The 54,271-nt window shown below is 65.5% G+C and carries 55 protein-coding genes (1 of these 55 only partly in view); 28 read left to right on the top strand and 27 right to left on the bottom strand.

Translation table 11 applies throughout. The annotated features are described in order from the left end of the window. Positions 1–36: 36 nt before the first annotated feature. The 6 genes from CCOS865_RS01695 (at position 37) to CCOS865_RS01670 (ending at position 6,107) form a co-directional block, all read left to right on the top strand. Positions 37–1,530 carry a formylglycine-generating enzyme family protein gene (locus CCOS865_RS01695; RefSeq protein ID WP_119137814.1) on the top strand — a complete coding sequence of 498 codons (1,494 nt, stop codon included), beginning with the start codon at positions 37–39 and terminating at the stop codon, positions 1,528–1,530. 26 nt (positions 1,531–1,556) lie between these two features. Then, a complete protein-coding gene (locus CCOS865_RS01690) occupies positions 1,557–2,303 on the top strand; it encodes a hypothetical protein (RefSeq protein ID WP_415842575.1) in 747 nt (248 codons plus the stop codon). 10 nt (positions 2,304–2,313) lie between these two features. Further along, entirely contained in the window at positions 2,314–2,817 is a 504-nt protein-coding gene (locus CCOS865_RS01685) for a coiled-coil domain-containing protein (RefSeq protein ID WP_119137301.1), read from the top strand. Between the two features lie 45 nt (positions 2,818–2,862). Then, on the top strand, positions 2,863–4,095 hold the full coding sequence (locus tag CCOS865_RS01680) for a VWA domain-containing protein (protein WP_119137299.1): 1,233 nt from the start codon (positions 2,863–2,865) through the stop codon (positions 4,093–4,095). Positions 4,096–4,103: 8 nt separating this feature from the next. Further along, positions 4,104–5,402 (top strand): VWA domain-containing protein, encoded by a 1,299-nt coding sequence (locus tag CCOS865_RS01675; protein WP_119137297.1) that lies wholly within the window; start codon positions 4,104–4,106, stop codon positions 5,400–5,402. 267 nt (positions 5,403–5,669) lie between these two features. Beyond that, complete coding sequence (locus tag CCOS865_RS01670; protein ID WP_119137295.1) at positions 5,670–6,107, top strand: CBS domain-containing protein; 438 nt, start codon at positions 5,670–5,672, stop codon at positions 6,105–6,107. Here CCOS865_RS01670 and CCOS865_RS01665 read toward each other — a convergent pair whose 3' ends face one another. From CCOS865_RS01665 to CCOS865_RS01655, 3 genes are all read right to left on the bottom strand, one after another. Next, positions 6,108–6,746, bottom strand: coding sequence for an NADH:ubiquinone oxidoreductase subunit N (locus tag CCOS865_RS01665; protein ID WP_119137293.1), 639 nt, complete (start codon positions 6,744–6,746; stop codon positions 6,108–6,110). 71 nt (positions 6,747–6,817) lie between these two features. Further along, positions 6,818–7,060, bottom strand: coding sequence for a DUF2789 domain-containing protein (locus tag CCOS865_RS01660; RefSeq protein ID WP_119137810.1), 243 nt, complete (start codon positions 7,058–7,060; stop codon positions 6,818–6,820). A gap of 62 nt (positions 7,061–7,122) precedes the next feature. Beyond that, the gene (locus tag CCOS865_RS01655) at positions 7,123–7,581 is read right to left on the bottom strand and encodes an aminoacyl-tRNA deacylase (RefSeq protein ID WP_119137291.1); all 459 of its coding nucleotides are present in this window, start codon (positions 7,579–7,581) and stop codon (positions 7,123–7,125) included. A 95-nt stretch (positions 7,582–7,676) separates the two neighbouring features. On the opposite strand from CCOS865_RS01655, the gene CCOS865_RS01650 reads away from it, so the two are divergent. Together CCOS865_RS01650 and CCOS865_RS01645 are read left to right on the top strand one after the other, a co-directional pair. After that, complete coding sequence (locus tag CCOS865_RS01650; protein ID WP_119137289.1) at positions 7,677–9,026, top strand: NfeD family protein; 1,350 nt, start codon at positions 7,677–7,679, stop codon at positions 9,024–9,026. Between the two features lie 2 nt (positions 9,027–9,028). Continuing rightward, positions 9,029–9,781 carry a slipin family protein gene (locus CCOS865_RS01645; RefSeq protein WP_119137287.1) on the top strand — a complete coding sequence of 251 codons (753 nt, stop codon included), beginning with the start codon at positions 9,029–9,031 and terminating at the stop codon, positions 9,779–9,781. A gap of 131 nt (positions 9,782–9,912) precedes the next feature. On the opposite strand, the gene CCOS865_RS01640 is transcribed toward CCOS865_RS01645, so the two are convergent. Both CCOS865_RS01640 and CCOS865_RS01635 read right to left on the bottom strand, forming a co-directional pair. After that, positions 9,913–10,545 carry a LysE family transporter gene (locus CCOS865_RS01640; protein ID WP_119137285.1) on the bottom strand — a complete coding sequence of 211 codons (633 nt, stop codon included), beginning with the start codon at positions 10,543–10,545 and terminating at the stop codon, positions 9,913–9,915. A 128-nt stretch (positions 10,546–10,673) separates the two neighbouring features. Then, entirely contained in the window at positions 10,674–12,584 is a 1,911-nt protein-coding gene (locus CCOS865_RS01635; protein WP_119137283.1) for an ATP-binding cassette domain-containing protein, read from the bottom strand. Between the two features lie 50 nt (positions 12,585–12,634). Here CCOS865_RS01635 and CCOS865_RS01630 point away from each other — a divergent pair, with 50 nt between their 5' ends. Beyond that, positions 12,635–13,117 (top strand): TIGR02444 family protein, encoded by a 483-nt coding sequence (locus CCOS865_RS01630; RefSeq protein WP_119137281.1) that lies wholly within the window; start codon positions 12,635–12,637, stop codon positions 13,115–13,117. Here the strand turns inward: CCOS865_RS01630 and CCOS865_RS01625 are convergent. Further along, a complete protein-coding gene (locus CCOS865_RS01625; protein ID WP_119137279.1) occupies positions 13,093–14,151 on the bottom strand; it encodes an AlgP family protein in 1,059 nt (352 codons plus the stop codon). The two genes, CCOS865_RS01630 and CCOS865_RS01625, sit on opposite strands and share 25 nt — an antisense overlap. Positions 14,152–14,376: 225 nt before the next feature. On the opposite strand from CCOS865_RS01625, the gene CCOS865_RS01620 reads away from it, so the two are divergent. Further along, positions 14,377–15,042 carry an FKBP-type peptidyl-prolyl cis-trans isomerase gene (locus tag CCOS865_RS01620; protein WP_119137277.1) on the top strand — a complete coding sequence of 222 codons (666 nt, stop codon included), beginning with the start codon at positions 14,377–14,379 and terminating at the stop codon, positions 15,040–15,042. 9 nt (positions 15,043–15,051) lie between these two features. On the opposite strand, the gene rsd is transcribed toward CCOS865_RS01620, so the two are convergent. The 7 genes from rsd to CCOS865_RS01585 all read right to left on the bottom strand — a co-directional run bounded on the left by rsd (position 15,052) and on the right by CCOS865_RS01585 (position 21,434). Next, on the bottom strand, positions 15,052–15,522 hold the full coding sequence (gene rsd, locus CCOS865_RS01615) for a sigma D regulator (RefSeq protein ID WP_119137275.1): 471 nt from the start codon (positions 15,520–15,522) through the stop codon (positions 15,052–15,054). A gap of 231 nt (positions 15,523–15,753) precedes the next feature. After that, positions 15,754–16,260, bottom strand: coding sequence for a disulfide bond formation protein B (locus tag CCOS865_RS01610; RefSeq protein ID WP_119137273.1), 507 nt, complete (start codon positions 16,258–16,260; stop codon positions 15,754–15,756). Positions 16,261–16,479: 219 nt separating this feature from the next. Beyond that, entirely contained in the window at positions 16,480–17,718 is a 1,239-nt protein-coding gene (locus tag CCOS865_RS01605) for a heme biosynthesis protein HemY (RefSeq protein WP_119137271.1), read from the bottom strand. Next, the gene (locus CCOS865_RS01600; RefSeq protein WP_119137269.1) at positions 17,715–18,815 is read right to left on the bottom strand and encodes a uroporphyrinogen-III C-methyltransferase; all 1,101 of its coding nucleotides are present in this window, start codon (positions 18,813–18,815) and stop codon (positions 17,715–17,717) included. The genes CCOS865_RS01605 and CCOS865_RS01600 overlap by 4 nt, the downstream gene beginning before the upstream one ends. Before the next feature lie 45 nt (positions 18,816–18,860). Then, entirely contained in the window at positions 18,861–19,628 is a 768-nt protein-coding gene (locus tag CCOS865_RS01595; protein WP_119137267.1) for a uroporphyrinogen-III synthase, read from the bottom strand. Beyond that, a complete protein-coding gene (gene hemC, locus CCOS865_RS01590) occupies positions 19,625–20,566 on the bottom strand; it encodes a hydroxymethylbilane synthase (protein WP_119137265.1) in 942 nt (313 codons plus the stop codon). Before hemC ends, CCOS865_RS01595 begins: the two co-directional genes overlap by 4 nt. A gap of 118 nt (positions 20,567–20,684) precedes the next feature. Continuing rightward, complete coding sequence (locus tag CCOS865_RS01585; protein WP_119137263.1) at positions 20,685–21,434, bottom strand: LytR/AlgR family response regulator transcription factor; 750 nt, start codon at positions 21,432–21,434, stop codon at positions 20,685–20,687. Positions 21,435–21,745: 311 nt separating this feature from the next. Here CCOS865_RS01585 and argH point away from each other — a divergent pair, with 311 nt between their 5' ends. After that, positions 21,746–23,140, top strand: a complete 1,395-nt coding sequence (argH, locus tag CCOS865_RS01580) for an argininosuccinate lyase (RefSeq protein ID WP_119137261.1) — start codon at positions 21,746–21,748, stop codon at positions 23,138–23,140. Between the two features lie 39 nt (positions 23,141–23,179). Here the strand turns inward: argH and CCOS865_RS01575 are convergent, their stop codons facing one another. Next, positions 23,180–23,839 carry a glutathione S-transferase family protein gene (locus CCOS865_RS01575; protein ID WP_119137259.1) on the bottom strand — a complete coding sequence of 220 codons (660 nt, stop codon included), beginning with the start codon at positions 23,837–23,839 and terminating at the stop codon, positions 23,180–23,182. 141 nt (positions 23,840–23,980) lie between these two features. Here CCOS865_RS01575 and CCOS865_RS01570 point away from each other — a divergent pair, with 141 nt between their 5' ends. The 3 genes from CCOS865_RS01570 to CCOS865_RS01560 all read left to right on the top strand — a co-directional run bounded on the left by CCOS865_RS01570 (position 23,981) and on the right by CCOS865_RS01560 (position 27,607). Beyond that, a complete protein-coding gene (locus tag CCOS865_RS01570) occupies positions 23,981–24,289 on the top strand; it encodes a hypothetical protein (protein ID WP_119137257.1) in 309 nt (102 codons plus the stop codon). A 63-nt stretch (positions 24,290–24,352) separates the two neighbouring features. Beyond that, on the top strand, positions 24,353–24,598 hold the full coding sequence (locus CCOS865_RS01565; protein WP_119137256.1) for a TIGR02647 family protein: 246 nt from the start codon (positions 24,353–24,355) through the stop codon (positions 24,596–24,598). Between the two features lie 144 nt (positions 24,599–24,742). After that, the gene (locus tag CCOS865_RS01560; RefSeq protein WP_119137255.1) at positions 24,743–27,607 is read left to right on the top strand and encodes a class I adenylate cyclase; all 2,865 of its coding nucleotides are present in this window, start codon (positions 24,743–24,745) and stop codon (positions 27,605–27,607) included. A gap of 39 nt (positions 27,608–27,646) precedes the next feature. Here the strand turns inward: CCOS865_RS01560 and rnk are convergent, their stop codons facing one another. From rnk to cyaY, 3 genes are all read right to left on the bottom strand, one after another. Further along, positions 27,647–28,057, bottom strand: coding sequence for a nucleoside diphosphate kinase regulator (rnk, locus tag CCOS865_RS01555; protein WP_119137254.1), 411 nt, complete (start codon positions 28,055–28,057; stop codon positions 27,647–27,649). A gap of 134 nt (positions 28,058–28,191) precedes the next feature. Then, entirely contained in the window at positions 28,192–28,404 is a 213-nt protein-coding gene (locus CCOS865_RS01550; protein WP_119137253.1) for a DUF1289 domain-containing protein, read from the bottom strand. Position 28,405: 1 nt separating this feature from the next. Next, a complete protein-coding gene (cyaY, locus tag CCOS865_RS01545) occupies positions 28,406–28,738 on the bottom strand; it encodes an iron donor protein CyaY (RefSeq protein WP_119137251.1) in 333 nt (110 codons plus the stop codon). A 188-nt stretch (positions 28,739–28,926) separates the two neighbouring features. On the opposite strand from cyaY, the gene lptM reads away from it, so the two are divergent. Genes lptM through CCOS865_RS01515 form a run of 6 tightly spaced genes read left to right on the top strand, consistent with a single transcriptional unit; the run spans position 28,927 to position 33,534 of the window. Beyond that, complete coding sequence (gene lptM, locus CCOS865_RS01540; protein WP_119137249.1) at positions 28,927–29,127, top strand: LPS translocon maturation chaperone LptM; 201 nt, start codon at positions 28,927–28,929, stop codon at positions 29,125–29,127. A 9-nt stretch (positions 29,128–29,136) separates the two neighbouring features. Continuing rightward, entirely contained in the window at positions 29,137–30,384 is a 1,248-nt protein-coding gene (lysA, locus tag CCOS865_RS01535; RefSeq protein ID WP_119137247.1) for a diaminopimelate decarboxylase, read from the top strand. A 4-nt stretch (positions 30,385–30,388) separates the two neighbouring features. Beyond that, a complete protein-coding gene (gene dapF / locus CCOS865_RS01530) occupies positions 30,389–31,219 on the top strand; it encodes a diaminopimelate epimerase (protein WP_119137245.1) in 831 nt (276 codons plus the stop codon). A 13-nt stretch (positions 31,220–31,232) separates the two neighbouring features. Then, on the top strand, positions 31,233–31,943 hold the full coding sequence (locus CCOS865_RS01525; RefSeq protein ID WP_119137243.1) for a DUF484 family protein: 711 nt from the start codon (positions 31,233–31,235) through the stop codon (positions 31,941–31,943). Beyond that, the gene (gene xerC, locus CCOS865_RS01520; protein WP_119137241.1) at positions 31,943–32,842 is read left to right on the top strand and encodes a tyrosine recombinase XerC; all 900 of its coding nucleotides are present in this window, start codon (positions 31,943–31,945) and stop codon (positions 32,840–32,842) included. The genes CCOS865_RS01525 and xerC overlap by 1 nt, the downstream gene beginning before the upstream one ends. Further along, positions 32,839–33,534, top strand: a complete 696-nt coding sequence (locus CCOS865_RS01515; protein WP_119137239.1) for an HAD family hydrolase — start codon at positions 32,839–32,841, stop codon at positions 33,532–33,534. The genes xerC and CCOS865_RS01515 overlap by 4 nt, the downstream gene beginning before the upstream one ends. Before the next feature lie 87 nt (positions 33,535–33,621). On the opposite strand, the gene sutA is transcribed toward CCOS865_RS01515, so the two are convergent. The 3 genes from sutA to glnK form a co-directional block, all read right to left on the bottom strand. Further along, on the bottom strand, positions 33,622–33,945 hold the full coding sequence (gene sutA / locus CCOS865_RS01510; RefSeq protein ID WP_119137237.1) for a transcriptional regulator SutA: 324 nt from the start codon (positions 33,943–33,945) through the stop codon (positions 33,622–33,624). A gap of 432 nt (positions 33,946–34,377) precedes the next feature. Continuing rightward, positions 34,378–35,700, bottom strand: a complete 1,323-nt coding sequence (locus CCOS865_RS01505; RefSeq protein ID WP_119137235.1) for an ammonium transporter — start codon at positions 35,698–35,700, stop codon at positions 34,378–34,380. Positions 35,701–35,747: 47 nt separating this feature from the next. Next, positions 35,748–36,086, bottom strand: coding sequence for a P-II family nitrogen regulator (gene glnK / locus CCOS865_RS01500; RefSeq protein WP_002555808.1), 339 nt, complete (start codon positions 36,084–36,086; stop codon positions 35,748–35,750). 408 nt (positions 36,087–36,494) lie between these two features. Here glnK and CCOS865_RS01495 point away from each other — a divergent pair, with 408 nt between their 5' ends. The 3 genes from CCOS865_RS01495 to CCOS865_RS01485 all read left to right on the top strand — a co-directional run bounded on the left by CCOS865_RS01495 (position 36,495) and on the right by CCOS865_RS01485 (position 39,671). Next, on the top strand, positions 36,495–36,797 hold the full coding sequence (locus CCOS865_RS01495; RefSeq protein ID WP_119137233.1) for an accessory factor UbiK family protein: 303 nt from the start codon (positions 36,495–36,497) through the stop codon (positions 36,795–36,797). Between the two features lie 118 nt (positions 36,798–36,915). Then, a complete protein-coding gene (locus tag CCOS865_RS01490) occupies positions 36,916–38,070 on the top strand; it encodes an ATP-binding protein (RefSeq protein WP_119137231.1) in 1,155 nt (384 codons plus the stop codon). Between the two features lie 113 nt (positions 38,071–38,183). Then, positions 38,184–39,671: a YifB family Mg chelatase-like AAA ATPase gene (locus CCOS865_RS01485; protein WP_119137229.1), complete on the top strand. Its 1,488-nt coding sequence runs from the start codon at positions 38,184–38,186 to the stop codon at positions 39,669–39,671. Positions 39,672–39,683: 12 nt separating this feature from the next. Here the strand turns inward: CCOS865_RS01485 and CCOS865_RS01480 are convergent, their stop codons facing one another. Next, complete coding sequence (locus CCOS865_RS01480; protein ID WP_244216055.1) at positions 39,684–40,028, bottom strand: DoxX family protein; 345 nt, start codon at positions 40,026–40,028, stop codon at positions 39,684–39,686. Positions 40,029–40,382: 354 nt separating this feature from the next. On the opposite strand from CCOS865_RS01480, the gene CCOS865_RS01475 reads away from it, so the two are divergent. Continuing rightward, positions 40,383–41,684 carry an Nramp family divalent metal transporter gene (locus CCOS865_RS01475; protein ID WP_119137225.1) on the top strand — a complete coding sequence of 434 codons (1,302 nt, stop codon included), beginning with the start codon at positions 40,383–40,385 and terminating at the stop codon, positions 41,682–41,684. Between the two features lie 87 nt (positions 41,685–41,771). Here CCOS865_RS01475 and CCOS865_RS01470 read toward each other — a convergent pair whose 3' ends face one another. Together CCOS865_RS01470 and CCOS865_RS01465 are read right to left on the bottom strand one after the other, a co-directional pair. Next, on the bottom strand, positions 41,772–42,158 hold the full coding sequence (locus CCOS865_RS01470) for a response regulator transcription factor (protein WP_244216054.1): 387 nt from the start codon (positions 42,156–42,158) through the stop codon (positions 41,772–41,774). Then, positions 42,155–43,150 carry a response regulator gene (locus CCOS865_RS01465; RefSeq protein ID WP_119137223.1) on the bottom strand — a complete coding sequence of 332 codons (996 nt, stop codon included), beginning with the start codon at positions 43,148–43,150 and terminating at the stop codon, positions 42,155–42,157. Before CCOS865_RS01465 ends, CCOS865_RS01470 begins: the two co-directional genes overlap by 4 nt. A gap of 264 nt (positions 43,151–43,414) precedes the next feature. Here CCOS865_RS01465 and CCOS865_RS01460 point away from each other — a divergent pair, with 264 nt between their 5' ends. Next, positions 43,415–48,526 (top strand): trifunctional serine/threonine-protein kinase/ATP-binding protein/sensor histidine kinase, encoded by a 5,112-nt coding sequence (locus CCOS865_RS01460; protein ID WP_119137221.1) that lies wholly within the window; start codon positions 43,415–43,417, stop codon positions 48,524–48,526. An 18-nt stretch (positions 48,527–48,544) separates the two neighbouring features. Here the strand turns inward: CCOS865_RS01460 and ycaC (CCOS865_RS01455) are convergent, their stop codons facing one another. Continuing rightward, the gene (ycaC, locus tag CCOS865_RS01455; RefSeq protein WP_119137219.1) at positions 48,545–49,171 is read right to left on the bottom strand and encodes an isochorismate family cysteine hydrolase YcaC; all 627 of its coding nucleotides are present in this window, start codon (positions 49,169–49,171) and stop codon (positions 48,545–48,547) included. A 79-nt stretch (positions 49,172–49,250) separates the two neighbouring features. Further along, on the bottom strand, positions 49,251–49,679 hold the full coding sequence (locus tag CCOS865_RS01450) for a helix-turn-helix domain-containing protein (RefSeq protein WP_341868349.1): 429 nt from the start codon (positions 49,677–49,679) through the stop codon (positions 49,251–49,253). A gap of 181 nt (positions 49,680–49,860) precedes the next feature. Between CCOS865_RS01450 and CCOS865_RS01445 the strand changes: the two genes are divergently transcribed. Beyond that, entirely contained in the window at positions 49,861–50,820 is a 960-nt protein-coding gene (locus tag CCOS865_RS01445) for a GlxA family transcriptional regulator (RefSeq protein ID WP_119137216.1), read from the top strand. A 280-nt stretch (positions 50,821–51,100) separates the two neighbouring features. Then, positions 51,101–52,888 (top strand): monovalent cation:proton antiporter-2 (CPA2) family protein, encoded by a 1,788-nt coding sequence (locus tag CCOS865_RS01440; RefSeq protein WP_119137214.1) that lies wholly within the window; start codon positions 51,101–51,103, stop codon positions 52,886–52,888. A 10-nt stretch (positions 52,889–52,898) separates the two neighbouring features. Here the strand turns inward: CCOS865_RS01440 and CCOS865_RS01435 are convergent, their stop codons facing one another. Continuing rightward, positions 52,899–53,177, bottom strand: a complete 279-nt coding sequence (locus CCOS865_RS01435; protein ID WP_119137212.1) for a HigA family addiction module antitoxin — start codon at positions 53,175–53,177, stop codon at positions 52,899–52,901. A gap of 573 nt (positions 53,178–53,750) precedes the next feature. Here CCOS865_RS01435 and CCOS865_RS01425 point away from each other — a divergent pair. Next, the gene (locus tag CCOS865_RS01425) at positions 53,751–54,044 is read left to right on the top strand and encodes a hypothetical protein (protein ID WP_119137208.1); all 294 of its coding nucleotides are present in this window, start codon (positions 53,751–53,753) and stop codon (positions 54,042–54,044) included. A 158-nt stretch (positions 54,045–54,202) separates the two neighbouring features. Here the strand turns inward: CCOS865_RS01425 and ycaC (CCOS865_RS01420) are convergent, their stop codons facing one another. After that, positions 54,203–54,271, bottom strand: partial view of an isochorismate family cysteine hydrolase YcaC gene (gene ycaC, locus CCOS865_RS01420; RefSeq protein WP_119137207.1) — the final stretch only. 561 nt of this gene lie beyond the right edge of the window; only the last 69 of its 630 coding nucleotides appear in the window; the start codon falls outside the window, past its right edge; it ends in the stop codon at positions 54,203–54,205.

Genomic DNA, 54,271 nt, shown 5'->3' with positions numbered 1-54,271 from the left:
CGCCTGCTCCTGGCGCCGCTCGCTCTGGGCTTTCTGATGAACGCCTCGGCGGCCACCTGGGACGAGAAATTCTATAACTCGATGGCCGATGCCGACGACGTCGTGCTGCCGATGCCGTGCGACGGCGCGATGGTCTTTCGCAAGGTACTGATCCCGGTCGCCGGCCCGCTCGACGACTACCCGATCAACATCGGCCAGGACAGCGCCGAGTACGGCTACGTCGAGCAGACCCGGCCGGCGTTCATCGCCGGCAGCTTTACCAGCGCCAAGGGCGACAAGTCGCGCTACTACCTGCTGGCCAAGTACGAAATGACTCAGCTGCAGTACCACGCGCTGATGGACGAGGCCTGCCCGACGCCGTCCAACAAGCAGCGCCTGCCGGTGGTCTCGGTCAGCTGGCTGGACGCCCTCCAGGCCAGCGACAAGTACAACCGCTGGCTGCGCGCCAACGCCGCCGACAAGCTGCCGCGTGAAGATGGCGCGCAAGGTTTCCTGCGCCTGCCGACCGAGGTCGAATGGGAGTTCGCCGCCCGTGGCGGCTTGCAGGTCAGCACCGCCGAGTTCCGCGACGGCCGCTACCCGATGCCCGAAGGGCTGAACGCCTACGAGTGGTACGCAGGTTCGCAGTCGGCCAACGGCCAGTTGCAACTGAGCGGCCTGCTCAAGCCCAACCCGCTGGGCCTGCACGACATGCTCGGCAACGCCAGCGAGATGATGTTCGAGCCGTTCCGCCTGAACAAGCTCGACCGCCAGCACGGCCAGGCCGGCGGCTACGTGGTGCGCGGCGGCAACTACCTGACCAGCGAGGCCGAACTGCGCACCGCCCAGCGTCAGGAAGACCCGTACTACAACGCCGAAGGCGCGGTGACCAAGAAGACCAACGGCCTGCGCCTGGCGCTGGTCTCGACCACCCTCACCTCGCGCGAGCGGGTGAAGACCATCGAGAAGAGCTGGAGCACCCTGGGCAGCGACCAGCCGGCCGCCCAGAGCAAGGAAAAAGGCACGGTCAAGGCGCTCGAAGAGCTCGCCTCGGGCGTTCAGGACGAAGCCCTCAAGGGCCAGCTGAAGACCGTCGAAAACCAGCTGCGCGCAAGCAACCAGCAACAGCAGGAAGCCCGCGACCAGGCGATCCGCGCCAGCCTCAACCTGGGCGCCTTCCTGTGCACCAAGATGCTTGACGACGGCGTCTACCTGGACTTCCTGCAGAAGAACTACACGGCCAACTGCAAGGCTGGCGAAGAAGACCCGACCTGCGGCATGCGCAAGACCAAGCTCGATGAGCAGAGCGACCGCCTGCACAAGCTCAGCCGCTACTACGCGAGCTCCCTGGTCGAGTCCGGCTCGCTGTACGGCAAGAGCCTGCTCGAAGCCCAGGTGCCGGTGCTCGAAGGCGTGCTCAACGCCAACAAGAACCTCAAGGAGCTGTCGCCTTACCTGCGTACCCACTGGGCCAACCAGGTGGCGTTCCTCAAGTCGCAAAAGATTGATACCAACGCCTGGCTGAACACCTGCAAAGCCGTCGCCCACTGACCACAGCACTACAAGGAAACGTAATCGTGAAGCACAGCAAACCCGCCCGGATCAGCTCGTGGATCAGCTTGATGATGGTGGCCTGCCTGGCCCTCACCGGCTGCGCCAACACCGGCAGTTCGATGCTCGGTGGCAAGGACCAGAACCAGGGTACCGCCGACCCACGCCTGACCTCCGGCGCCGACGCCAAGTTCTTCAGCACCTCGGGCTACCAGGCCTGCGCCGTCGCCGCGGGTGGCGGCATCCTCGCCTGCATGCTGTCCAACTCGGGCAACAAGGCCGCCTGTGCGGTGATCGCCGGGGTTGCCGCCTGCGGCGTGGCGATGGGCGCCAACTACTACCTCGACCAACGTCGCAGCCAGTACGCCGACACCACCCAGCGCCTCAACGCGATGACCGGTGAAGTGCAGAAGGAAACCGACAAGGTCGCCGAGCGCAGCAACACCCTGCAGCGCGTGATCGCCGACGACAAGCAGCAGATCGCCGCGATCCAGAAAGACATCAAGGCCAAGACCGTCAACAAGGCCAAGGCCCAGCAGGACATCGCCAACATCGACCAGAACCTGGGCCTGATGCGCAAGGACCTGACCAACATGAAGAGCCGCGTGAGCGAGTACCAGAAGGTCGCCGAGGCCGAGCGTCAAAGCGGTTCGAGCCAGGCTGACGTGAAGAAGGTCGAAACCGAGATCGCCAAGATGAACAGCAAGGTCGTGGCGCTGCAGCAAGAAGTCGACGGCCTCTACAGCCAGCGCTCGGCAATTACCCTGGGCTAAGGAGCAGACCATGTCACTACGTCATTGCCTGTGCCTCGCCCTGCTCGCCAGCCTCGGCGGTTGCGCCACCACTGCCTCGCAGTGCACCGCCTCGGACAACAGCGCCAGCCTGATCAGCAAGCTCAACTGCGACTACGGCGGCGGCTATGCCGAGGGCGTGCGCAACAGTGAGCAGGACCTGCTCGCGGCCAAGGAGCAGAACCGCCAGTTCAACCAGGTGTTCGCCGAGCTCAGCGCCCAGCAGGCCTCGACCCGCCAGGACCTGGCCACCCAGCAACGCCAGCAGGCCAGCCTGGAGCAGTCGCTGAACGGCCTGTTGACCACGCTCAAGCGCCGCCACGGCAACAAAGCCGAGGTCCAGCAGCAGATCGCCGGCCTCGAGCAGCAATTGAAGAACCGCCAGGCGGCGCCGGCGAACAACGCCAGCAGCGCCCAGGTCGAAGCCCGCAAGCAGGAGCTCAAGGCCCTGCAGCAACAGGTCAGCCGCTTGCAGTTGAGCCTGGGTTACGAGTAAGCCCCCACGGCAGCTTCGGCTGCCGTCTTTTTTCAGGATACCGACATGCAGCGGGTGACCCGCGATACACGCCCGGCTCAGGATGATCCGCAGGCGCTGGAACAGGCCATGGCGATCATCGTCAGGCACTTTCCGACCAGCATTGCCCACCTGTTCGCCACCCCGCGCACCGGCCAGGACGGCGTGCGCGAATGGTGGTCGGCGCTGCAAGGCCAACCGCGCCGCTACCACGAGCTTGGCGCCGATCAGCAAACGGCGCTGTTGCGCGTTTACGAGCAGCGTCAGGACGCCCTGCGCCAGCTGGTCGACGAGCTGCACGCGCGCGGCCAGACGCAAGACGCCGCGGTGCTGCGCAAGCTGATCGGCCCGGCCAATCTCGAGCACCTGTACAGCGTCAACGGTGATCCGCTGGTGGTGCGCTGGGCCGAGCCCGCGCCGCCCCCGACGCCGCCAGTGACCCCGCCGCCGCCAGCGCCAGCGGTGCGGCCGCGGCGCTGGATCTGGCTGCCGTGGTTCTTGCTGCCGCTGCTCGGCCTGTTGCTACTGGCCCTGGCCCTGTGGTTCGGCTGGCCGTACCTGCAACGCTGGTACGAGCACCGCCAGCCGGCGTCGTTCGCCTGCGTCAAGGGCAGCGAGGCGCAGCCCCCGGAGTTTTCGGTGGTGCTCGACACCTCCGGCTCGATGCAGCTTGGCGTCGCCGCCACGCCGGCCGATGAACAGTGGTTTTTCGAGAACATCGACAACCCGGCGATCGATCAGCAGCGGGTCGCCGAGATCACCCGCGCGCCGGTGCGCATGGACGTTGCCAAGCAGAGCCTGAAGCAGATGATCAATGACCTGCACCCGGCCATCGACATGCGCATCATCACCTTCGACGGCTGCCGCACCCCGCTCGACCATGGCCTGTTCACCCCGGCCCAGCGCCCGGCGCTGATCAGCGGTATCGAAGGCCTGGTGCCGAATGACGGCACGGCCCTGAGCGCCAGCCTCGAAGCGGCGGCGAAGAGCATGAACGGCCGCGACCGCGACGGCGTCATCGTGCTGTTCGTCGACGGCGCCGACGGCTGTGGGCAGGACGCCTGCGCCGTGGCCCAGCGGATCGCCCAGGAGCAGCCGAGGTTGCGCGTCAACCTGGTCAACATCAGCAACAACAGCCTGGCCAGTTGCATCGCCGAGAGTACCGGCGGTCGGGTCTATTCCGGCGACAACGCCGCCCAGGTGGCGGCCGCGCTCAAACAAGCGAGCCAGGAAGTCTCCAGCTCGCGTAACTGCGATTAGGACCATCGATGCAACGGGTAATCCGCGACAGCCATGCCAGCCAGGACGCCGCCACTGCACTCGAGCAGCGGGTGGCGTTGATCCGTCAGCATTTTCCACCGAGCATCGCCCAGCTGTATGCGATCCCCCGCCAGGGGCGCGATGGTGTGCTCGAATGGTGGTCGGAACTCGAGGGCCAGCCCCAGCTGTACGCCAGCCTCGGCCGCGACCAGCAGGCGGCGCTGCTCAAGCGCTACGAGGAGCGCCAGGCGGCGGTCGGCCAGCTGGCCAACGAGCTGCAGCAACGCGGCCAGGGCGAGGCCGCTGCGGGCCTGCGCAGCCTGGTGGCCCCGGCCGACCTGGCCAACCTGTACAGCGTCAATGGCGAGCCGTTGGTGATTCGCTGGGGGCAACCGCTGCCGGTGGTCGCACCACCGCCACCACCGCCACCGCCGCCACCACCGGTGACTCCGCCGCCACCGCGGCCGGTCAAGGCCCCTGCACCCGCACCGGCGCCAAGACCGGCGCCCGTGCCACGCGCCGTAGCGACGCGGCCGTGGCGGTTGTGGCCATGGCTGCTGTTCGGCCTGCTGCTGGCCCTGCTCTGGTGGCTGTGGCTCAGCTGGCCGCTGCTGTGGGCGCGCTGGCAGGCCGACCAGACCGCCATGTGCGCGCCGGGCGCGGCCTTCCAGCCGTCGGAGTTCGCGGTCGTGCTCGACACCTCGGGCTCGATGAACGAGCGCCTGCGGATCAAGCGTGCGGACGACCCGTGGTACATCACCCTGTTGGCGAAGATCCCCGTGGTCGAGCAGTTCCTGCCGTCTGGCAAGGCCCCGCCCACCACCCGCATGGCCGTGGCCAAGGGCGCACTGAGCAGCGTCATCGAGAACCTCGACAAGGACGTGGCGATGCGCCTGGTGACCTTCAATGGTTGCCGCAGCCCGGAGGATCACGGGGTATTCGCCCGTGACCAGCGCGCCGACCTGATTGCGCGCATTGCCCAGCTCAAGGCGAGTGGCGGTACGGGGCTTGGGATCAGCCTGGAGGCCGCCGCCAGGACCATGAACGGGCGTGACCGCGACGGCGTGATCGTGATGTTCGTCGACGGGCGCGACAGCTGCGGCAGGAGTGTCTGCGAGGTCTCCGAGCAGATCGCCAAGGATCAGCCACGGTTGCGCATCAATATCGTCAATATCAGTGCCAGCACCGGCTCGAACTGCGCGGCAAGCAATACTGGCGGGCGGGTGTATACCGCAGATGATGCGGCGGCCGTGGCCGCGGCGCTGGAAGAAGCCAGCCGGGAAGTGTCACAGGTCAAAGGCTGCTGACCGCTTTCGCTTGAAATCCTGGGGCCGCTTTGCGGCCCTTCGCGGCGGTCCGGCGTCCCGGTAAACCCGCTCCCACAGGGCCGTGCGCTATCCCTGTGGGAGCGGGTTTACCCGCGAAGGGCTGCGCAGCAGCCCCCAGGGCCATCTGTATTCTCTGATGACGTTTTTCAATCAGGTCCATGCCGTTTTCCGCGTTGCCGTGCAGAGCGCCGTAGCCGATGCTTTATTTACTCACAGACACGCACTTTCAAACCCGCAGAGGCCTGTATGAAGAACGTCGCTGAAATCCTCAAAACCAAAGCCGAGCATCAGACCGTGTACACCATCGGCCCCGATCAGTCGGTGCTCGAGGCCCTGAAAATGCTCGCAGAGAAAAACGTCGGTGCGCTGCCCGTGGTGGAGCACGACAAAGTGGTGGGGATCGTCAGCGAGCGCGATTACGCGCGCAAGCTGGTACTCAAGGGGCGCTCATCGGCCGCCACCCCGGTCAGCGAGATCATGACCCGCACGGTCATCACCGTATCCCCCACCGAGAGCCTCGATCACTGCATGAACCTGATGACCGATCGCCACCTGCGCCACCTGCCGGTGGTCAGCGACGGCAAGCTGCTCGGCCTGCTGTCGATCGGCGACCTGGTCAAGGAAACCATCGCCGAGCAGGCCAGCCTGATTCGCCAGCTGGAGCAGTACATCCGCGGCGAATGATCAGTGGTAGGCGCTCTCCAGCTCGTCCAGCTGATGGTCGAAGCTGCGCAGGCGCGCCGACCAGGTGTACACCAGCACTTCGAGGTCGCGGTTGAGCACGGTGGTGCCGCCGCGGCTGTTCTCCGGCATGTCGCCCAGGTCCAGCTGGTAACGCTCGCGGGCCATCGCCGCGGCCACGCTGGAGAGGTCGCGGGCAAATGCCAGCCAGTGGTGGTGCGGGTCGTGGATCTGCTGGTCGAGCTCGCGGCACTGGCACTTCAGCGCGTCCAGGCTCTGCTCCAGCGGCGTGCCCTTGAGCTCGCCCATGACCTCTTCGAAGGTCCGCCCGGAGTGCCAGTAGCTGCCCCAGAAGTAGCGGTCGAACACGGTCTCGACCCGGCGCAAGGCCACCTTGGTGTTCCAGATGGTCACCAACGTTCGACCCTGGATCAGTTCGCGCTTGTTCAGGTGCAGCTGCTGCCAGGCGATCCACGCCAGGCCGCAGAGTGACACCGCCGCGGTGACCGCAGCGGCGGCATAGAGAAACTGCACCGCCTGGTTCATCTGGTGGGTGTGCCGGATACCGTAGAAGTAGCCGGCGGTCAGGGTGCCCAGGATCGTCACGGTGCACCAGAAGCCTGGTGCGTAGGGATCTTTCATCACGCTATCCCCTTATTGTTTTACCTGAGCATAGCAACGCCCCAATCACCCATGAGGTGCCGCTCGGCGCTTTATTTTCGGGGGCGCCGCAAGGCCTCGTTGAGTTGATCGAAAGGCACCGCCCAATCAGCATCCTCAATGATGCTTTCCTTGAGGAAGGCACGCTGGGCGTCGCTCCAGAACGGCGCATCGACCAGCTTGATGTCGTTTTTCAGCGGTGAGTGCGAGGTGATGAACTGGTCGATGCTCTGCGCGTCGTCGGCCAGCCCGAGTTGCTTGAACAGGTCGGAAAAGGGATGGTTCGGTGCGTCCATGGTGTCCTCCAGAATGCCAGGCAGGCCGTCCACGACGCCGGCCTGGCAGGGGTTGGCAATCATCAGCAAAGCTCGCGCACTTCGGCGTTGGGCACTAGCTTCAGGTACTGCTCCATGCTCATGTGGATGAGGTGATCGTGATCACCTGCCTCAAGGTAGACATCACCTTGGCGGGTCAAGGTCGGGTCGAGCAGCATTTTTATCTGATAGGCGTCACCCACTGCCGGCACGGCGCCCCGCTCGCAATCGCCGAACAGGCTCGGCAGGCCGCTTTCGCGGGTCAGTTGCCAGGCGCCGGTCATGCGCACCTTGCTCATGTCCAGGTGGCGGTTGGCCGGCAGCACGGCCATCAGGTAGTTGCCACGCCGGTCGTCGAGCAGGACCGACTTGGCGACCCGCTCGGCGGGCACGCCAGCCGTGCGCGCCGACTCCAGGCTGCTGGCTGAATGTGGATGGGAAATGATGTCGTAGTCACAGCTGGCCTGGTCCAGGCGCTGCTGCAGGGTCTTGGCCATACGCATGATGCACCTCCGCTTTAGCCCCCTCTTGAAGTTTAGGCCGTAGGCCCGCGGGCACAGCTAAACTTCAGGGACAAGCCTGGATGAGGTGACGACAGGTGATCGCGCGCTGCTGGCGTTGCTGGTTGCTGTTGCTGCTGCTCGGCGCCTGCCCGGGCGGCCAGGCTGCGGGCGGTGGCGTCTGGCTGCTGGACATCGACGACGCGATCGGCCCGGCCAGCGCCGACTACCTGGTGCGCGGCCTGGACCAGGCGCACGCGCAAGGCGCACAGCTGGTGGTGATCCGCATGGACACCCCAGGCGGCCTGGACAGCGCCATGCGCCAGATCATCAAGGCGATCCTCGCCAGCCCCGTGCCGGTCGCCAGCTACGTCGCCCCGGGCGGCGCACGGGCGGCCAGTGCCGGCACCTACATCCTGTATGCCAGCCATGTCGCGGCGATGGCGCCGGGGACCAACCTGGGCGCGGCCACGCCGGTGCAGATCGGTGCCTCGCCATCGCCGGGCAAGCCCGCTGCCACGGGTGAGCCCAGCGATGACGATACCCTCGCGCGCAAGCAGGTCAACGACGCGGCGGCCTATATCCGTGGCCTGGCCCAGCTGCGCGGGCGCAACGCCGACTGGGCCGAGCGTGCCGTACGCGAAGCGGTCAGCCTGTCGGCGGACGAGGCACTGCGCATCAAGGTCATCGACCGCATCGCCAGCGACCTGCCCGACCTGCTGCGCCAACTGGACGGCCAGCGCCTGGTCGCGGCCGGTCAGACGCAGCAGTTGCAGACCACCGGCGCGGCGCTGGTCGAGCACCTGCCAGACTGGCGAACCCGGCTCCTGGCGGTGATCACCAACCCCAGCGTGGCGCTGATACTGATCATGATCGGGGTCTATGGCCTGCTGTTCGAGTTCATCAGCCCAGGCTCCGGGGTTGGCGGGGTGATCGGCGGCATCTGCCTGCTGCTCGGGCTGTATGCCCTGCAGCTGTTGCCGGTGAACTATGCCGGGGTGGCGCTGATTGTGCTGGGGGTGGCGTTCATGGTCGCCGAGGCGTTCTTGCCGAGCTTTGGCGTGGTCGGCTTCGGCGGCATCGTCGCCTTTGTCATCGGCGCGGTGATCCTGATGGACACCGAAGCCCCCGGCTATGGCATCCCGCTGCCGTTGATCGTGACCCTCGCGATCGCCTCGGCGCTGCTCCTCGGCGGCGTGCTGGGGATGGCCATCAGGGCACGACGACGTGCGCTGGTCAGCGGCGATGCCGGGCTGGTCGGCAGCTTGGTCACGGTCACCCAGGTGACGGCAGACAACCCGTTCTGCGGCTCGGTACAGGCCCAGGGCGAACACTGGCAAGTGCAATGCGCGACGCCGCTACAGCCCGGCCAGCCGGTGCGGGTGATCGCCCGCCATGGCGTCTGGCTCGAGGTCAGCGCCACCGCGCCTACCGCGCAAGGAGAATGACGATGTTCGTGCAATTGGGTTTCGGCGCCCTGCTGATGCTGCTGTTGGTGCTGCTGATGTCCGCGTTTCGCATCCTGCGTGAGTACGAGCGCGGGGTGGTATTCCAGCTCGGGCGGTTCTGGCAGGTCAAGGGGCCGGGGTTGATCCTGCTGATCCCGGTGGTCCAGCAAATGGTCCGGGTCGACCTGCGCACGGTGGTGCTCGACGTGCCGCCGCAGGATGTCATCACCCGCGACAACGTCTCGGTCAAGGTCAACGCGGTGCTGTACTTTCGCGTGCTCGACCCGCAGAAGGCGATCATTCAGGTCGAGGATTTTCTCAACGCTACCAGCCAGCTGGCCCAGACCACCTTGCGCGCGGTGCTCGGCAAGCACGAGCTGGACGAGCTGCTGGCCGAGCGCGAGCAGCTCAATCTGGATATCCGCCAGGTGCTCGACGCGCAGACCGATGCCTGGGGCATCAAGGTGGCCAACGTCGAGATCAAGCATGTCGACCTCAACGAGTCGATGATCCGCGCCATCGCCCGCCAGGCCGAGGCCGAGCGTGAGCGGCGGGCCAAGGTGATCCATGCCGAAGGTGAGTTGCAGGCGTCGGAGAAGCTGATGCAGGCGGCGCAGATGCTCAGCAAGGAGCCGGGGGCGATGCAGCTGCGGTACATGCAGACGCTGGGGTCGATTGCCGGGGACAAGACCTCGACCATCGTCTTTCCGATGCCGTTGGACCTGCTCAAGGGGTTGGTGGATCGGCAGCCCTGAGGGCCTCTTCGCGGGCAAGCCCGCTCCCACAAGGACCGCGCAAATCTCCAGAACAGCGCCTTCCCTGTGAGAGCGGGCTTGCCCGGACGCCGGACCGCCGCGAAGGGCTGCGTAGCAGCCCCGGCGATCTGTCAGAGCGGCGCGCGGCGCAGGGTCGCGAGGAAGGTTGCGGCACCGATGAACAGCCCGGCAAAGGTCCGGTTCAGACGCTTCTGCTGCTTGGGCGTGCGCAGCATCCGCAGCACCCGCGATGCCAGCCCCGTGTACCCCGCCATCACCAGCAGGTCGACACTGATCATGGTCACGGTGATCGTCAGGTACTGCGGCAACAGGGCCTGGTGCGGGTCGATGAACTGCGGCAGCACCGCGAGCATGAACACCAGCGCCTTGGGGTTGCTGACGTTGACCAGGAAGCCGCGGAACACCAGGCTCAACGGTTTGCCGATGGGCCGGATGCCCGACTCTTCACTCATGTCCATGGGCAGCGCGCGCCACTGTTTGTACGCCAGGTACACCAGGTAGAACACGCCGAACCACTTGATCAGCTGGAAGGCAGTGGCAGAGGCCGCGAGGATGGCGCCGACGCCGGCGGCAATGATGGCGATCTGCACGATCAGGCCCAGCTGCAGGCCCAGGGCGTTCCAGTAACCGCGCCAGAAACCGTACTGCAGCCCGCTGGACATCGAGGCAATGGCCCCGGCGCCCGGCGACAGGCTGATCACCCAGCACGCGGCAAAAAAGGCCAACCACGCTTCCATCGACATCACACACCTCGCTTATGAACATGTTGCAAAACGTTAAGCTACGAGGTCGGTGAAAAAATCACCAGCGAAATTTTTGCGCAGCAGGATTGCGGCTTTGCAGGGTTTCGGGCGCTTTGCAGCGCCCTCCCTCAGGACAGCGACTCGAGCTCGGCCTGCATGCCTTCGAGCAACTCCAGCGCTTCCATCCAGGCTTCTTCAAGCTCGCCTTCGCGCTGCTTGAGCTTGCTCTGGCGGGCCAGCAGGTCACGCAGCTCGTCCTTGCGGGCGGCTTCGTAGACGCCGCCATCACCCAGCGCGGTCTCGACCTCGGCGAGCTGGCTGTGCACCTGGCCAAGCTCGGTTTCGAGCTTGTCGGCGGCCCGCTTGTGCGGCGCCAGTTGCTGACGCAGGGCCGCGGCGGCCTGGCGCTGGGCCTTCTTGTCGGTCTTGTCGGGGTTGACCGACGCGGTGCTGACCGGCGCATTGCGCTGGCGGTAGTCGATCAGCCAGCGGCTGTAGTCATCGAGGTCACCGTCAAAGCTTTCGACCTTGCCGTCGGCCACCAGCAGAAAGTCGTCAGTGGTGCTCTTGAGCAGGTGACGGTCGTGCGAGACCACCACCACTGCGCCACTGAACTCCTGCAACGCCATGGTCAGGGCCAGGCGCATTTCCAGGTCGAGGTGGTTGGTCGGTTCGTCGAGCAGCAGCAGGTTGGGCCGTTCCCAGGCGATCAGGGCCAGGGCCAGGCGCGCCTTTTCACCCCCGGAGAAGTTCACCACCGGCTCCTCGGCACGCGGGCCGTGGAAGTCAAAGCCGCCGAGGAAGTCGCGCAGGGTCTGCTCGCGCTCGGTCGGGGCGATGCGCTGCAGGTGCAGCAGCGGGCTGGCCTTGTCGTCCAGCGAGTCGAGCTGGTGCTGGGCAAAGTAGCCCACCGACAGGTTCTCGCCACGCACCAGACGGCCACCCAGCGGCTGCAGTTCGCCCGCGAGGTTCTTGATCAGGGTCGACTTGCCGGCGCCGTTGGGGCCGAGCAGGCCGATCCGCGCACCGGGGGTCAGCTGCAGCTTGACCTTCTCCAGCACGGCCTTGTCGCCGTAGCCGAGGCGGCCTTCAGAGAGGTCGAGCAGTGGGCTGGAGATTTTTTGCGACTCGCGGAAGACGAAGTCGAACGGCGAATCGACATGCGCCGCCGACAGCTCTTCCATGCGCTCCAGGGCCTTGATCCGGCTCTGCGCCTGGCGCGCCTTGGTGGCCTGAGCCTTGAACCGGGCGATGTACTTTTCCATGTGAGCGCGCTGCGCCTGCTGCTTCTCGTAGGCCTGTTGCTGCTGGGCCAGACGTTCGGCGCGGGTGCGTTCAAAGGCGCTGTAGCCGCCCTTGTAGAGGGTCAGCTTGCGCTGCTCGACGTGCAGGACATGGTCGACCACCGAGTCGAGGAAGTCGCGGTCGTGGGAAATCAGCAGCAGCGTGCCCGGATAGCCCTTGAGCCAGTCTTCGAGCCAGAGGATGGCATCCAGGTCCAAGTGGTTGGTGGGTTCGTCGAGCAGCAGCAGGTCGGACGGGCACATCAAGGCCTGCGCCAGGTTCAGGCGCATCCGCCAGCCACCGGAGAAGTCACCGACACGTCGGTCCATCTGCTCGTTGCTGAAGCCCAGCCCGGCCAGCAGCTTGCGCGCGCGAGCGTCGGCGGTGTAGCCGTCGGCGACCTCCAGCTCGCTGTGCAGGCGCGCCAGGGCGGTGCCGTCGTGGGCCTGCTCGGCCACGGCGAGCTCGGCCTGCACCTGACGCAGACGCAGGTCGCCATCGAGCACATAGTCCACCGCCAGGCGGTCGAGGGTCTCGACCTCCTGTTGCATGTGGGCGATGCGCCAGTCGCCGGGCAGCAGGCAATCGCCGCCGTCGGGCGTGAGCTCACCGCGCAGCAAGGCGAACAGGCTGGATTTGCCGGCGCCGTTGGCACCGATGAGGCCGGCTTTGTGACCGGCGTGCAGGGTCATCTCGGCGCCATCTAGCAAGCGCTGCGGACCACGCTGTAAAGTGAGGTTGGATAGTCTGATCATGATGGTCGCGGAGTCTACCAGCTTCCTCGGCCGCAAGCGCGAGTGGAACCATGCACACCGACCTGTGGAATCACGCCCTGGCCCTGTACGCCAAGCCTGGGGTGGAAGACGCCTGCCTGGCCCTGCAGCAACGGGGCGGCGATGTCTGCCTGCTGCTCTGCGCGACGTGGCTGCAAGCGCGGCGGGTGGCGCCGAGCGCCGAACGTATAACGGCACTGCGCGAGGTTGCCGAACCGTGGCAGCGCCACGTAGTCACGCCCCTGCGCAGCCTGCGCCAACAATGGCGCACGGCAGCCCACGACGATGCGCCGCTGGCGGCGTTGCGCGAGCAGGTCAAAGGGCTGGAGTTACAGGCGGAAAGAACGCTGCTCGAGCGCTTGCAGGAAACGTCGCGGCAATGGCCCGCGGGCTCGCATGAAGCCACGGACGATTGGCTGGTCCGGCTGGCGCCGGGGCTGGGCCGCGACCACGACGCGCTGCAGCAGCTGCGCGTCGCGGCGGTCGGGCTTCAGGACGCCGAAGACGGCGTCTGAGCCGGGGTGCTGGCCGGGGCCGAGGTGGCCGAAGCCGGGGTTGCCGAGTTGGTCGTCGAGGCCGCAGGGCTGGCCGACGCTGCCGGTTTGGCTTCGGCGGGCTTGGCTACTGGCTTGGCTGGGGCTTTGGCGGCAGCCGGTTTGGCAGCGGGTTTTGCTGCGGCGGCCTTGGCCGGGGCCTTGGCGGCAGCAGGCTTGACGGCCGGTTTGACGGCTGCTGGCTTGGCAGCGGGCTTCGCGGCAGCGGCTTTGGCCGGGGCTTTGGCGGCGGCGGGCTTGGCGGCCGGTTTCGCTGCGGCAGGCTTGGCCGCTACGGGTTTGGCAGCAGCTTTGGCAGCAGGCTTGGCGGCAGCGGTCTTGGCTGGAGCCTTGGCAGCGGCTGGCTTGGCGGCAGCGGCTTTGGCCGGTGCTTTGGCCGGTGCTTTGGCAGCGACGGGCTTGGCGGCAGACCTTGCAGCAGGCTTGGCGGCGGCGGCTTTGGCCGGCGCTTTGGCGGCAGCGGGTTTAGCGGCTGGCTTGGCGGCCGGTTTTGCCGCGGCAGTGCGGGTCGCAGCCTTGGCGGCAGCGGGCTTGGCGGCTGGCTTGGCAGCGGCGGCCTTGGCCGGCGCCTTGCTGGCGGCAGGCTTGGCGGCGGCGCGTTGGCCGAGGGCCTTGCCGGCGGCTTCGCGCACTTTGCCAACACCCTGGGCGAGCTTCAGGCTCTCTTGGGCATCGCGCTTGAGTTGCTGGATATACGTACGGGTTTGCGCTTGGCGTTCCTTGAGCGAATCAAGCAAGCCTTCGAGTTCGCCGGCGGCTTTGTGCGCCTTGTTCTGTGCCTTGGCTTTGCCGGCCTTGGCCGCGTCCTGCAATTTCAAACGCGAGTTGTGCAGTTTTTCCTGCGCCTTGCCCCGTTGCTTTTCCAACTTTGCCAACAGTTTTTCTGCATCCGCCAGCGCTTGCGAGCAGGCACTTTCCAGATGTTCGAGCAGGCTACCGGAAAGTTGCTGGAGCAGGTGCAACGGCGTACTTACTGGCTTCTTCTTGGCCGACATGGTTTACCTCCTGGCTGACGAGATTGCGGCTCATACTATGCTTCTGCTGCTACCGCCGCTAGGGCATGTGGACAGTATTGTTAGCGCCGCGTTGCATGCCTGGGCAAAGTTGTTATCTTGCAGCTTCGTGCAAGTGTAGTTCGCCATTAACAGCGTGTTGATATTTACACCGTGGCGCCGAACAACACGGACATACTTGCTACTCTTCCGCCGCCGGAGTCGACCGTGCCCCGCTATCTTTTGATCGGCCTGTACCTGGCGACACCCCTTGCCCTCGCCGCCCCTGACAACACTCCTGCCAGCGACCAGGACCTGGCCTACAGCCTCGGCGCCAGCCTGGGCGAGCGCCTGCGCCAGGAGGTCCCCGGGCTGCAACTGGACGCGCTGGTCGAGGGCCTGCGCCAGGCCTATCAGGACAAACCGCTGAAGCTCGACCCGGCGCGCATGCAGCACATCCTCCAGCAGCATGAAGCGCAGGCCGATGCCGCCTCGCAGGACGCCCAGGTGGCCAAGCTGCAAGCCGTGGAAACACGCTTCATGGCCAACGAACGGGCCCGCGCCGGGGTGCATGAATTACCCGAAGGCGTGCTCTACAGCGAGCTGGTCGCAGGCACGGGCGCGCAACCCAAGGCCAACGGCAAGGTACAGGTACGCTACGTGGGAAGGCTGCCGGATGGCTCGGTGTTCGACCAGAACCAGCAGGCGCAGTGGTTCAACCTGGACTCGGTGATCGAAGGCTGGCAGGTGGCATTGCCGAAGATGAAGGCGGGGGCCAAGTGGCGGCTGGTGATCCCTTCGGCACAGGCCTACGGCGCCGAAGGTGCGGGCGATCTGATCGCGCCCTACACCCCCCTGGTGTTCGAGATCGAACTGCTCTCGGTCGCGGACTGAACCAGGCCATCAGGCCTGGACCGCATCCTCTTCCTTGTGGGCGTTGTGCAACACCTCGATCAGGCAGTCTTCCAGCTCGAAACGCTCGTGCAGCAGGCTGCCCAGCTTGGCCAACTTCTCGGCAAAGCGCTCGGGGTCCGTGCACTCGCCTTTCTCGCAGTGGTCATTGAAGGCCAGGGCGATCTGGGTGCTGTCATCGATACGTGGATTGATCTGGGTGGCCAGCTCGAGTGCGCCGGTGTCACCAAAGGCCTTGGCCTCGCTGACCAGCTGCTCGCTGACTTCGAAGTGCCAGGCCGACACATAGTCGACCAGGATGGCGCAGAAATCCCGGCTCTTGTCCTTGTCGGCAAAGGCCGGTTTGGCATCGCGTAAAACGCCGAATGCCTGGACCAGCTCCTCACGCTCCTGCAGCCAGCGATCTATGAGTTGGTGAACCCCGCCCCAGCGTTCCTGAGCGTTCTGACAACTATCGAGCATGGCGATTCTTCCCTTCTGGGTAGATGCCGCTGCACCTCGTTCCACAACTCTGCGGCACAAAGGTGACATCAGCAGGACGGCATCGAGCAGTTGTGTTTTCAGTGTTCCGTGCAGGGAGATTATTCCCGTGCGTGCTGCCCATCAAGGTACGCATCGGACAAAGTTCATACAAGCGTTTCATCTGCTCGCGCGACACCATTGGTCGAGCAACTGGGCAGGCCTTGCGCCGGGTCAACGCCGGGCGAGAGTGCGCAAACGATCAGCCAGCAGGCGCGACAGGGGCAGTGCCGCCAGCAGCACGAAGGCCAGCAGGCTCCACTCGGGCAAAGTCAGGTCGAGAAAGCTCCAGGTCAGCGCGCCGCAATCCGGGCCGCCGAGCAGCAACGCTTGCAGGCCCTGGGACCAGGAATGCTCGAACGCCGCCGCGAGCGGCTGCACGCACGTCGCAATCACCCGGCCGCCGCCTTGTAGCCAGACATGCCGCGCGGCCAGCAGGCCACCCAGCACCGCGCAGGATAGCGCCAGCCAGGCATACACCCGCCAACCCGTGCGCCCCGGGCCATGGATCAACGCGAGCAGGCAGACCAGCGCATACCCGCCCAGCAGCACCCGCTGGCTCAAGCACAGCGAACACGGCAGCAAACCCAGGCTGTGTTGCAACAGCAAGGCGCCGACGAGGATCGCCAGGGACGTAAACAAGCCAGGCAGGAACAAGGTACGAAAACGGGCCAGCGACATGGCGAAGGGTCCCGGAGGGAATGAACGTGACTGGGAACGTTAGAGGAAACAGTCACTTTGTTTCAAGGCAATACAGTAGGGACAAGTCTCTGATTGCGAAGGAAAGTTTGTAATTGCTTGTAGGAAATATCTGGGGGCGAAGGCGTTAAATAAACAACTTGCAGGGGAAAAGTAAGGCGCCCCACTACCTGCGCGGGTTTGCGCAGGTAGTGGGGTGGGTCAGGCGCGTACGCCGTCGGGCAACGGCAGCGCCAGCAGGCGCTCGTCGAGCAGGCCCAGGCCTTCCTGGAACAATTGGTTGCTGCGCTCGACCTCGCCGAGGCTGGCGAGCAGGCGCGCCAGCTCCGCGCAGGTTTCCGGATTGCGCTCCAGGCGCAGGCTGCTCTCGAGGTAGTCGCGGGCCTTGCCCCAGAGGCGGTTCTGCAAGCTCAGGCGACCCAGCGTCAGCAGCAGGCTGGGGTCTTGCGGGTGGGTCTTCAGCCAGCCCTCGGCCGTCTGCAGCTGGCGCGCCGGATCGTCACCGCGGACCAGGCCGTACAAGCGAGCCAGATGGCTCTCGTACTGGCGTTTGAGCGCCTCGCGCAGGGCCTTCTCAGCCTCGCCCTGAGCGCCCACCTGGCGCAGTTGCTCAGCGTAGGCGAGCACCAGCTGCGGCTCCTGGCGCTGGGCCGAGGTCAACTGCTGCCAGGCGAGTTCCAGCGCTTGGCGCGCGGCCGGGGCGTCGTCGCCGCGGGTCGCCGCCAGGTTGAGGTTGTGGCCCCAGGCACGCTGCTCGAGGTCGGCCAGCTCGCTGGCCGGCAACACCTTGCCTTTACGCAGCTCAGGCAGCAGGCGGATCAACGCCGACCAGTCGCCACGCTCCAGGTACAGGCGCTGCAGCAAGCGCAGCACCTGACCGTTGTGTGGGTGACGCTCGTGCATCGCCAGCAGGGTTTCCAGCGCACCGTCGCCATCGCCGCGGTCCATCTGCAACTGGGCGTGGGTCAGGGCCACTGCCAGTTCGGCCTGCGGCTGGCGCTCCAGGGCACGCTCGAGCAGGGTGTCGCTGTCTTCGGTGCGGCCCAATTCGTTGGCCGCGCGGGCGGCACCGAGGTAATACAGCAGCGGCTGGCGCTCGGCCTCGGCGGCGCGGTGCAGGTGGCGCTGGGCACTGGCCCAACGGCCTTCGGCGAGGTCCAGCTGACCTTGCTCGACGGCGATGCGGGTGCGCCGCCGGCGGTTGCGTCGCGACCACGGGTTGACCGCACCGGTGGAGCTCAGCACCAGGCCGACCAGGTAGCGCAGCAGCCACAACCCCAGTACCAGGCCGATCAAGCCACCAAGGGCGGCCCACAGCCCGGACTGGTAGCGGAAGCTGCCATAGGAAATCAGCACGTAGCCACTGTGCTTGGCCACGGCGATGCCCAACGCTGCAGCCACCACGATGGCAAGGACGGCCAGCAGGTAGACCCGCTTCATGGCTTGCCCCCTTCAGCGTCGGCTGGCAGGTGGCGGCGCTGGATATAGGCCTGCACGGCAGCCAGGCTCTCGCTGAGGTCCGGGGTGACCACCGAGACCGGCTGCTCGGCCAGCGCGTTGAGGCTGTCGAGCATGGCTTTGCTCTGCGGGTTGTCGGCGTTGAAGTTGGCCAGCAGGACGCTGCGGGCATCGTCCAGGGCCTGGTTGTAGACCTTGGCCTCGCCATTCAGGGCCGCCCACTGGGCCTGCTCGATGGTCAGGCTCAAGGCCAGGCGCAGCTGGTTGAGCGACTGCCCGGCCAACAGTGGGCGGACGTTGTCGTCGGCATCGAATTCGATCTGGAAGTACTTGGAGATCTCGGCCCACCACTGCGACCAGCGACTGGCCCCGTCGCCCTCGTTGGTCAGCGCCCCGAGGGCATCGGCATTGCTGTCGAACTCCGGCGATTGCGCGCTGAGCTGCTGAACCTGCTCGCGCTGCGCCGCCAGCTTGAGGAACAGCCCGGTACGGTCCGGCTGCTGGGTGCCGTTGAGGGTGGCCAGGCTCCGCGCCAGTTGCTCGCGGGCGGCGAATGCACCCGGGTCGCTCTGCTCGCGCAGGATCTCGTCGGCGCCTTCGACCAGGGCCTTGGCGCTGGTGATGTCCTGCAGCGCCGACAGGCGCAGCGTGGCCAGGCGCAGCAGGTGCTCGGCCTCGGCCAGGCGCCACTCCTTGCGGCTCTCGCCCATCACCGTTTCCAGGCGCTGGCTGAGCCGTTGCTGGTCGCCCTGCAATTGCGCCACCAGGCGCCGACGGTCTTCCAGCTCACTGGCCGGCGGCAGGCTGGCCAGCTGCGCGCTGATCTGCTGATCACGCTGCTGCAAGGCCGTGGCCTGCTCGCTGAGGGTTTCGATGCGCTGGCCCTGGCCTTGCTCGCTGCCTTGCAGCTGCCGCACCTGCCAGACGCCCCAGCCACCGACTGCGACCCCGGCCGCACCGATCAACAGTGCCAGCAGCGCCAGGCCATTGCCTGAGCGCTTGGCAGGCGTGGCGGCAGGGGTGTACGGCGCCTCGGGCGTCGCGGGCTGTTCATTCTGGGACAAGACAGTTTCGCTCACGTATCCATCCTTTGCATGGGGGCGCGTCGCACTCAGCTTAGCGCCTTAAGAGGCAGGTGCAGCGCTGCGCTGCACAGCTGCCAGCAAGGCCGCGGCACTCGCGCCGCGGCAATCCACAACCTGTTGCGCGCCCGCCGCCCGGGCCTGTTCGGCGACACGGGGGCTGGGCACGAATAACGGCAGACACGCCAGGCGTGGCCAATCGGCGGCTGCCAGCTGGAGCAAATGTTCAAGACCTTGCCCACTGCTGACCACCAGGCCGTTGAGGCGTTCCCGCTCGACCTGGCGCATCAGCGTGCCGGCCGGGTAATCCGGCAGGCGGCGACGGTACAGTTGCAGATAATCGACACTAGCACCTTGCTCTGCAAGACGCTCTGCCAGCAGTTCACGACCTCCGACGCCACGCACGATGAGCACCCGCGGTGCAGCACCGGCAATAGCCTTGCGCAAATCGGCCAGGCCGAGCAAGGCTTCGCTGTCATCACCCGCAGGGGGAAAGGCCACGACCAGGCCGGCGTCCTGCAGCACCCGGGCGGTCGCTTCACCGACGCTGAACCAGCCTCCACGCGGGGGCTGCAGGCCTGCCTGGGCAAGCTGATCGAGCAGCAGGCGCGCAGCCGGCTTGCTCACCACGATGAACGCCTGATAGCGCTGCAGCGCGTTCAGGCGCTGGTGTTCGGCCTGCCCGAGGGTGACCGGCTCGATGGCCAACAACGGCAGGCTGCTGCTGGCGATACCGGCAGCGGCCAGGCTCTGCGCCAGTGCCGCACAGTCCTCTTCAGGGCGGGTCAGCAGCAGGCGCCAGGGGCTCACGGGTGGCCGGCCTCGCCATAGACTTCCTTGAGGATGGCCTCGGCGCCTTGGCCCAGCAGGTCTTCGGCGACCTTGATCCCAAGCGATTCGGCATCCGCGCGCGGCGCCCGCGCCTCGGCCGTCAGCAGCAGACCACCGCTGGGCTGGCCGACCAGGCCGCGCAGCCACAGCTGCTCGCCTTCGAGCACCGCGTAGCAGGCGATCGGCACTTGGCAGCCGCCATTGAGGTGCTTGTTGAGGGCGCGCTCGGCCACTACCCGGTCGGCGGTGTCGGCATGGTGCAGCGGCGCCAGCAGTGCGTGGATCGCGCTGTCGGCGCTGCGGCATTCGATGCCCACCGCGCCCTGGCCACCGGCGGGCAGGCTGTCGTCGACACTGATGCTGGCCCTGATGCGGTCTTCGAAGCCGAGGCGGATCAGGCCGGCGGCGGCGAGAATGATCGCGTCGTACTCGCCGGCATCGAGCTTGGCCAGGCGGGTGTTGACGTTGCCGCGCAGGAAGCGGATCTGCAGGTCCGGCCGACGCGCCAGCAACTGGGCCTGACGGCGCAGGCTGGAAGTGCCGACGATACTGCCGGCGGGCAGTGCTGCGAGGTTGGCGTAGGTGTTGGAGACGAACGCGTCACGCGGGTCTTCGCGCTCGCAGATGCAGAACAGCCCCAGGCCCTCGGGGAAGTCCATAGGCACGTCTTTCATCGAATGCACGGCGATGTCGGCTTCGTTGTCGAGCAGGGCGGTTTCCAGCTCTTTGACGAACAGGCCCTTGCCGCCGATTTTCGCCAGCGGCGCGTCGAGCAGCTTGTCGCCGCGGCTGACCATGGGCACCAGGGTCACGCTCAGGCCTGGGTGGGCCTGCTCGAGGCGGGCTTTGACGTATTCGGCCTGCCACAGGGCCAAGGCACTTTTACGGGTGGCAATGCGGATTTCGCGAGTGGACATGAAACGCCCCGATGCAGAGAAATGCTGCCGATCATAACAGCTCCTCTGGATCTGCCAGCAGACTCAGGTCAGGAATCGGCGGCGCCCCGCGAAGGCGGCGGGGCGGGCACGGTGACGGTCAGTGCAGCCCCTGCATCATCTTGCGCACGCCCGCCACATGGCGCCGGCTGACCGTCAGCGCATCATCACCCAGCCCTTTGAGGTACAGCTGGAAATGCCCCAGCGGCGTGCGCTGCAGGCGTTCGATGCGTTCACGGGCGACCAGCGCGTTGCGGTGGATCCGCACGAAGCGTTCGCCAAATTCGTCTTCAAGGGCTTTAAGCGGTTCGTCCAGCAACACTTCGCCCGCCTCGTGGCGAAGGGTGACGTACTTGTGGTCGGCGATGAAATAGATGACTTGCGGCAGGGGGATCAGCTCGATGCCCTTGCGCGTTCGTGCGCTGATATGACTGCGCGGGTTGCCGCCGCCTTCGTTGGCCGGACGGGTCAGTGCCGCCAACTGGGCACGGTTGGGTTTTTCGGCCTTGCGCAGGGCATCGCGCAACGCCAGCGGCTGGATCGGTTTGGTCACGTGACTGAGGGTGCTGTCCTTGAAGGCCTCGTTGCCATATTCATCATCACCGGTGCAGAACACCACGGCTGGCGGCGCTTCGCGCTCGCAGAGGCGGGCGGCGACCTGCAGGCCGTCCAGGCCCGGCATGCCGATGTCCAGCAAGACCACATCGGGCTTGAGGCTGTCGATCAGGGCCAGAGCCTCCTCGCCATTGGTGGCGCTGGGCTCCAACACGGTGTAGCCCTCCTGCCCGCCTAGCAAGCGGATGAGCTCCTCGCGGGCTTTGGGTTCGTCATCAACGATCAGGACATTCATAATTGCGCTGGATTCCTGAATGAGTCTCACATTGGTAGAGCGTAGACAGGTGTCGCAAGACCGACACCGCAGTCACGCTCTAGACCGATGCAATGGCCAAAGATTCACTGGTCCGGCAGATTCACTGCCAGCCCTTTGTCCAACTGTAGACGGTCCGTGGAACACTGCCGTTCAATCGTTGAATATCCTTACAGGCAACGTTGCCAGTGGTTTTCTGCGTATTTCAATCGACCGGCGCCCTGCGGCAGCCCGCGCAACCCTGCTATTATCGGCGCCACTTTTTATCGTTCACGCCTTCAACGAGTGAATCCATGAGCACCGACAAGACCAATCAGTCCTGGGGCGGCCGCTTCAGTGAGCCCGTCGACGCCTTCGTCGCCCGCTTCACCGCCTCGGTCGACTTCGACAAGCGCCTGTACCGCCACGACATCATGGGTTCGATCGCCCACGCCACGATGCTGGCGCAGGTCGGCGTCCTCAGCGATGCCGAGCGCGACACCATCATCGATGGCCTGAAGACCATCCAGGGCGAGATCGAGGCAGGCCAGTTCGACTGGCGCGTCGACCTCGAAGACGTGCACATGAACATCGAGGCGCGGCTGACCGACCGCATCGGCGTCACCGGCAAGAAGCTGCACACCGGTCGCAGCCGTAACGACCAGGTGGCCACCGACATCCGCCTGTGGCTGCGTGACGAGATCGACCTGATCCTGGCCGAGATCACCCGCCTGCAGCAGGGCCTGCTGGAGCAGGCCGAGCGTGAAGCCGAGACCATCATGCCCGGCTTCACCCACCTGCAGACCGCGCAGCCGGTGACCTTCGGCCACCACCTGCTGGCCTGGTTCGAGATGCTCAGCCGCGACTACGAGCGCCTGGTGGACTGCCGCAAGCGCACCAACCGCATGCCCCTGGGCAGCGCCGCGCTGGCGGGCACCACCTACCCGATCGACCGCGAGCTGACCTGCCAGCTGCTGGGCTTCGAGGCGGTGGCGGGCAACTCGCTGGACGGCGTTTCCGACCGCGACTTCGCCATCGAATTCTGCGCGGCGGCGAGCGTGGCGATGATGCACCTGTCGCGCTTCTCCGAAGAGCTGGTGCTGTGGACCAGCGCCCAGTTCCAGTTCATCGACCTGCCTGACCGCTTCTGCACCGGCAGCTCGATCATGCCGCAAAAGAAGAACCCCGACGTGCCGGAGCTGGTGCGTGGCAAGAGCGGCCGCGTGTTTGGCGCCCTCACCGGCCTGCTGACCCTGATGAAAGGCCAACCGCTGGCCTACAACAAGGACAACCAGGAAGACAAGGAACCGCTGTTCGACGCCGCCGACACCCTGCGCGACTCGCTGCGTGCCTTTGCCGACATGATCCCGGCGATCAAGCCGCGCCACGCGATCATGCGCGAAGCGGCGCTGCGCGGGTTCTCCACCGCCACCGACCTCGCCGACTACCTGGTGCGCCGTGGCCTGCCGTTCCGTGACTGCCACGAGATCGTCGGCCACGCCGTGAAGTACGGCGTCGACAGCGGCAAGGACCTGGCCGAGATGAGCCTGGACGAGCTGCGTCAGTTCAGCGACCAGATCGAGCAGGATGTGTTTGCCGTGCTGACCCTGGAAGGGTCGGTCAACGCACGTAACCACATCGGCGGCACCGCACCGGAGCAGGTGCGTATCGCCGTGGTACGCGGCAACGCACTGCTGGCTTCGCGCTAAGCGCCTGGGGCTGCCTTGCAGCCCCAACCCTCTCGAAGATCAGCGCTTGCTGCTGATCATCTCCAGGAACGCCGGCATCGCCGCGTCCTTGTCTGCACGAATCTTCGCCATGTGCGGGTTCGCACCCATCAATTCCAGCAACGCCTTGGCCTGCGGGAAGTCCTCCAGCAAGTCCAGGTTCAGTACCTTCTTGCCCACCGCATAGGCCAGGTCGACCGAGAAGACGAACATCAGGTCGGCAAGGGTCAGCTGATCGCCTGCCACATAGGGCGCGAACCTGCCATTGCGCTTGAGCGTGGCGAACCCGGCCAGCAGCTCGGCGCGGGCCTTCTCCTTGACCAGTGGCTCGACCGCCTGACCGAAGAACGCCTCGGCGTAGCAGGTGCGCGCTGGCAACTCGATGTACAGCTCGATTTCCTTGAGCAGCTCACGCACCTTGGCCTGGCCGAATGCGTCAGCCGGCAGCAGCGCCTTGCCGGGCTGGGTCTGTTCGATATAGTCGAGGATCACCCCGGTCTCACTGATGAAACCGTGCTCGGTCTGCAGCACCGGTACCTTGCCACGTGGGCTGATGGCCAGGGCCTGTGGGGTCTGGCCGGCGTAGAACGGTACTTCCTCGAACGGCAGGCCTTTTTCCAGCAGGGCCAGCTTGACCATGTTGTAGTAGTTGCTGACCGAGAATCCGTGAAGCTTGAGCATTGATACAGCCTCCAGGCCGTAAGGAAATGGCCTGGCTGTTATAGCCGCAAGCCCGCGCCCTGGCCAGTGTCATGCACGCCATGGATGGCCGCGCATTGCGCGGGCATGGCAAACTAGGCGCTTCACTACAGGAGCACCGCCATGAGCGAACCGCGCGACATCGACAGCAACGAGGAAGAAGACTTCGCCGAGGCTACGCTGATCCAAGCCATCGAAAACCAGATCGAGAGCGGCGAGCCGCCGGCCGCCAAGGCCACGTTCAACAAGCTGAGCCTGGTCGGTTACGAGCGTGAAGACATCCTCAACCTGATGGCCCACGTGCTGGCCATCGAGATCGACGCCCTGCTCGACGAGGACCGTGCCTTCAATACCGAGTGGTACGAAGCCGCCCTGCGCGCGCTTCCCGAGCTGCCACCTGAGCAAGATCAAGGCGACGACGCAAAAGCCTGACTACACTCGAGGATCAGGCACCGCCCGCGGTGCCCCATCCTTGTCTGGAAGTCAGGAGTTGCCATGTCCCTTAGCCCCGAACTGATCGCCGAACTGGAAGTCCTCGCCCTGTTCAACCTGGACAGCAGCCAGGAAGGCATCCAGGTGCACAACACCGCCTCCCCCACCCTTATCGCTGCCGCCAAGCGCCTGCATGAAAAAGAACTGACCGATCAGCCCGATGGTGGTTACCTGACCAGCCTGGGGCGTGATGCAGCGGAGCATGTGCAGGGCCTGCTGATCATTCTCAAAACCGCCGAGACCGCCTGACGCCCAGGCCTGCTCGACGTATGCCGGCGAGCAGGCCACAACCGGCGCTAGAAAACTGACGTCAGAAAAAGCCACGCAAGCCTTATCCCACTCCGCCACTCAGGCTAAACTCGGCGCAGCCCCTGGCCTGCCCCTGAGTGCGCAATGAACCACCCCCACGAAATCCGCCCTGACCTCGATGAAGGCATCGACCGCAAGGTCCTGGCCACGCTGCGCACACGTTTTCTGCGGATCAATCAGGGCCGTCTGGAGCGAGCGCTGGGGGGCCTGTCGACGCGCCAGCAGCAGGTGCTGACGCTGTTGCCGCTGCTGTTCCACGTCAATCACCCGCTGCTCCCCGGCTATGTGTCGGGCGCTACCCCGGCGGGTGTCTGCGGATACGAGCCCGAGGCCGAGCGGGTCGCCGAAGCGCAACGCCTGGCGCGCTCGTTCACTTACAAGCAGCGCCTGGGCAACGCACCACGGGCCATCCACGGCCTGTACCTGATGGGCAGCCTCGGCACCCTGGCCCAGGCCGAGCAGAGCGACCTGGACCTGTGGGTCTGCCACGCCCCCGGGCTGGGTGAGGCGGCAGTGGCCGAACTGCGGCGCAAATGTCAGCTGCTCGAGGCCTGGGCGGCCAGCCTGGGCACCGAGGCGCACTGTTTCCTGATCGAGCCGCAGGGCTTCGTACAGGGTGAGCGCGACAGCCAGTTGAGCTCCGATGACTGCGGCACCACCCAGCATTACCTGTTGCTCGACGAGTTCTATCGCACCGCGATCTGGCTGGCCGGGCGCACGCCGCTGTGGTGGCTGGTGCCGGTCTACGAAGAGTCCAACTACCCGGCCTACACCCAGACCCTGCTGTCCAAACGCTTCATCCGCGCCGAGCGCGACCTCGACCTCGGCCACCTGGCGCACATCCCTGCCGGCGAGTTCGTCGGTGCCGGGCTGTGGCAGCTGTTCAAGGGTATCGACTCGCCCTACAAGTCGCTGCTCAAGCTGCTGCTGACCGAGGTCTACGCCAGTGAGCATCCGGCGGTGCGCTGTTTGAGCCTGGACTACAAGCAGGCGGTGTTCGCCAACCAGCTCGACCTCGATGCGCTCGACCCGTACGTGATGGTCTACCGGCGCATCGAGCAGTATCTGCTGGGCCGCGGCGACAGCGAGCGGCTGGAACTGGTCCGCCGCAGCCTTTACCTCAAGGTCAACAAGAAGCTCAGCGGCCCTGGCCGCGCGCGCAGCACCGGCTGGCAGCGTCGCCTGCTGGCCCGGTTGGTCAAGGAATGGGGCTGGGACGAGCGCCAGCTTGCGCTGCTCGACAGCCGCAGCCAGTGGAAGGTGCGCCAGGTCGCCGTCGAGCGCCGCGAGCTGGTCGCCGAGCTCAACCACAGCTACCGCTTCCTCAGTCAGTTCGCCCGCGCCGAAAACGCCAGCAGCCGCGCTGACCAGCGTGACCTGAACGTGCTCGGCCGACGCCTCTACGCGGCGTTCGAACGGCGCGCCGGCAAGATCGAAGTGATCAACCCGGGGATCGCCCCGGACCTCGCCGAAGACACCCTGACGCTGGTCCAGTCAGCCATCCGCAAGGAGCCCGGCGGCCATTCCTGGGGGCTGTACAACGGCAACCTCGGCGCGCATGAGTGGGAGCACTTCACGCCCATCAAGCGCTGCCGCGAGCTGCTCGAACTGCTGACCTGGGCGCACCGCAACGGGGTTATCGACAGCACCACGCGGCTGGCGCTGCACCCCGGCGTCAGCGACCTGAGCGAGTTCGAGCTGTTCAACCTGATGGGCAGCCTGCAGCAGAGCATCGCCCTGCCGCTGGAGGCGGTCAGCGAGGTGCGCTTGCTGCAGCCGAGCGTGGCCGACGAGATCCTCCTGCTGGTCAACGTCGGCGTCGATCCGCTGCGCCATCACCGCGACCTGAACATCCTCATGACCACCGAGCGCACCGACTCGCTGAGCTACGCCGGGGTGCGCGAAAACCTGGTGCTGACCGTCGACCAGGTCACCCTCAACAGCTGGAACGAGGTGCTGGTCCAGCGCTTCGAGGGCGAACACGCCCTGATGCGCTGCCTGCGCGACTTCCTCAACAGCCTCGGCCAGCGCAGCCATCGCCCGCGGCTGCGGGTGCGCTGCTTCTGCCATAACCGCGCCCAGGCGATCGCGCAACGGGTCGAAGCGCTGTTCGACACCGCCCAGTTGCTGCTCGACCAGGGCCTGAACCACCGCTACCTGGTGCAGATCGCCCAGCACACCCACGCCCTCGAGCTGTTGCCTGGCCATGTGACCCTGGCGACGCTGACCGGGCATGACCAACTGCTCGACTACCTGGGCGAGGAGCGCGGCGCCTACAGCCCGCTGCACCTGGATGGCAACGCCCTGCAGGACCACGACCTGCCGTGGGTCATCGAGCAGGGCCAGGCGCAGTGCATCCAGGTGTTCTACCGCCTGTTCGAGGGGTGGGCCGAGCTGTATGTGCTGGATGAATTCAATGCGCTGTGGCAGCAGCGCCTGCCGCTGGACGAGGAAAGCCACCTGCTGTTGCCGCTGCAACGCTTCCTGCGCTCGGTGGTGATGCGCCACGATGCGCGGCTGCCACTGGACAACCTGCAGCAGGCGTCGCTGGAGATTTTCTACTATCAGCTGCTGCCCTCCGCTGCCGGCAAGGTGCGCAGCCTGGAACCACGCCCGGCGCCGCTCGACAGCAGCGCCCAGCCCTACTACGAGGTGCAGGCGATCATCCAGGCGGGGGTCGGCGAGGCGGTGCACATCACGTTGTATTGCGACCAGCAGGAGTTTTCCGAACTGGACCATGGTGATCAGCTGTATGCCGTGGTGGCGCGGCAGATTCTTGGCCAGCGGCGCAGTGCCGGCAGCTACCGCTGCTACATCACTGACCTCGACCTGTCGGAGCTGCTGGCCGACGAGCAGGGCTCGACCTGCCTGTACCTGCGTTACAAGCGCGAGCTTGAGCAGGCATTGAATGATGGGCTGGAGCAGTTGCAGGCGTCGCTGCAGCCCTGAGACTGCCTAGGGCTGCCTGGCAGCCCCAGAATCTCGGACTCAGAGATCGAAATCGCCCGCGGCTTCTGGCTGGTACTCGACCGCCAGCAACTTCAACTTCAGGGTCTTGCCCGCCGGCGCTGGCCAGTCGATCTGGTCGCCTACCGACAACCCCAGCAACGCACAACCGATCGGCGCCAGAATCGACACGTTGCCCTCAGGCCCGGCATCCTTCGGGTACACCAGGGTCAGGTGATAGTCCTTGCCACTGGCTTCCTCGCGGCAGTGCACGCGCGAGTTCATGGTCACCACGCCGGCCGGGACCTCCTCGTGGCCCACGACCTTTTCGGCGCGGTCCAGCTCGGCCTGCAGGGCGAGCACACCCGGCGCGCTTTCATCGAGGCCTTCGAGCAGGCGCTCGAGACGCTGCACGTCCAATCGGGTGAGGATGAGGGAAGGTTTGCTGCTCATGATCCAGTCAGACTCCGTGTTCAACAGGCAATTTGTTAGGCGCAGATAAAGCAAAACCCCGCCCAAGGGCGGGGTTTTGAATGCTTTCGGCAGCGCCGACGCAGAGCCCGACAGTACCACAGCGGGGTAAATACTCAAGCCCGTGCGCGCAGTGCCTCGGCTTCGCGGCAGATCTGCCGGCGGCGCTCGTCGTCGGCCGAGCGCCACTCGCGGATATGCTCGACGTGGCGCTGGCAGCCGGTGCAGACGCGCTGCTCGTCAAGGCGGCAAACGCTGATGCACGGTGACTTCACCGCAGGGCTGACATTGCTGTAGAGCGGCTTGGGCGGCCGCGGCTGCTCGCTCATCTCAGATCTCGTCGAAGTCCAGCTTCTCGCCGGCACGTTCCCAGACGATGCGCTCGAGCATCTCGCCGAGCAGCTCGTCGGTCTTCTCGCAGGTCCACTTGCGGCTCTCTTCGTCGTAGTCGAAGTGGAACCCACCGGACTTGTCTGCCAGCCACAGCTGGCGCAGCGGCTCCTGGCGACTGAAGATCAGCTGGCTGCCGTTGTCGAACTTGATGGTCAGCACGCCGGCGGAGTTTTCCATGTCCAGGTCCAGGTCGGTTTCATCGAACAGGTCTTCCAGGGCCTGTTGGGTTGCGTCGACCAGGTCGTGGAAACGCGCTTCAGTCAAACTCATTGCAGGAACCTCGAAATTGGCTGCATCAGGCAAGCGGGGGAAGATACGGACGCTTGGCCCTGAATGCAAAGGATAACCCGATCGAGGGACCGGTAGCGCGCCGCCAGGCGGACCGGCCCTTGCATAGGCAATCAGGCAGGCGCTCGGTATACTCGGGCGCAATACTGCATATTTCAAGGATTTCGCCAATGAAGCGCCTGATTTCCTCCCTCGCGGCGCTGGTCGCGGTTGCCTGCCTCGTTTCGGCCTGCGGTCAGAAGGGCCCCCTGTACCTGCCTGAAGACGGCAAGGACGGCAAGGCCAACAAATCGCACCAGCACCAGCACGCTCAGCCCTCGCCGCAGCAAGCGCCGCAGCCAGAGCAAGATCCCGAGCAGCCCGCGCAGTAAGGAAACCAGATGAACGCTTTCAACTACCGCGACGGCCAGCTGTTCGCGGAAGGCGTGGCCCTGTCGGCCATCGCCGAACGGTTCGGCACGCCGACCTACGTCTACTCGCGCGCCCACATCGAGGCGCAATACCGCAGCTACACCGATGCCCTGCAAGGCGTCGAGCACCTGGTGTGCTTCGCGGTCAAGGCCAACTCCAACCTCGGCGTGCTGAACCTGCTGGCGCGCCTCGGCGCCGGCTTCGACATCGTCTCCGGCGGTGAGCTGGAGCGCGTGCTGGCCGCTGGCGGGCGCGCCGACCGCGTGGTGTTCTCCGGCGTCGGCAAGACCCGTGAAGACATGCGCCGCGCCCTCGAAGTGGGCGTGCACTGCTTCAACGTCGAATCGACCGACGAGCTGGAGCGCCTGCAGGTCGTTGCCGCCGAGCTGGGCAAGGTCGCCCCGGTCTCGCTGCGGGTCAACCCGGACGTCGACGCCGGTACCCACCCGTACATCTCCACCGGCCTCAAGGAAAACAAGTTCGGCATCGCCATCGCCGATGCCGAAGAAGTCTACGTGCGCGCGGCGCAGCTGCCGAACCTGGAAGTGGTCGGCGTCGACTGCCACATCGGCTCGCAGCTGACCACCCTGGAACCCTTCCTCGATGCCCTCGACCGCCTGCTGGCGCTGATCGACCGCCTCGGCGAATGCGGCATCCTGCTGCGCCACCTGGACCTGGGCGGCGGCGTCGGCGTGCGCTATCGCGACGAACAGCCACCGCTGGCCGGCGAGTACGTCAAGGCCATCCGCGAGCGCGTCGGCAACCGTGACCTGGCCCTGGTGTTCGAGCCCGGCCGCTACATCGTGGCCAACGCCGGCGTCCTGCTGACCCGCGTGGAATACCTCAAGCACACCGAACACAAGGACTTCGCCATCGTCGATGCGGCGATGAACGACCTGATCCGCCCGGCCCTGTACCAGGCCTGGATGGGCGTCAGCGCCGTGCAGCCGCGCGGCGGCGAAGGCCGTGCCTACGACCTGGTCGGGCCGATCTGCGAAACCGGCGACTTCCTCGCCAAGGACCGCGTACTCGACCTCGCCGAGGGTGACCTGCTGGCCGTCGAGTCGGCGGGCGCCTATGGTTTCGTCATGAGCTCGAACTACAACACCCGTGGCCGCTGTGCCGAGGTGCTGGTCGACGGTGACCAGGCCTTCGAGGTGCGTCGCCGCGAGACCATCGCTGAACTGTTCGCCGGCGAAAGCCTGCTGCCGGAGTGAACCCATGCTGCTGCGTTTTACCAAGATGCACGGCCTGGGCAACGACTTCATGGTCCTCGACCTGGTCAGCCAGCACGCGCACATCCAGCCCAAGCACGCCAAGCAATGGGGTGACCGGCACACCGGCATCGGTTTCGACCAGCTGCTGATCGTCGAGGCGCCGAACAACCCGGACGTCGACTTCCGCTACCGGATCTTCAACGCCGACGGTTCCGAGGTCGAGCAGTGCGGCAACGGTGCGCGCTGCTTCGCGCGCTTCGTGCTGGACAAGCGCCTGACCGCGAAAAAGCTGATCCGCGTCGAGACCAAGAGCGGCATCATCGAACTGGACGTGCGTAACGACGGGCAGATCTGTGTCGACATGGGCCCGCCGCGGCTGAACCCGGTCGATATCCCGTTCCAGGCGCCTGAGCAGGCCCTGAGCTACGCCCTGGACATCGACGGCCAGAGCTACCCGATCGCCGCCGTATCCATGGGCAACCCGCACTCTGTACTGCGCGTCGATGACATCCTCAGCGCGCCGGTGCACGCGTTGGGGCCGAAGATCGAAAACCACCCGCGCTTCCCGCAGCGGGTCAACGCCGGCTTCATCCAGGTCATCGATCGCCACCGCGCCAACCTGCGGGTGTGGGAACGTGGCGCCGGTGAAACCCAGGCTTGCGGCACCGGCGCCTGCGCCGCGGCCGTAGCCGCCATCAGCCAGGGGTGGATGGATTCGCCCGTGTCCCTCGACCTGCCGGGCGGCCGCCTGAGCATCGAGTGGGCTGGCCCCGGCCAACCGGTGTTGATGACCGGCCCGGCCGTGCGTGTCTACGAAGGACAGGTTCGTCTCTAACCGAGTAACCGCCATGACCGATCAGCCACAGGTTGCACCCGAACAGACCACCGACCTCGATGCCGAGGCGGTGGTTGCCTACCTGCGTGCCCACCCGGCGTTCTTTGCCGAGCACGACGAGCTGCTGCTCGAGCAGCGCATCCCCCACCAGCGTGGCGACAGCGTGTCGCTGGTGGAGCGCCAGCTCAAGCTGCTGCGCGACCGCAACATCGAGATGCGCCATCGGCTGTCGCAACTGATGGACGTGGCCCGGGACAACGACCGGCTGTTCGACAAGACCCGTCGGCTGATCCTCGACCTGCTCGATGCGAGCAGCCTGGAAGACGTGGTGATGGCCGTCGAAGACAGCCTGCGCCAGGAATTCCAGGTGCCCTTCGTCAGCCTTATCCTGTTTGGCGAAAACCCCATGCCGGTCGGCCGCTGGGTCAGCAACGCCGAAGCCCAACAGGCCATCGGCGCGCTGCTCGGCACTGGCAAGACGGTCAGTGGCAATTTGCGCGAGCACGAACTGGCCTTCCTGTTTGGCGAGGCGCAAAGCAAGGAAGTCGGCTCCAGCGCCGTGGCCACCCTCGAGTACCAGGGTGTGCATGGCGTGCTGGCGATCGGCAGCCGCGATCCACAGCATTACAAGAGCACGGTCGGCACGCTATTTCTCAGCTACATCGCCGAAGTGCTCGGGCGCACCGTCCCGCGCCTGACCCAGACCCTGCGCCCGGTGCGCTGATGGAGCGCCAACTGGAGGCTTATTGCGCACACCTGCGCAACGAGCGCCAGGTATCGGTGCACACCCAGCAGGCCTATCGCCGCGACCTGGCCAAGGTCCTCGACTACTGCAACAGCCAAGGCATCGCCAGCTGGCGCGACCTGCATATCCAGCAGCTGCGCCAGCTGGTCGCGCGCCAGCACCATCACGGCCAGTCGGCGCCGAGCCTGGCCCGGCTGCTGTCGGCGGTGCGCGGCCTGTACCGCTACCTCAACCGCGAAGGCCTGTGCGAGCACGACCCGGCCAACGGCCTGGCGCCGCCCAAGGGCGAACGCCGCCTGCCCAAGGTGCTGGACACCGACCGTGCCCTGCAGCTGCTCGAAGGCGGCGTCGACGACGACTTCATTGCCCGCCGTGATCAGGCCATCCTCGAGCTGTTCTATTCGTCGGGCCTGCGCCTGTCGGAGCTGGCCAACCTCGACCTCGAGCACCTCGACCTGGCCGCCGGCCTGATCCAGGTCCTTGGCAAAGGCAGCAAGAGCCGCGTATTGCCAGTCGGCCGCAAGGCCCGCGAGGCACTGCAGGAGTGGCTCAAGCTGCGCGGCATCAGTGCCCCACGGGACAACGCGGTGTTTCTCAGCCGCCAGGGCCGGCGCCTCGGTCAACGGGCCATCCAGTTACGCGTGAAGGCCGCCGGCGAGCGCGAGCTCGGCCAGCACCTGCACCCGCACATGCTTCGCCATTCCTTCGCCAGCCACCTGCTGGAATCGTCCCAGGACCTGCGCGCGGTGCAAGAGATGCTCGGCCACGCCGACATCAGCACCACGCAGATCTACACCCACCTGGACTTCCAGCACCTGGCCGCGGTGTACGACAGCGCCCACCCCCGGGCCAAACGCAGCAAAGGCACAGACTCATGAGCATCAAGCTGATCACCTTCGACCTGGACGACACCTTGTGGGACACCGCGCCGGTGATCCTCAGCGCCGAGACCGTCCTGCGCGACTGGCTCGAGGCCAACGCGCCGCGCCTGGGCGGGGTGCCGGTCGAGCACCTGTTCGCCATCCGCGAACGCCTGGTGCAGGCCGAGCCGGGCCTCAAGCACCGCATCAGCGCCCTGCGCCGGCGCGTGCTGTTCCACGCCCTGGCCGAGGTCGGCTACAGCGAGCAGCAGGCCCAGGCGCTGGCCAATGAAGGCTTCGAGGTGTTTCTCCACGCGCGGCACCAGGTCGAGGTATTCCCCGAGGTGCAGCCGGTGCTGGAGATCCTGCGCCACCGCTACACCCTCGGCGTGGTCACCAATGGCAATGCCGACGTCAGCCGCATCGGCCTGGCCGACTACTTCAAGTTCGCCTTGTGTGCCGAGGACCTGGGGATCGGCAAGCCGGACCCGGCACCGTTCCTCGAGGCGCTGAAACGCGGTGAGGCCGACGCCGCTGCCGCCGTGCACATCGGCGATCACCCTGGCGACGACATCGCCGGGGCCCAGCGCGCCGGTTTGCGCGCGGTGTGGTTCAACCCGCAGGGCAAGCCCTGGACCGGCGAGCACGCGCCGGATGCAGAGATCCAGCGGCTGTCACAGCTGCCCGAGGTGCTCGCCCGCTGGCGCTGACGCCAGCGACCGCTGCCCGCGTGCCTTGCCAAGGCATGGCCCACAAAAAAGCCCGCAGCGACGGCGGGCTCTTTTGCAATCAACCACTCAGATAGGGCGGCTGCCGTACTTGTTGTCCGGCTTCTTGGGCGGATCGGCGACCACATTGGCCTCCACTTCCTGCACCTTGCCACCGCGCGACAGGAACTCGTCCATCGCCTTGGCCAGCGCATCACGCTCTTTCTGCTTGGCTTCCATGCTCGGCATCTCGTCTACCGAGACAGCCGCCTTGGACTTGCCCTTGGCAACCGGTGCCGGGCTATCGTCGCCAGCGTCTTCGGCGCTGTCGTCAGCCGCAGCCTCGAGGCCCTCATCAGCCTCGTCATCGTCGCCTACTTCGAGGTCATCATTTTCCAGATCGTCGTCGCTCATGTTCTACCTCATGACTTGCGAAAAGCAGGTTAGTTATAGACCAGTGCAGCCGTAGACCGGCAGCCACCAGTGAAAATTCAACTGGCCGTGGGTTGGCCACTGCCTTGGGCAGCCGTCGCCTGATGAGCGGCGGCGCCGTTCAAGCCCTACTCCTGGCAGGGCCTGACGAAATCCTTGAGCTTCCCTGCTGGCCATACGCTACTGGCAAGCCTAGCAAAGGGTAGCGGGGTGTGCGGGCTACATCGTGCAACACCCTACGGCGCGCATTCTAGCGTGCTCGCAGAAAAAGCAAAGCTCCATAAACGCCCTGCGCCGTGTAAGTTTTTGCCATGCGTCACGAACGTGAGGGATAAACCGTTTGCTCTACGCGATCGTGCGAAATTCAGGCAAAAAAATGCCCGGCGAACCGGGCAAGTTTTTCCAGCGGGGTGGTTACAGGTTGTAGCCACGCTCGTTGTGTTGAGCCAGGTCGAGGCCGACCGACTCTTCTTCTTCGTTGACCCGCAGGCCCATCACCACGTCCAGCACCTTGAGGATCACGTAGGTGACGATGGCGGTGTAGACCACGGTGAAGATCACGCCTTTGGCCTGGATCCAGAACTGTGCAGCGATGTCGGTGACTTCACCGAAGCCGCCCAGCGCAGGGGCTGCGAAGATGCCGGTGAGCAAGGCACCGATGATGCCGCCGATCCCGTGTACGCCGAAGGCGTCCAGCGAGTCGTCATAGCCCAGCTTGCGCTTGAGGCTGGTGGCGCAGAAGTAGCAGATCACGCCCGAGGCCAGGCCGATCACCAGGGCGCCCATCGGGCCCACGGTGCCAGCGGCCGGGGTAATTGCCACCAGGCCGGCAACCACACCCGAGGCGATGCCCAGTGCGCTGGGTTTGCCGTGGAAGATCCACTCGGCGAACATCCAGCCCAGCGCCGCAGCGGCGGTGGCGATCTGGGTGACCAGCATGGCCATGCCGGCAGTGCCGTTGGCGGCAGCGGCGGAGCCGGCGTTGAAGCCGAACCAGCCGATCCACAGCATCGCGGCGCCCATCAGGGTGTAGCCGAGGTTGTGCGGGGCCATCGGGGTGGTCGGGTAGCCTTTGCGCTTGCCCAGCACCAGGCAGCAGACCAGGCCCGCGATACCGGCGTTGATGTGCACCACGGTGCCGCCAGCGAAGTCCAGTACGCCCCAATCCCACATCAGCGCGCCGTCACCGCTCCAGACCATGTGCGCGATCGGCGCATAGACCAGGGTGAACCAGACGGTCATGAAGATCAGCATCGCCGAGAACTTCATCCGCTCGGCGAAGGCACCGACGATCAGCGCCGGGGTAATGATCGCGAAGGTCATCTGGAAGGTGATGAACACTGCTTCCGGGAAGTTTGCGGTCAGGCTGTCAGGCGTGACGCCATTGAGGAAGGCCTTGGAGAAGCCGCCCACGAAGGAACTGAAGTTGAGAACGCCCTTTTCCATACCGGTGGTATCGAACGCCAGGCTGTAGCCGTAGACCATCCACAGGATGCTCATCAGGCCAGTAATGGCAAAGCACTGCATCATCACCGACAACACGTTCTTCGAGCGGACCATGCCGCCGTAGAACAGGGCCAGGCCCGGGATGGTCATGAACAGTACCAACGCCGTCGCAGTGAGCATCCAGGCGGTGTCGCCGGAGTTCAGTGTAGGGACAGCTTCCTCGGCCAGGGCGAGGCCTGGCATTGCGAGGGACAATAGGGCTCCTAGCCCTGCGATCTGACGCAGAGTCATGTTGTTTTCTCCTGGGGCGTTGGGTTTGGTGAGGCTTGGGGCGTTGCTTAGATCGCGTCGGTATCGGTTTCGCCGGTACGGATGCGGATCGCCTGCTCCAGATTGACTACGAAAATCTTGCCGTCACCGATCTTGCCGGTGTTGGCGGCCTTGGTGATGGCCTCGATTACCCGGTCCAGATCCTTGTCGTCGATGGCGACGTCGATCTTCACTTTAGGCAGGAAGTCGACCACGTATTCCGCACCGCGATACAGCTCGGTGTGGCCCTTCTGCCGGCCGAAGCCTTTGACTTCGGTAACGGTGATGCCCTGCACGCCGATTTCCGACAGCGACTCGCGCACGTCGTCCAGCTTGAACGGCTTGATGATGGCAGTGACTAGCTTCATGAAACTCTCTCCCGATTTGGTGGACTTGCCCCAGGAAAACAAACCCGTCTCAAGTCTAAGCGCAGTGCCCGGCTTTGTAACGCATCGTTGGCACCCTCATCGAAGCCGATGACTGCCTCGACGGCAACCAACAGCCTGGCGGCGACGCCTGCGCACTGCCTGGTCACAAGGAACTGCATCAGTGCATGGCTCGCAATGGTCTTTGCAGAAACCTTGCCAGGTCGCGCAAACCGCCAGAAAACAACTGGTTGCGCGAATTACAGGGGATTGGCCAGTCGCCACTAGGGAAAACATGCACAACTTTGGTGCGCGCGCTTCAGGGGCACTGCGCAAAAAGTGTGCAAGCCTGGGGCGAAAAGGTGGCGTGCTACACTGGCGCTCTTTTATCGATCAAGCGGACAGCCCACCATGCTCGCGCCCAAAGCCCTCCTCGACGCCCTCAGCGACCAGGCCTCGCGCCTGTTCAGCGGCGACACCGCGCAGCCGCGCGCCGAACTCGAAAGCCAGTTCAAGATGCTCATGCAGAGCGCCTTCAGCAAACTCGACCTGGTCAGCCGGGAAGAATTCGACAGCCAGATGGTCGTCCTGGCGCGCACCCGCGCCCGCCTCGAAGCGCTGGAGAAGCAAGTCGCCGAGCTGGATGCTCGGATGGCACCCGTGGCTGCAAAGCCAGCAGCGACAGATCCGCAGGAAGACACCACGACGGCCTGACCTAGGCGGGAAGTGCGGGAGAGAGTTGCTGCCACCGGCACACTGGGAAACACTTTTTATCCCTCAATTATCTTGTTAGGTATAAATTATACCTAGAGAGATAATTGAGGATAATTCGATGAGCCCTTCCCGCCCAATCTTCAAACGAGGCCAATTGGCCAAGGCACTTGCCGATGACCTGGCTGGCGAATCGCTCATCGACTACAGCTCGGGGATGTTTCTCGCAGCCCCACGCCGCACCGGTAAGAGCACCTTCCTCAACAATGACCTGATCCCCGAATGTAGCAGTCGGGGTTGGCTGCCAGTCTATGTCGATCTCTGGGCAGATCGCGGGGCCAACCCCGCCGCCCTGATCAGCACCGCCATCGGCACCGCGCTTGGCCAGTATCAAAGCGGGTTCGAGAAGGCTGCGAAGAAAGCCGGTATCGACAAGATCAACCTGCTGCGGACGCTGAGTTGGGATTTCAGCAAACCACACCTTCCCGAAGGCACCACGCTGGCTCAGGCGCTGGACGTGCTACACGCGGTGGCTGGCAAGATGATCGTGCTGGTGGTTGATGAGGCCCAGCATGCCCTCAATAGCGACAGCGGCACCAACGCCATGTTCTCGCTCAAGGCAGCCCGCGATCAGCTCAACCGAGGCGATCGCCCGGATGGACTGCGCCTTGTCTTCACCGGCTCGAGCCGAGATAAACTGGCCAACCTGGTACTCAAGAGCAAACAGCCTTTCTACGGTGCGACCATTACCCCTTTCCCCCTGCTGGGCGATGACTTCGTTGCGTTCATGACAGGTGTGTGGAACCAGCGCCTGGCGGCTACCAACCAATTCAAGGCCGAGGATCTGGCATACGCATTCGACCTCGTCGGCAGACGCCCGGAGATGCTCGCAACGCTGCTCGCGGAGGTCAGCTTGGGCTTGGGCGAAGCCGGCAATCTCGGCGAGTTGCTGCGCACCGGCGCGCTAAATCACCAGGCTGGCGTGTGGTGCGATTACGAGAGCGCCTTCAACGACCTCTCCCCCTTGCAGCAGGCGGTGCTGGAGGTGATGGCGCGACGTGTTATCGACCAGCAGGCTTTTGCGCCTTTCAGTGAGCAGACCTTCGCCCAGGTTAACCGGCAGTTAGAGCTCGCACAGCAAGAGCCGAACGCAACCGCGCCCAATGTGCAGAAAGCGCTGGACGTGCTCCGCGAGCAGGAGCTGGTATGGAAGGCCAACCGGGGTGAGTACGCGCTGGAGGACTCCGCCATGGCCAAGTGGCTGACCAGAACATAGGCCCTGCAATCCTCGGCAAAACCTCGACTCACTCTTTCCAGTCGCCCAAACCGCACCCCGCTACGCTTTGAAAGCCGCAGGACGCGGCCCCTCTCAGCGACCACGGAGTGTCCATGTCCCTTGCCCTTGTCCACAGCCGCGCCCAGGTCGGGGTGCAGGCGCCGGCGGTCAGCGTCGAAACCCATCTGGCCAACGGCCTGCCCAGCCTGACCCTGGTGGGGTTGCCAGAAGCCACGGTGAAAGAAAGCAAGGACCGGGTGCGCAGCGCCATCGTCAACTCCAACCTCAAGTACCCAGCCCGACGGATCACCCAGAACCTCGCCCCGGCCGACCTGCCCAAGGATGGCGGGCGCTACGACCTGGCCATTGCGCTGGGCATTCTCGCCGCCGATGGCCAAGTGCCGGCGCCGCCCTTGAACGACATCGAATGCCTCGGCGAACTGGCGCTGTCGGGCGCCGTGCGTGCGGTGCAGGGCGTGTTGCCGGCGGCCCTGGCGGCGCGCGATGCCGGCCGGGCACTGGTGGTGCCGCGCGACAACGCCGAGGAGGCGAGCCTGGCCAGCGGGCTGGTGGTGTATGCGATCGGGCATCTGCTGGAGCTGGTCGCGCATCTCACGGGGCAGGTGCCCTTGTCGCCCTACGCGGCCAATGGGCTGGTGCTGCAGAGCAGGCCCTACCCCGACTTGAGCGAGGTGCAGGGGCAGGTGGCGGCGAAACGGGCGCTGCTGGTGGCGGCGGCCGGGGCGCACAATCTGCTTTTCACCGGCCCTCCGGGCACCGGCAAGACCTTGCTCGCCAGCCGCCTGCCGGGGCTGCTGCCGCCGCTGGATGAGCACGAAGCGCTGGAAGTGGCGGCGATCCAGTCGGTCAGCGGGCGTACGCCCTTGAGCAGCTGGCCACAGCGGCCATTCAGGCACCCTCACCACTCCGCTTCAGGGCCGGCGCTGGTGGGGGGTGGCAGCCGCCCGCAGCCGGGTGAGATCACCCTCGCCCACCATGGCGTGCTGTTTCTCGATGAGCTGCCCGAGTTTGAACGACGGGTGCTCGAGGTGCTGCGCGAACCGCTGGAAAGCGGCGAGATCGTGGTGGCGCGGGCCAAGGACAAGGTGCGCTTCCCGGCGCGCTTTCAACTGGTCGCGGCCATGAACCCCTGCCCTTGCGGCTACCTGGGCGATCCCAGCGGGCGCTGTCGCTGCAGCACCGAGCTGATCCAGCGCTACCGCAACAAGCTGTCCGGGCCGCTGCTCGACCGCATCGATCTGCACCTGACCGTGGCGCGCGAAAGCACCGTGCTGACCTGTGAGCCCAGTGGCGAGTCCAGCGCCAGCGTGGCCAAGGTCGTAGCCGAGGCGCGCGAGCGCCAGCAACGCCGGCAGGGCTGTGCCAATGCCTTTCTCGACCTGAAGGGGCTGCGCCGCCATTGCCTGCTGAGCGCAGAGGACCAGCGTTGGCTGGAGAGCGCCTGCGAACGCCTGAGCTTGTCGCTGCGCGCAGCGCACCGGCTGCTCAAGGTGGCGCGGACCCTGGCCGACCTCGAGCAGGCCGAGGTGATCGGCCGCCAGCACCTTGCCGAGGCGCTGCAGTACCGGCCTGGCAGTTGAGCGAGGCTGCGTTCAGCGAGGCAGCTTCACCACCCACGGTCCAGGGCCGGTGAGCGCCAGGCCACCGTACAGGACCAGGAACAGCCAGGCGAACTGGCCCTGTTCCAGGCTCCACGCCGGGTGCACCACCACCAGCGCCACCAGCAGCACGCCGAGCACCGGCAGGCACGCCAGGCGGGCGCCGATGCCGAGGATCAGCAGCAGCGGGCAGAACACTTCGGCGAACACCGCAAGCCCCAGGGTCAGGCTTGCGCCCAGGCCAAACGGGTCTTCGATGCGTTGCAGCTCGCCGCTCCAGTCGAGAAGTTTCGGCAGGCCGTGGATCACCAGCAGGAGGACTGCGGCGGCGACTCGCATAAACAGCAAACCGGCCGCGGGGAGCCAGGGCGAATGGAGCAACGGGAGATTTGGCAGGCGGGCCATGGGGAGCGTCTCGGCAAGTCGATCAACTGCCGACTTTGCCGTGGCTGGCCAAGGATTGCTTGAGCGGATGTGCTCACCTGGGCCGGGACCGGGGCTGTGCAGAACCCCGATAAAACTCGCCGGGGACGGCTGTGGAAGGTGGCGAAACGCCATTCAGGTAGAGACGTAGTCGTGCGATATATCTGAAATAATTGGCAACATTTGCAGGATAATTTTAGTTGTACGATATCCTACCAACTGTGTTCGACTGCGCCGGCTCTCACTACAAAAATAACGGAGACACCATCGATGACGAGCATTCCTTCGGTTGAGGGCAAAGCTGCCACGCCCTCGCAAAGTCGCCTTTCCCGGGTAGTCAAACTGCTCGGGCCGGGCATCATTGCCGTGCTGTCCTGGCTCGGTGCAGGTGATCTGATCACTTCATCGGTGGCCGGCGCCAACTACGGCTACGCCATGATGTGGGTGCTGGCCGTTTCGCTGCTGCTGCGCTATCTGATCGTCAACATCATCGCCCGTTTCCAGCTGTGCAATAACCAGGGGATGACCATCCTCCAGGGTTACGCGCAACTGCACCCGGTGTTTGCCTGGTTCATGCTGGGCTACGCGCTGATCATGGGCCACCTGATGAACGCCTACATGATCAAGGGCGCTGGCGAATCCCTGGCCATGCTGCTGCGCATCGACTACCCGCTGCTGTGTTCGATGGCCGTGGTCCTGGCCGTGTGGATGCTGGTCGGGCGCAATATCTACTCGATGATCGAAGGGGTGATGAAAGCCCTGCTGGCGATCATGACCCTGGCCTTCCTGGCCCTTGCGGTGATGTCTGGCCCGGACGTGGTCGGCATCGTCAAAGGCACCATCGGCTTCAGCATCCCAGCGGACGAAGGCGTGCACGGGGCCATGCTGGTGGCGGTGTCGGTGATCGGCGCAGTGGCCGGTTCGGTGGCCAACTTCGTGCACCCGTATGTCATGCGCCAGAAAGGCTGGGTCGGCCCGCAGCACAAGCGCGTGCAGCGCAATGACCTGCTGTTTGCAGTGTTCGTCGGCATCGTCATCAACCTGGCGATCTGGATTGTCGGCGCCGAAATCCTGCGGCCGAACGGCATCGAAGTGAACACCCTGGCCGACCTCGGCAAGGCGCTGGAAATGTTCTTCGGCCCGATTGGCTGGTACGTGTTCTTCATCGGCGTATTCGCGACCCTGTTCGCGAGCATCTCGGGCAAGACCACGGCCTTCCCGATGCTGATCACCGATGCACTGCAGCATGTGCAACCCAAGCGTCGCGAGCGCTACGGCAAGGAGTTCCACAAGGACCCGGCACACCGTTGGTTCATGCTGTTCATCCTGGTGACGCCGCTGGTCTGGTCGATCCCGGGCATGCCTGATTTCGTCACCCTGACCATTGGTGTCAGCGCGCTGAACATCATTGGTCTGCCGGTGATCTCGCTGGGCCTGTTGATCATGTCCAACCAGAAGTCGCTGCTGAGCAAAGAGTACCGCAACAACCTGTTCGAGAACGTCGCGCTGGCCTTCGCCACCGGCCTGGCGCTGTGGGTAGCGTTCCAGCTGGGCGTCGACCTGTTTAGCTGAGTCATCGTACAACGCTGTATTGGGGCCGCGCTGCGGCCCCTTTTCCGTGGCAACGTTGCCCCTCAGGGCACTCGATGGGGCTGTCGGCTAGCGCCGACGCAACGCCAACCCGATCGCCTCGAGCAACGCCTCCTCACTGAACGGCTTGCGCAGACACGCCACCGCCCCTTCGCGCATCGACTGCACCAGCCCATCGTCATTCCAGTGCGCCGACATGCAGATCACCGGCAAGCCCCACCCCAGCAGCGCCAGCTCGCGCTGGATCTCCAGGCCACCGAGCCCCGGCATCTTCAGGTCAAGCAGGGCACACCCCGCCTCACGCGCCTCATCCGACGCCAGAAACTCCCCACCGGAGGCAAACAGGAACGTGCCGAAGCCCGCCGAGCGCAGCAGGTTGGCCAGGCTTTTGCGCACCGACGCATCATCATCGACGATGCACACCGATGCCCTGTCGCCTGCGCCCACGCCATTCATGCGGCGCCCTGGCCCTCGGCGCGGCTGTCGATGACGTTGTGCATCGACACCAGGTCGACCAGCGAGCGCGACTGCATCTTGTTCATGATGTTCTTCTTGTGCACCTTGGTGGTCACTTCGCTGGTACCGATTTCTTTGGCGATCTGCTTGTGCGACAGGCCGCTGACCACCAGCGAAAACACCTGCCGCTCACGGGTGGTCAGGCGCCCGTACTTGTCCTTGACCTGGCGCGCATGCTGCCAGGCACGGCCCGCACTCACCGCACGGGCACGCACGGTGTCGAGCAGGTCGAGCAGCTGCTGCTCGTCGAACGGCTTGGTCAGCACCTCGATGGCGCCGGCGCGCATGGCCTGCACGGTCATCGGAATGGTCCCATAGCCGGTCATGAACACCACCGGCCAGGGCAGGTCGAGCTTGCCGAGCAGGTCCTGCAACTCAAGGCCGGTAGCCGCCGGCAGGTTGATGTCGAGCAACAGGCAGGCGTAGGGCGTGTCCCACTGGGTCTGCAGCAGCTCTTCGGCCGAGGCGTACAGGCGATGGGCGATGCCTTGCGCGCGGAACAACCGGCCCAGGGCGTTGCGCACCGACGGGTCGTCGTCGACCACCAGCACCGGCACCGACGCGCCATCCTCGCCCGGCGCCAGCGCCTCGGCATCGAGTTTGAACGCCTCGGTGTGGGTGTTTGCGAACGAGGCCTGCTCGCCCGCAGGATCGGTCGCCAGCCGATAGCCGCGGCGCGCGACGGTCTGGATCAGGCGCTTGTCGCCGAGCATCTTGCGCAGCAGCGAGACCTGCACCTGCAGGTTGTTGTCCTCGACCACGGTGCCGGCCCAGACCTGGCTGAACAGCTCGTCCTTGCCGACCACCCGGCCATTGGCGCGGATCAGCATGGCCAGCACTTCGAAGGCGCGGCCACCGAGCGGCAATGGCTTGCCGTCGAGGAAGGCCTCTCGTCGCTCCAGCGACACCAGCGCATTGCCTAATCGGATCATGATCGTCTCGAATCTCACAGGCCATGGCGGTCGCGCAGCCCCGTGCAATCTAGGCCAACGCCCGCGTCCAGACAATTATCCCGAGGGATAGGTTGGCGTTGAGGATACACCCCGGCAGCGCCTGGCAATCGGCCAGGGCCGCCGGCGAAGGGACCATAACGGTCAAAAGCGTTCCCGTTCCTGCCAAGCCGTCCGGGGCGGGGTTTGGCACCAGGGCCGCTGCGTATACTCGCGCTCACACTGCAGGTTGCTGAGGGTTGCGCGATGCTGGACGAACGCCTCGTTCACAGGCCCATCGATAACGATCCGTCGCTGGATGAAGCGTGGCTGAATCGGTGCGATACCGCCTTGCTCGCACAGGAGGGCGACCTCAGCTACTTCCGCTTGTGGGACGCACGTTCAAGCAAGGCCTGGATCGCCGTGCGCGCGCCGGTCGAATCGCCGGCCGCCTGCCAGCGCCTGGAGCGCGACTACCGGATCCGCCTGGAGCCGGAATGGGCGGTGCTGCCGGCGGCCTTCGTGCGCTCGGCGGAAGGCCCGCTGCTGGTGTACCCGGCGGGCGAGTCGATCGCCGAGGTGATCGCCCACGGTCGGCCGACCCTGCGCGTGTTCCTGCAGATTGCCGTGCATGCGGCCACGGCGCTGAGCCTGGCGCATGCGGCGAATGTGCTGCATGGCGCGTTGCAACCGCAGCACCTGGTGCTGCTCGACGACAACCGGGTCCGCCTCTGCGGCTTTCGCGCCGACACCGCCGAGCTGATCGCCAGCCAGGGCTCGCAAGGGGTCGACTGGCGCTACCTGGCACCCGAGCAGGTCTGCCCGCACGGCGCGAGCAGCGATCGGCGCAGCGACATCTATGCGCTGGCCGCCATCCTCTACCAGATGCTGGTCGGCGAATTGCCGCTTGCGGGGCGCGACAAACTGCACTGGCGCCAGCTGCATGCGGGCGTCCAGCCGAAGCCGGCGAACGAAGTCGACCCCGCGCTGCCCGAGAGCATCAGCCTGATCCTCGCCAAGGCCCTGGCCAAGGAGCCCGACGCCCGCTACCAGAGCGCCCAGGCACTGGCGGTGGACCTTGCCCACTGCCAGCGGCAATGGGCCGCCACGCAGACCCTCGAGGTGTTCCAACTCGGCCGCAGCGACCCGGTGCCACCCGCCCGCGAAGGGTTGTACGGGCGCACCAGCGAGCTGCACAGCATCGCCCGCCTGCTCAAGGCACTGCGCCGCGACAGCGCCCCGCAGTCGCTGTTCATCAGCGGCGCCACCGGCATGGGCAAGTCCAGCCTGGTGCAGGCCGCCTTGCGCGACAACGCCAGCGGCTATTGGGCCTCGGGCAAGTGCAACAGCCTTGAACAGGCGATCCCCTATGCGCCCTGGATCGACATCCTCGGCTCCCTGACCACCCAGTTGCTGGCCAAGAACAGCAGCGACCTGCACGCCATCCGCGACGACATCCAGCAGCGCATCAAAGGCCGCGGGCGGCTGCTCGGCAAGCTCGCCCCGGACCTCAAGCTGATCATCGGGCCGATGGCCGAGTTCCCCGAGAAGCTGTCGCGCCTGGCCCTGGAAAAAGAGCTGCGGGCAATCGTCGACTTCCTCCAGGTGTTCACCGCCCCGGGGCGGCCGCTGGTGATCTTTCTCGACGACCTGCAGTGGGCCGACGACGCCACCCTGCACCTGCTGCGCGAACTGCTCGCGCAGCCGCCGGCCAACCTGTTGCTGATCTTCGCCAGCCGTAGCGACAGCGCGGGCGGCAGCACCCCGTTCGCGGCTGAGCTGAGCCATCCGCCGACCCTGCGCAGCCAGCGCCTCGACCTGCTGCCGCTGCCGGTCAGCGCGGTGGTCGAGCTGATCTGCGCGCGCTACCACGTCAGTCCCGAGGAGGCGCAACAGGTTGCCGAGCTGGTGCATGCCAAAGCCGCCGGCAGCCCGTTTTTCGTCCGGCAGATTCTCAAGGCCATGGTCGAAGACCACCTGTTCAGCTTCGATACCCTGGCCATGCGCTGGACCTGGTCGCTCGAGGCGGTGGCACAGCACCGCTACGCCGACAACGTCGCCGACCTGATGGTGCACCGCCTGGCGCGCCTGCCTGCGGCCCAGCGCGAAGTGCTGCGGATTGCCGGCGCTGCCGCCGGCTGCTTTGACCCAGGCGTGCTGCGCCGGCTGGTCACGCTGGCCCCCGAGCGCCTCGGCGATCACCTCAAGGCCTTGCTCGAGGCGGGCTTCCTGTCGTCCAGCCAGCAGCAACTGCGCTTCTCGCATGACCGCGTGCAGGAGGCCGCCTACCTGCTCACCGCCACCGATGAGCGGGCGCCGCTGCATGCGCGGATTGCCCGGGCGATGAAACAGACCTGGCGCGCCGAGTTGCCTGATGTGCTGTTCGAGATCGCCAACCAGGTGCAGCGTGCCGACCGCCTGACCTTCGGCGCAGACGAGTGCGAGGCGTTCGTGGTGCTTCTGCAGGAGGCGGCCACCCTCGCCCGCGACGCCGCGTCGTACGACCAGGCCTGCGGGTACTTGCAAGCCGCCGAAGCACTGCTGCACGCCCGCGCCTCACGCCACACCCGCCAGCAGCATGCGTTCGCCCTGGCCTGCATGGCGGCCGAATGCGACATGCTGCTGTCGCGCATGGCCGAGGCCGAACAGCGCATCAGCCAATGCAGCGAGCGGGCCCGCTCGCCGCTCGACCAAGCGACCGCGTGCAAGCTGCGCGCCCGCTTGAAGACCCTGCGCTGCGATTATGACGGCGCCATCGACGACGCCCTCGCGGGCTTGCGCCTGCTCGGCATCGAGCTGGTACGCGGCAGCGCGCCGCAGCAGGTCGAGGCCGAGTACCGCAAGGTGCACGCGCTGATCGAGCAGCAAGGGCGACATTGCCTGGAGGCACTGCCCAAGGCCGACAGCGAAGAAGTGATTGTCGCGGTCGCCCTGCTGGCGACCCTGTCCTCGTCGTTTTTCATCGAGGACGATATCCGCTTCCTGCACCTGGCGAAGATCCTCGAGCTGACCCTCGCCCACGGCGTGGCCCCCGGCAGCACCTACGGCCTGGCCTGGTTCGGGGTGATGGGCGCCGAGCGCCTGGGCGCCTATCACGATGGCCACGCCTACTGCCTGGCGGCGCTCAAGCTGATCGAAAAACATGGCTTCGAGGCCGACCTGACCAGCACTTTGCTGGCCCTGGACCAGGTCAGCGCCTGGACCGCACCCATGGAATTCGCCCGCCGCACCGCGCTCGAAGCGATCGACTCCGGACGCCTCAGCGGCGACCTGGCGATGGCCTGCTACGCCTGCAATCACCTGGTCTCCGACTCGCTGGTGATGGGCCACCACCTGCACACCGTGGCTGAGGAAGTCGAGCGCGGCCTGGCCAGCGTGCGTCAGTACGGCTACCGCGACATCGAGCAGATCCTGCTGGCCCAGGAAGGCTTCGTCAGCGCCCTGAGCGACGGCACCGAAGCCCGCCGCGAGCACTGCGAGACGCTGCTGTACGAGGCCCTGGAAGACCGCGTCAGCTCGCGCACGACGCTGTTCTTCAAGCACCTGTTCGACGGCATGGCGGCGTTCTACCTGGGCGATATCCGCCACGCCGTGCGCGCCCTCGAGCACGCCGGCACCCTGGCCTGGGCGGCACCGGCGCATATCAACCTGGCCGACTACCACCTGTTCCGCGGGCTGACCCTGGGTTGCCCGGAAGCCCCCGGCAGCCTCGAACACAAGCGTGAACAACTGGGCCAGCTGCGTGCGCTGTTCGCGCGCTGGGCGCAGTTCAATCCAATGACCTTCCGCAACAAGCTGCTGCTGATCGAAGGGGTGATCGCCAAGCTCGACGGCGACGGCCTGTCGGCCATTCGTTGCTTCGACCAGGCACAGATCGCCGCCACCGCCGCCGGGTTTATCCATGAGCAGGCCCTGGCCCACGAACAACTGGCCGAAGTGTGCATCCCCAGCGGCCTGATCTCCGGCGCCAACCTGCACCTGCGGATTGCCCGCGACTGTTTCCATATCTGGGGGGCGGCCGGCAAGGTGCGCCAACTGGAGACGCTGCACCCGTTTCTGCGCACCCAACCGATCCAGGAGACCTACCGCTCCCACTCGCAGGCCAGCCTGGACCTCGAGGCCGGCATCGAGGCTGCCCGCGCGCTGTCCGAAGAAGTGCTGCTCGAAGGCCTGATCGAGACCCTGATGGGCCACCTGACCCTGCACTCCGGCGCCGACCACGGCGCGCTGCTGATCGTCAGTGGCGCCGAGTTCCAGATGGCCGCGGCGGCCGCCATCGACGACGGCGGCCTGCACGTGAGCATGGAGGACTGCCAGAAATTCATGACCCAGGCGCCGCTGTCGATCATCAACGCGACCATGCGCACCAAGAAGCCGCTGCTGCTGCACGATGCCCTGTGCGAATGCCCCGAAGCCTTCCGCCAGGACCTCCACGCCCGCGGTGCGCGTTCGGTGCTGTGCCTGCCGCTGGTGATCCGCGGCGTGCTGATCGGCCTGGTCTACCTGGAAAATCGGCTGGTGCCCAACCTGTTCGGCAGCCAGCGCCTGGCGATGCTGGAGATTCTCGCCTCGCAGGCCGCGGTGTCGCTGCAGACGGCCAAGTTCTATACCCGCCTGGCCGAAGACAACCAGACCCGCGCGCAGATGGAAGCCGAGCTGCGCCGCTCGCGGGCGGAGCTGGCGCGCAGTTCGCACCAGCAGGTGATGAACGAGTTGTCCGCCTCGATCGCCCATGAAATCAGCCAGCCGCTGCTGGGCATTGCCTCCAACGCCGCAGCCAGCCTGCGCTGGCTCAAGCGCGACGCGCCGGACCTGGCAGAAGCGATTGGCGGCCTGGAAGACATCCGCGCCGACAGCGAGCGCGCGGCGAGCATCGTCAAGGCGCTGCGCTCGCTGGCCAAGCAGGCGCCACTGCAGGTCAAGCCGATCAACCTGGACGAGCTGGTGCAGGGGGTGCTCCGCCTGACCTCGGCGGATGCGCTCAAGTGCGGGGTCAAGGTTCAGCCGCGGCTCGAGGCGGGAGTCAGCATCAAGGGTGATCCGGTACAGGTGCAGCAGCTGGTGTTCAACCTGATTACCAATGCGCTGGAAGCGCTGGGCGGGTTCCGCGGTGATGGGCTGCTGTGCATTGGCTCGCAGGTGACCCAGGCGGGGGTGGAGATTTCGGTGGACGACAACGGGCCAGGAATCACCGCCGAAGAACGCGAGCGGATTTTCGAGGCGTTCTATACCACCAAGGCCAATGGCCTGGGGATGGGCCTGGCGATCTGCAGTTCAGTGGTGCGGGCGCATGGCGGGAGTTTGCGGGCGCAGGTGTCCGAGCTGGGCGGCTGTCGGATTCTGGTGACCTTGCCGGTGGGAGAGTGGGAGGCGCGTTGATTGCGCCCCCCGCTGCCATCAACGCGAAGTCAGCGCCGAGTAGCTGTTCATCAGGTTGCGGTAGTTGGGGATGCGCTGCGACAGCAGGTTACCCAGCCCTTCGATGTCGTTACGCCAGTCGCGGTGCAGCTCACACGCCACCGAGAACCAGTTCATCATCTGTGCCCCGGCCTGGGTCATGCGCGCCCAGGCGGCCTGCTGCACGGTTTCGTTGAAGGTGCCCGAAGCGTCGGTCACGACAAACACATCGAACCCTTCAGCCAGCGCCGACAGCGTCGGGAACGCCACGCACACGTCAGTCACCACACCGGCAATGATCAGCTGCTTGCGGCCGGTGGCCTTGATCGCCTTGACGAAGTCTTCGTTGTCCCAGGCGTTGATCTGGCCAGGACGGGCGATGTACGGCGCATCCGGGAACATCTCTTTGAGCTCCGGCACCAGCGGGCCGTTCGGGCCTTGCTCGAAGCTGGTGGTGAGGATGGTCGGCAGGCCGAAGAACTTGGCCAGGTCACCCAGGGCCAGCACGTTGTTCTTGAACTCGTTGGGCGAGAAGTCCTGCACCAGCGAGATCAGGCCGGTCTGGTGATCGACCAGCAGTACCACGGCGTCATCTTTGTTCAGGCGTTTGTAATCTGGATTGCTCATGACGGTGACTCCTTGGGTTGGAAAAGTCAGTGGCAACCGCCCTTGTCCGCAGGGACCTATCCCTGCGGATAAAAACGGCTTAAGAAAGGTAGCTCGGTGCTTGCGATCGTGCTGCCAGGCGCCAGGCTTTCGGCGGCTGGCCGACCAAGCGGCTGAATGCGCGGGTGAAGTGCGCCTGGTCGCAGAATCCGCATTCCAGGCTGACATCGGTGATCGGCGCCTCGGTGGCCAGCAGCTGCTTGGCCTTCTCCAGCCGCGCCAGCAGGCGCCAGGCTTGTGGCGACAGGCCGGTATTGATCTTGAACGCCCGCGAGAAGTGGCTGCGGGTCAGGTGGCACAGCGCGGCGATCTCGATGATCGACAGCTCGCTGCGCAGCATCAGTTCCTTGGCCAGGCGTAGGCGCTTGGGGGTCAGGGCACCCGGCGCTAGGGTCTGGGGGGTCATAACGACGCTCCTCTTTCGATGAACAGAGTCTCGCCTTGGCGACATGACAAAGTCCTGAGCCAACCCTTAATAGTTATTAATTCGAGGCAAACCGCTAACGACGACCGGTTCAGGTGCCGTTCCAGCCAAAACAGATGATGATTTTTCTGCGGGTGCTGGCCCCACGGGTTAAACCGTTACCTTAAGATGCCGATCTGGTTAAGGGTCGGGCCTTGTCGAAGGCCGGTATTCAGGGTGGATGGGTATGCAGCGCACAGTCGCAGTGGTTCTTTTCAATGATGTGCTGATGCTCGATGTCACCGGGCCGATGGACGCCTTTGCCCTGGCCAACCGTTTTCTGCCTGAAGACAAACGCTACCGGCTGATCACCGTCGCCGATGGCGAGGGCATCATTCGTAGCTCGAGTGGCTTGCAGGTCGTGGCCGACCTTTGTCTGCATCAACTGCCAGAGGCGATCGACCTGCTGCTGGTGCCGGGTGGCCCTGGGGCCTATGACGTCGCCCTGCCGGGGATCGAGGGCTGGCTGCCGCAGGCGGTGCGCCGTGCCGGGCGCTTCGGAGCGATCTGCACCGGGGTGTTTCTGCTGGCCCGCGCCGGGTTGCTCGGCGGCTATCGCTGCACCACCCACTGGAACTACGTCGAGCGCCTGGCGCGGCAGTTTCCCGAGGTCAACGTCGAAACCGAGCAGATCTACGTGGTCGATCGCAGCCTGATCACCTCGGGCGGGATCACGGCCGGGATCGATCTGGCCTTGGCGGTGGTCGCCGAGGACCATGGCAAGGCACTGGCGCTGGAGGTGGCCAAGGTGTTGCTGGTCGCGCGTCATCGCCAGGGTGGGCAGTTGCCCTACGGGCCATTGCTGGCGGCGGTGCCGCGCGATGGCTCACCGATTGCCCGTGTGCAGGCGTACCTGGTCGACCATATCGACCAGGCGTTCACCGTGCAGAAGATGGCTGAACTGGTGGCGATGAGCAGCCGCAACTTTGCCCGGGCGTTTCAGCGCGAAGTCGGGATTACGCCGCTGCAGTACCTGCAGAACGCGCGGATCGACTACGCGCGAAAGCTGCTCGAGGGCTCTGACCTGCCGTTGAAGGTGGTGGCGGCGCGCAGCGGGTTTGGCAGTGACCGGCATATGCGCAAGGTGTTTTGCGAGCGGATCGGGATGACGCCGAATCAGTATCGTGCACAGTTTGGCGGCGGCTGAAACTCCTGTGCGGCATTGCCGGCCTCTTCGCGGGTAAACCCGCTCCCACAGGGTATCGAGCCGCTTGTTACCTCTGCGCAGCCAGGGTACCGAGCCGCTCCTGAGATCTGCACAAATCCTGTGGGAGCGGGTTTACCCGCGAAGAGGTCACCACCGATTGTCACCCTAGCAGAGACAATGTGTCGCCAAACAAGCAGATTGTCTGCAAGCAGCTTGGCCGTCACAATTCTCGCTTCACTGTAATCAACGCTGCCCCGTAGCAGCTCATGGAGTCCGAGCGATGCCACACGAAGGCAGCCTTCTACAAACCGCCGTCATCTTCCTCCTCGCCGCGGTCATCGCCGTGCCCCTGGCCAAGCGCCTGCAACTGGGCGCAGTGATCGGCTACCTGCTCGCCGGCGTGGCCATCGGCCCGCAAGCGCTGGGCCTGATCCGCGACACCGAAAGCGTCGCGCACATTTCCGAGCTGGGTGTGGTCCTGCTGCTGTTCATCATTGGCCTGGAATTGTCCCCACGGCGCCTCTGGCTGATGCGCAAATCGGTATTCGGCGTGGGCCTGGCCCAGGTCGTGTTGACCGGTGCAGTGATCGGCACCATTGCTATGTTCGTCTTCGGCCAATCGATGCCCGCCGCCGTGGTGCTCGGCCTCGGCCTGGCGCTGTCGTCGACCGCCCTCGGCCTGCAGAGCCTGGCCGAGAGCAAGCAGCTCAATGCCCCACATGGCCGCCTGGCGTTTGCCATTCTGCTGTTCCAGGACATCGCCGCCATCCCGCTGATCGCCCTGGTGCCGCTGCTCGCCGCAACCGGCCCGGACACCGCGCACGGCGACGGCCTGGAGCATGGCCTGAAGGTGTTTGCCAGCATTGCCGTGGTGATCGTCGGCGGCCGCTACCTGCTGCGCCCGGTGTTCCGCATCGTCGCCCGCACCGGCTTGCCGGAAGTGTCTACCGCGACCGCGCTGCTGGTGGTGATCGGCACGGCCTGGCTGATGGAAGAGGCCGGGATTTCCATGGCCCTGGGCGCCTTCCTCGCCGGCTTGCTGCTGGCAGACTCGGAGTACCGGCATGAGCTGGAGTCGCAGATCGAGCCGTTCAAGGGCCTGCTGCTCGGGCTGTTCTTCATGAGTGTCGGGATGGGCGCCAACCTCAGCCTGCTGCTCGAGTCCCCGGCCCTGCTGCTGGGCCTGACCCTGCTGCTGGTGGCGGTCAAGCTGCCGTTGCTGATGCTGGTCGGGCGCCTCGGTGGCGGCCTCAATACCGCCAACGCGCTGCGTCTGGGCGTGGTCCTGGCGGCCGGTGGCGAGTTTGCCTTCGTGGTGTTCAAGCTGGGCAAGGACCAAGGCCTGTTCGACACCTACACCTATGACCTGCTGCTGATGACCATCACCCTGTCGATGGCCGCCACGCCGTTGCTGCTGATCGCCTGCGCGCGCCTGCTGAAGCGCCCGCAGAGCACCCGCGAAGTGCCAGAGCAGTACAAGCAGATCCAGACCGATGCGCCGCGTGTGGTGATCGTCGGCATGGGCCGCATGGGCCAGATCGTCTCGCGCATCCTGCGTGCACAGAAGATCCCGTTCATTGCCCTCGACACCTCGGTGGACGCCATCGAGTTGACCCGCACCTTCGAGCAGGCGCCGGTGTTCTACGGTGACCCGCTGCGCGCCGAAGTGCTGCATGCGGCCAAGGTTGGCGACGCCGAATACCTGGTGATCACCACCGACGACCCGGAGATCACCACCCGCACGGCAGAACGGGTCAAGCGGCTGTACCCGCACCTCAAGGTGCTGGCCCGGGCGCGTAACCGCCAGCACGTGCACAAGCTGACCGATGTGGGTGCGGTGCCGATCCGCGAGACGTTCTATTCCAGCCTGGAGATGACCCGCCGCGCGCTGGTGGGGTTGGGGTTGTCCGAGGCGCAAGCGGCGGACCGCATCCAGCGCTTCAGCGAGCATGACGAACAGGTGCTGGAAACCCAGGGCAGCGTACGCGACGACCGCGCCAAGGTGATGCAGAACGCCAAGGAAGCGCGGGTGGAGTTGGAGCGGTTGTTCGAGTCGGATGCGGATTGACGTCTTGCCCTCAGGGTAAGGTCAAACGAGTGATTGGCGGGTGCTCCTGACGGGCCACCTGCCAAAGATCGTAGGCCATCTGTTCCGCCAGGTACTGGCGCGCATCGCCAAGGCCAGCGAGCTGAAGCCGGTATGCGAGTGTTGCGCAGAGACTGGCGCGGCCGTTGAGGACTGCGGATAACTGGCTTTGAGTGAGACCGAGATGGCCTGCCAGTGCTGACACGCTGATGCCCATCGCCGGCAAGACATCGTCTCGCAAGGACTCACCTGGGTGAGGGGGATTGTGCATGAGGAGGCTCCTGATTGAGGCAGCCGATCATGGGCAGGTCTTCCCCACAGTTTAAGCCCATGGTTTCCGCAACAGCTGTGGGCCTTTTCCCGAACTGTAAAGAACCGAGATTCGGTGCACTGGGGCTGCTACGCAGCCCTTTCGCGACACAAGGCCGCTCCCACACGTTGGATCGCGCAAGGCTCACGACCAGCCGCGATCACCTGTGGGAGCGGCCTTGTGTCGCGAAAGGGGCGCGAAGCGGCCCCAGGATTTCAGGTTCAGCAACGTCCTACAGCGTCTGAAGACGTTTCTTGCTGCCTCCCCCACGACCAGCGAAATACCCTACGAAGCCTGTCGACTCCCGTCTGATTGTCCAAGGAAACCATGCCCTCTAGGCTGACCGGGTCGCTGTCGGTTCAGCGATCGGATGTGGAAATCCGGATGGTCAAGATAGGACTGTTTAATGGCAGTCGTACGCGGGAGGCCTATGGCCTGCCGGTTTCCTTCTTGGCCGGTTTTCCACCCCGCGTACAGCTGCCGCCCTCTGTGTGGAAACGGTTGATTGCAGCTCAACTCAAGGAGTTTTCTGCAATGAAGAAAATAGTCCCGGACCCACCGCTCCCCAACACCATGCAACGCCCCTTCGGCCGCTGCGACGCCGGCCATCCGCCCATGTTCACCGTCAACCCCGGCATCACCGCCCATGACGCCCTGGTGCATGTCGCGCTGTACCTGCGTGGCGCGTATGAAAGTGGCTACAAGGCACTCGCACACCTGGACGAGAAAGGTCAGAGCCTGATGTGGGCCAACCTGCACTCGGTCGAGATGGCCGATGGATTGATCGAGGCGATGCTCGAGGGGATTGAATCGCAGCCCGTTAACTGAGCATTCTCAGCTGCCATACCGGCCTCATCGCGGGCAAGCCCGCTCCTACAAGGGTTGAGCGTAGGAGCGGGCTTGCCCGCGATGAGGCCTGCGCTGAAAACAAAAAAAGGCCGGCATCCCCAGAGGAATGCCGGCCTTTTTTCGATGTCGGTGGGTGATTACTTACCCGCAGTCAGGGCGTTGTAGCTGGTCATCAGGTTGCGGTAGTCCGGGATGTGGTTCGAGCA

This window comes from Pseudomonas reidholzensis (assembly GCF_900536025.1).
Taxonomy (GTDB): Bacteria; Pseudomonadota; Gammaproteobacteria; order Pseudomonadales; family Pseudomonadaceae; genus Aquipseudomonas; species Aquipseudomonas reidholzensis.
The sequence above is the reverse complement of the archived record's forward strand: the minus strand, read 5'-3'. Positions and strand labels throughout refer to the sequence as shown.

What these genes read in the sequence shown, in the direction of transcription:
- CCOS865_RS01495 (WP_119137233.1), top strand. Translation starts at nt 36,495, where the DNA reads ATGCTCGCGCCCAAAGCCCTCCTCGACGCCCTCAGCGACCAGGCCTCG.
- CCOS865_RS01550 (WP_119137253.1), bottom strand. Translation starts at nt 28,404, where the DNA reads ATGAGCGAGCAGCCGCGGCCGCCCAAGCCGCTCTACAGCAATGTCAGC.
- rsd (WP_119137275.1), bottom strand. Translation starts at nt 15,522, where the DNA reads ATGCTCGATAGTTGTCAGAACGCTCAGGAACGCTGGGGCGGGGTTCAC.
- CCOS865_RS01635 (WP_119137283.1), bottom strand. Translation starts at nt 12,584, where the DNA reads ATGATCAGACTATCCAACCTCACTTTACAGCGTGGTCCGCAGCGCTTG.
- CCOS865_RS01670 (WP_119137295.1), top strand. Translation starts at nt 5,670, where the DNA reads ATGAAGAACGTCGCTGAAATCCTCAAAACCAAAGCCGAGCATCAGACC.
- CCOS865_RS01570 (WP_119137257.1), top strand. Translation starts at nt 23,981, where the DNA reads ATGAGCGAACCGCGCGACATCGACAGCAACGAGGAAGAAGACTTCGCC.
- CCOS865_RS01655 (WP_119137291.1), bottom strand. Translation starts at nt 7,581, where the DNA reads ATGCGTATGGCCAAGACCCTGCAGCAGCGCCTGGACCAGGCCAGCTGT.
- CCOS865_RS01625 (WP_119137279.1), bottom strand. Translation starts at nt 14,151, where the DNA reads ATGTCGGCCAAGAAGAAGCCAGTAAGTACGCCGTTGCACCTGCTCCAG.
- rnk (WP_119137254.1), bottom strand. Translation starts at nt 28,057, where the DNA reads ATGAGCAGCAAACCTTCCCTCATCCTCACCCGATTGGACGTGCAGCGT.
- CCOS865_RS01525 (WP_119137243.1), top strand. Translation starts at nt 31,233, where the DNA reads ATGACCGATCAGCCACAGGTTGCACCCGAACAGACCACCGACCTCGAT.
- ycaC (WP_119137219.1), bottom strand. Translation starts at nt 49,171, where the DNA reads ATGAGCAATCCAGATTACAAACGCCTGAACAAAGATGACGCCGTGGTA.
- CCOS865_RS01630 (WP_119137281.1), top strand. Translation starts at nt 12,635, where the DNA reads ATGCACACCGACCTGTGGAATCACGCCCTGGCCCTGTACGCCAAGCCT.
- CCOS865_RS01445 (WP_119137216.1), top strand. Translation starts at nt 49,861, where the DNA reads ATGCAGCGCACAGTCGCAGTGGTTCTTTTCAATGATGTGCTGATGCTC.
- CCOS865_RS01435 (WP_119137212.1), bottom strand. Translation starts at nt 53,177, where the DNA reads ATGCACAATCCCCCTCACCCAGGTGAGTCCTTGCGAGACGATGTCTTG.
- CCOS865_RS01490 (WP_119137231.1), top strand. Translation starts at nt 36,916, where the DNA reads ATGAGCCCTTCCCGCCCAATCTTCAAACGAGGCCAATTGGCCAAGGCA.
- CCOS865_RS01660 (WP_119137810.1), bottom strand. Translation starts at nt 7,060, where the DNA reads ATGGACGCACCGAACCATCCCTTTTCCGACCTGTTCAAGCAACTCGGG.
- cyaY (WP_119137251.1), bottom strand. Translation starts at nt 28,738, where the DNA reads ATGAGTTTGACTGAAGCGCGTTTCCACGACCTGGTCGACGCAACCCAA.
- CCOS865_RS01675 (WP_119137297.1), top strand. Translation starts at nt 4,104, where the DNA reads ATGCAACGGGTAATCCGCGACAGCCATGCCAGCCAGGACGCCGCCACT.
- CCOS865_RS01475 (WP_119137225.1), top strand. Translation starts at nt 40,383, where the DNA reads ATGACGAGCATTCCTTCGGTTGAGGGCAAAGCTGCCACGCCCTCGCAA.
- CCOS865_RS01610 (WP_119137273.1), bottom strand. Translation starts at nt 16,260, where the DNA reads ATGTCGCTGGCCCGTTTTCGTACCTTGTTCCTGCCTGGCTTGTTTACG.
- CCOS865_RS01465 (WP_119137223.1), bottom strand. Translation starts at nt 43,150, where the DNA reads ATGATCCGATTAGGCAATGCGCTGGTGTCGCTGGAGCGACGAGAGGCC.
- CCOS865_RS01665 (WP_119137293.1), bottom strand. Translation starts at nt 6,746, where the DNA reads ATGAAAGATCCCTACGCACCAGGCTTCTGGTGCACCGTGACGATCCTG.
- lptM (WP_119137249.1), top strand. Translation starts at nt 28,927, where the DNA reads ATGAAGCGCCTGATTTCCTCCCTCGCGGCGCTGGTCGCGGTTGCCTGC.
- CCOS865_RS01425 (WP_119137208.1), top strand. Translation starts at nt 53,751, where the DNA reads ATGAAGAAAATAGTCCCGGACCCACCGCTCCCCAACACCATGCAACGC.
- CCOS865_RS01605 (WP_119137271.1), bottom strand. Translation starts at nt 17,718, where the DNA reads ATGAAGCGGGTCTACCTGCTGGCCGTCCTTGCCATCGTGGTGGCTGCA.
- CCOS865_RS01585 (WP_119137263.1), bottom strand. Translation starts at nt 21,434, where the DNA reads ATGAATGTCCTGATCGTTGATGACGAACCCAAAGCCCGCGAGGAGCTC.
- CCOS865_RS01575 (WP_119137259.1), bottom strand. Translation starts at nt 23,839, where the DNA reads ATGCTCAAGCTTCACGGATTCTCGGTCAGCAACTACTACAACATGGTC.
- sutA (WP_119137237.1), bottom strand. Translation starts at nt 33,945, where the DNA reads ATGAGCGACGACGATCTGGAAAATGATGACCTCGAAGTAGGCGACGAT.
- CCOS865_RS01440 (WP_119137214.1), top strand. Translation starts at nt 51,101, where the DNA reads ATGCCACACGAAGGCAGCCTTCTACAAACCGCCGTCATCTTCCTCCTC.
- CCOS865_RS01515 (WP_119137239.1), top strand. Translation starts at nt 32,839, where the DNA reads ATGAGCATCAAGCTGATCACCTTCGACCTGGACGACACCTTGTGGGAC.
- CCOS865_RS01640 (WP_119137285.1), bottom strand. Translation starts at nt 10,545, where the DNA reads ATGTCGATGGAAGCGTGGTTGGCCTTTTTTGCCGCGTGCTGGGTGATC.
- CCOS865_RS01695 (WP_119137814.1), top strand. Translation starts at nt 37, where the DNA reads ATGAACGCCTCGGCGGCCACCTGGGACGAGAAATTCTATAACTCGATG.
- CCOS865_RS01565 (WP_119137256.1), top strand. Translation starts at nt 24,353, where the DNA reads ATGTCCCTTAGCCCCGAACTGATCGCCGAACTGGAAGTCCTCGCCCTG.
- argH (WP_119137261.1), top strand. Translation starts at nt 21,746, where the DNA reads ATGAGCACCGACAAGACCAATCAGTCCTGGGGCGGCCGCTTCAGTGAG.
- CCOS865_RS01460 (WP_119137221.1), top strand. Translation starts at nt 43,415, where the DNA reads ATGCTGGACGAACGCCTCGTTCACAGGCCCATCGATAACGATCCGTCG.
- CCOS865_RS01680 (WP_119137299.1), top strand. Translation starts at nt 2,863, where the DNA reads ATGCAGCGGGTGACCCGCGATACACGCCCGGCTCAGGATGATCCGCAG.
- CCOS865_RS01470 (WP_244216054.1), bottom strand. Translation starts at nt 42,158, where the DNA reads ATGAATGGCGTGGGCGCAGGCGACAGGGCATCGGTGTGCATCGTCGAT.
- CCOS865_RS01685 (WP_119137301.1), top strand. Translation starts at nt 2,314, where the DNA reads ATGTCACTACGTCATTGCCTGTGCCTCGCCCTGCTCGCCAGCCTCGGC.
- hemC (WP_119137265.1), bottom strand. Translation starts at nt 20,566, where the DNA reads ATGTCCACTCGCGAAATCCGCATTGCCACCCGTAAAAGTGCCTTGGCC.
- CCOS865_RS01480 (WP_244216055.1), bottom strand. Translation starts at nt 40,028, where the DNA reads ATGCGAGTCGCCGCCGCAGTCCTCCTGCTGGTGATCCACGGCCTGCCG.
- dapF (WP_119137245.1), top strand. Translation starts at nt 30,389, where the DNA reads ATGCTGCTGCGTTTTACCAAGATGCACGGCCTGGGCAACGACTTCATG.
- lysA (WP_119137247.1), top strand. Translation starts at nt 29,137, where the DNA reads ATGAACGCTTTCAACTACCGCGACGGCCAGCTGTTCGCGGAAGGCGTG.
- CCOS865_RS01485 (WP_119137229.1), top strand. Translation starts at nt 38,184, where the DNA reads ATGTCCCTTGCCCTTGTCCACAGCCGCGCCCAGGTCGGGGTGCAGGCG.
- CCOS865_RS01560 (WP_119137255.1), top strand. Translation starts at nt 24,743, where the DNA reads ATGAACCACCCCCACGAAATCCGCCCTGACCTCGATGAAGGCATCGAC.
- glnK (WP_002555808.1), bottom strand. Translation starts at nt 36,086, where the DNA reads ATGAAGCTAGTCACTGCCATCATCAAGCCGTTCAAGCTGGACGACGTG.
- CCOS865_RS01505 (WP_119137235.1), bottom strand. Translation starts at nt 35,700, where the DNA reads ATGACTCTGCGTCAGATCGCAGGGCTAGGAGCCCTATTGTCCCTCGCA.
- xerC (WP_119137241.1), top strand. Translation starts at nt 31,943, where the DNA reads ATGGAGCGCCAACTGGAGGCTTATTGCGCACACCTGCGCAACGAGCGC.
- CCOS865_RS01645 (WP_119137287.1), top strand. Translation starts at nt 9,029, where the DNA reads ATGTTCGTGCAATTGGGTTTCGGCGCCCTGCTGATGCTGCTGTTGGTG.